Raw genomic sequence first — 57,671 nt, 5'->3', positions numbered from 1 at the left:
CCATCAAAAGTGAATCCTATCGTTCCAACACAATTGATTGTTGACCATTCACTAGCCGTTGAGCATGCAGGCTTTGAAGAGAACGCTTTTGAGAAAAACCGTGCTATCGAAGAGCGCCGTAACGATGACCGTTTCCACTTTATCAACTGGTGTCAGTATGCCTTTGATAACGTCAACGTCGTACCGCCCGGTAACGGCATCATGCACCAAATCAACCTAGAAAAAATGTCGCCGGTTGTACAAGTAGTACAAAATAAAGCTGGTGAACAAGTCGCATTTGCCGATACTTTGGTTGGTACTGATAGCCATACCCCGATGGTTGATGCATTGGGTGTGATTTCAATCGGTGTTGGCGGGCTTGAAGCTGAGAGCGTCATGCTAGGCAACCCGTCTTATATGCGCCTGCCAGATTACGTTGGTGTTAAATTAACCGGCAAGTTGCAAAAAGGCATTACTGGTACCGATTTGGTACTGGCGATGACCGAGTTCTTGCGTGATGCAGGCGTAGTCTCTACTTATATCGAATTCTTCGGTGAAGGTGCACGCCAACTGAGCGTTGGTGACCGTGCTTCTATCTCAAACATGACCCCAGAATATGGCGCTACCGCAGCGATGTTCTATATCGATGAGCAAACCATCGATTATCTACGCCTAACGGGTCGTTCTGAGGCTCAAATTAAATTGGTTGAGCAATACGCTAAGCAACCCGGTCTATGGGCTGACGGCATGGAAAATGCAGCTTATGACCGTGTGCTTGAATTTGATTTATCGGCTGTTGTCCGTAACATGGCAGGCCCTTCACGTCCGCATGCGCGTGTTTCAACCACAGACTTGGTTGCGAAAGGCATTGCTCACGGTGAGGGTGATAAATTACCTGAACCAAAAGATGGCTTAATGCCAGATGGCGCGGTGATTATTGCCGCGATTACCAGTTGTACCAATACGTCTAACCCGCGCAATATGGTTGCTGCTGGTCTTGTCGCCCGTAATGCTAATAAGAAAGGCTTATTGCGTAAGCCTTGGGTGAAATCGTCATTAGCACCCGGCTCAAAAACTGTCAAAATGTACCTAGAAGAAGCCGGTCTGATGCCTGAGCTACAAGAAATCGGCTTTGACGTGGTTGGCTTTGCTTGTACTACCTGTAATGGTATGAGTGGCGCACTTGATCCTAAGATTGAGCAAGAAATCATCGAGCGTGACCTATTTACCACCGCGGTACTATCTGGCAACCGTAACTTTGATGGTCGTATCCACCCGTATGCCAAGCAAGCGTTTTTAGCGTCGCCACCACTCGTTATTGCCTATGCTATCGCCGGTAATATCCGCTTTGATATCGAAAAAGACTCGTTGGGTAAAGACCAAGACGGCAATGACGTTTATCTAAAAGACATCTGGTTTGATGATGACGAAGTTGATGCTATCGTTGCCAAAGCGGTGAAGCCTGAGCAATTTAATGCCGTTTATATCCCAATGTTTGATGAAGCCAAAAAAGACACCGGAAAAGCATTAAGCCCACTCTATGACTGGCGCGAGCAGACCACTTATATCCGTCGTCCGCCGTATTGGGAAGGCAAGATGGCCGCGATGAATAAGCTAAAAGGCATGCGTCCATTGGCGGTATTGGGTGATAACATCACCACTGACCATTTATCACCGTCTAATGCGATTTTGGGTGACTCAGCAGCTGGCGAGTACCTTGATACTATGGGTCTGCCAGCAGAAGATTATAACTCTTATGCGACCCATCGCGGCGACCATTTAACCGCCCAACGTGCAACCTTTGCCAACCCTAAATTGCTAAATGAGATGGTACGCGATGAAAAAGGTGACGTTATCCAAGGCTCATTAGCTAGAGTAGAGCCAGAAGGTCAGGTCATGCGCATGTGGGAAGCGATTGAAACCTATATGAACCGCGAGCAGCCGCTAATCATCATCGCAGGTGACGGCTATGGTCAAGGCTCAAGCCGTGACTGGGCTGCCAAAGGTGTACGTCTGGCTGGCGTAGAAGTGGTGGTCGCAGAAGATTTTGAACGTATCCATCGTCAAAACTTGGTCGGTATGGGCGCACTACCTTTGCAGTTTAAAGAAGGTGTCAATCGTAATACTCTAAATATCGATGGCACCGAAGTATTCGATATCGAAGGCGAAGTGTCTGCTGGCGGCGAGATGACGCTAGTGATTCATCGTAAAGACGGCACCGTTGATAAAGCACCTGTTATCTGCCGTTTAGATACCGCTGATGAAGTCAAAATGTACAACGCAGGCGGTATGTTACAGCGCTTTGCCAAAGAATTTATCGATGGCACGCTAGATATTGCGTAAGTGTCATGAGTGTTAAATAATTAAAGAGCCGATGTTGTATAAATTATACGGCATCGGTTTTTTAATAATTGCCATCCTATTATCAACTGACAACCACGACATCAAAAAGCTTGTAAATTATTCAACAATTATTAGGAAATTCGGCATAATAACGATTTATATTTTCCTATTAAGAGAGGTTGTTATGAGCTGGTTCAAATTATTTATTGCGTGTGTTGTCCTTTATCTTGGTCAAAGTTACTACCTTTTATCATCAAATAATGTAGAAAAGTTTTTAGCTGAGCATAACGCCTTAGCTATGCAAGATCCGGTAGCCGCTTGTGATAACTATAGCGATGATGTCGAAGTATCTATTAATCACGATACCGGTAACGGCGCTTGGGAAGTAGAAGGTGGTAAAAATGAGATATGTGGCTATATAAAACAATCTCAGGCAGCACTTACTGTCCTACAAGCCAATACCTCAGGTCACCTCGAAAATCTAACAGTGAAGACAGGTTTCCCATGGTCTAAGGCTCATGTGAGCTATGATGAAATCAACGATGTTCAAATGAATACGCTAGGCTCAATCAGCAGTAAAACGCATGATGTTATTGATATTAAGCGCACGCTCACTGGTCTGAGTATAGCCTCAGTCAATTCTACTGGTGGCGTAAACTCACTCGGTAAACCTTAATCATTACTTTTAACCATACTTTTGAAAATAATATTAGATAATTAATTAAAGGATTTCCCCTAATGACCCAATCAACTTCACAACATACACCTTTAAAAAATACACCAAAATTTGCCCCACAAGTCTCTGTCCCTGCCACCTATATGCGCGGCGGTACTTCAAAAGGTACTTTCTTTAAATTATCAGATTTACCTGAGCGCTGCCAAATTGCTGGCAAGGCGCGCGATAATTTCCTGCTACGTGTTATCGGTAGCCCTGATCCTTATGGTAAGCAAATTGACGGCTTGGGCAATGGTAGCTCTAGCACTTCTAAGACCGTCATCTTATCTGAGTCTGATAAGACAGACCACGATGTGAACTACTTGTTTGGACAGGTCAATATCGCCAAGCCTATGATTGATTGGGCGGGAAATTGTGGTAATTTAACCGCTGCGGTTGGCGCTTGTGCGATTAATATGGGCTTGATTGACGCGGCTAAAGTGAAAGCTAGTGTCAGTGATAATACGAGTAATGGCATTTGCGAAGTGCGTATTTGGCAAGAGAATATTAGTAAAACCATTATCGCTCATGTGCCTGTTTACTTAGACGCACAAGGCAAAGTACAAGTGCAAGAAACCGGCGATTTTGAACTAGATGGTGTGACCTTCCCTGCTGCCGAAGTCAAAATCGAATTTATCGACCCGGTTGATTCTTCTAGTGACATGTTCCCGACCAACAATCTAATCGATGATTTTGATGTCGCTGGTTGTGGTCTAAATACCGATAGCGTCAAAGCGACCTTTATCAGCGCAGGTATCCCAACTATTTTTATGAAAGCAGAAGATTTGGGTTTTACTGGTACGGAGCTGCAAGGTGATATCAATAGTAATAGCGAAACCTTAGCTAAGTTAGAGGCAATCCGTGCTAAAGGTGGCGTTGCAATGGGCTTATTTAAAGACGTCTCTGAAGCGCAAGCCAGTCAGCATATCCCAAAAATTGCTTGGGTTGCCCCTGCACAAAGCTATAGCGCCTCAAGTGGCAAAGCAGTTGAGGCGAATGAGATTGACTTAGTGGTACGCGCCATGAGTATGGGGCAATTGCATCATGCGATGATGGGTACAGCAGCGGTGGCGATTGCCGCAGCAGCGACCACCCAAGGTACATTGGTCAATGAAGCAGCTGGTGGTAGCGAATTAGGTGAAGTGCGCTTTGGGCATCCATCAGGAACGCTTTTAGTTGGTGGTAAAACCGAGCAAGTCGCTGGTCGCTGGCAAGCTAAAAAAGTATCCATGAGCCGCTCTGCTCGCCGAATTATGGTTGGTGAAGTTTTTGTGCCAGCGGATAGTTTTTAACCGCTAATTTTACTCTCACCGTATATCATTAACATCCCGCCTAAAGTGACTAAGGCTAAACCAGCAATTTTATAGATATCTATCGTTTTGACCTCTAAGCCAAACAACCCAGTCTGGCTTAGAATCAAGGCAAAATACATTTGTCCTAGAAAAACCCAGAGCAATGTATTACCTGCGCCTATCTTTGGCGCGGCAATAAACATAAACAAGATATAAAAGCTGCCCAAGAATCCTGGTAACCACATCCACCATGTCGCATTTTCAATTATTGGCGGTTTGATACCACCACTCATCATATAGGACAGCACTAAAGAAGCCAATGCACCTCCTAAGTATAAATAAAAGGTAGATTGGATTTGAGAGGCTTGCGTACTTTCTCGAAAAGCGTTGACAATAGCCAGCTGGAGCGGAACAATGGCACCTCCTAATAGGCTAATCAAGATATAAGGAAGTATTTTCAAACGGCGTTCACCAAAAGATAACAAAGAATATCTCCACATAATACCAAACTTAAATTTAATATTTAATATTTAATATTTAATATTTAATATTTAATATTTAATATTTAATATTTAATGTAAATATAATTTAGTGAAATATCCAAATCAATGAGCTAAGTTTTTATGACAACCCGTCCCCAGTCACGCCGTGTTCCTTTAGATAATAAGCCTCCCACTAAGAAAGCAGAACGGGGGCTTTGCTATGGTCTATCCTAAAAAGGCTGGGAGAGTTTGCAAGGCCCTATCGCGGGCTGTTCATTTTAACCTTGATATTAACGGTATTAGGGTCGTTTACCGCGCAGGTTAATGCCTTTGTCTTGCAATATACCATTGACACTTTGACCAATATTGTCGATTTGCCCGACCCACGGGTAGAAGGTATAAGACTACTCACGCTGATTAGTGTGATTTTATTGGTGAAAGGGATACTAAACGTCATCATCACCTTTGGTCAGCGCTACTTTGGTGAGCGTATTCGTATTAACTTATCGCGTGATTTGTCTCAAAAAGTGGTCGACCGTATTTTGTCTTATAAAATGGCGTTTTATACCAGTGATGAGAACGCCAGTGGTAAGCTGCAAACCCGTATTGATTTGGGTGTCAGCAGCCTCACGCAACTGGTGCAAAACTTCTTTATTGACATGCTGCCGCTGTTTGCCAGTGCCATCGTGTCATTAATCATTATGTTTAATGCCAATTTTTGGGTCGGTATGGTCGGTTTGGTTATCGTGCCAATTTACTTTTTTGTCAGTCAGCGCCAAGCCAACCGTTTGCAAGGATTCCGCAAACAAATGCGCCAATACCGTGAGACCAAAAGCGGTTTGGTAATCTCGATTATTGACTCTATCACCGTTATTAAGTCGTTTGTTCGTGAGCCGATTGAGTCCGATAAGCACTGGGAAATCCAAAAGGATATGACCGCCAATCAGCTACGTATCCGCAGTATCGCGTTTATGTATAACGCTGGCAAAACCTTTATCGAGCAAATCGGCGTGGTCGTCATTATTGTTTTGACCTCGTATTTTGTGCTCAATGGGCAGATGACCATTGGCGCGATTATGTTTCATATCTTACTGTTTCAAAACGTCGCCGCCCCCATTCGCGAATTGCACCGTATCTATGACCAAATCAATAACGCACTCACTTATGCGGAAGGCTTCTTTGATATCTTGGACGACGACCAAGCGATTGAAAACGAAGGTAAAGTCAAATGCACCGATTTAAAAGGTCATATTGAGCTAAAAGATGTCAATTTCTCCTATCCCAATGGTAAGCAGGCGCTGCATGATGTGAGTTTTAATATTTATCCCAATCGCATTACCGCTTTGGTTGGGTTAAGTGGCGCAGGTAAAAGCACCATTATTAATTTATTGGTTAAATTCTATGACCCCAGTAGCGGCACTATTTGTCTTGATGGTCGCAATCTAGAAGACTACAGCACCCATAACTTGCGTGAACAAATCGGCTTGGTGCTACAAAAAAACCATATTTTCTCAGGGACCATTGCTGACAACATTCGTTATGGCGCAATGGATGCCACCGATAAAGAGATTATCGACGCTGCCAAACAAGCCTCTATTCATGAGCAAATCCTTGGCATGCCTGAAGGTTATGAAAGTGAGGCCAAACTGCTTTCTGGTGGTCAGCAGCAGCGTATTGCGCTGGCACGTATGTTTTTAAAAGACCCACCTATTGTATTTTTGGATGAACCAACCGCCAGCCTTGATGCCATCGCCACCCAGCAGATTAAACACAGCTTAGATCTAATTAAAAAAGACCGTACCGTAATTATAGTCTCGCATAATATCTCGCAAATTATCGATGCCGATGATTTGGTGGTGATTGAAAATGGCCGAGTGATGGAGACTGGCACGCACGACGAGCTTTATGCCAATCACGGTAAATACTATGAGATATTCAATGCCATGTCTGATAGTTTGAATTTAGATAAAATCAGTCAAACCTTAAATAGTTAATGCAGGGCGAAATCGTTATAATGCTCAGTCTTTGATGCATTATTGCTATATTTAGAATGTTTAGAATTTATATTGTTACCCTATGAACGCCCTTTAAATCGTTAGAAGCTATTTGACTATGACTTGTGAATTTTCTATAAAAACCTTTGATGAGCTGACCACCGTTGATCTTTACCATATTTTAAAAGCCCGCTCACAAGTATTTGTGGTCGAGCAAAACTGCCCATATCAAGATATGGACGAGGTAGATTTTGATTGCTTACATCTGGTCGCCCATCAAAATGAAGCCTTGATTGGCTATTGCCGCATTATCCCGCCGCAATTTAATCACAAAAGATCCTCGGTTAACCCTTCAGGTCCCATACCTGCGATTGGCAGAGTTTTGGTGCTAGCAGAGCACCGCGGCAATGGCGTTGCCCGTCAAATGATGCTTGAAGCCATCAAATACTGCCGTAAAAAATATGGTAAAAAAACCATTATTATCTCCGCCCAGACCTACTTGCTAAACTTCTACGAGTCACTCGGCTTTATTGCTGAAGGTGAGCGCTATCTTGAAGACGGCCTTGAGCATGTCACCATGGCTTTGCCCGTCATTAAAAAAGTAAAAGTAAAAAAAGAAAGCTCAGGGATGGTAAGTAGCATCCTCAGCTTTTTACTCTTGATACTGGCGCTTTTATTCATTGTCGGCTTGGTTTATCTCATGATTTGATGGCCGCGCGTCTTTTTACCTTTACCTTGAATAGATTCATCAAAAATTATTAAACGATAAAACAGTCTTACACGACTTCACTGTTGTTCGATATCGAGTATGTTATTTTTGATGGATGGTTGATGAATAAATCGCTTAGTAAATAAGTTAGATTTATTGATCGCTCAAATATTTGACTCAAGGAAGGGGTAACGATTATGTCTAACACTCAAAATGCCACCGTAGAGAGCAATATTCGTCCAGAGTACGACGATGAGATTCAAAAAATTGCCGATTACGTGCTCAATTACTCTATCGATAACGACTCGCCTAATAGCGCTGATGCTTGGAATACCGCCCGCTACTGCCTGATGGATACGCTAGGCTGCGGACTACTGGCATTGCGCTTTCCTGAATGTACCAAGCACCTAGGACCCGATTGCGCCGACCAAATAACCCCTAACGGCGCGCGCGTCCCTGGTACTTCCCATAGACTTGACCCTATCAAAGCCGCTTTTGATATCGGCTGTATGGTGCGCTGGCTTGATTATAACGATACATGGCTTGCTGCCGAATGGGGTCATCCTTCGGACAATTTAGGCGGGATTTTGGCTGTGGCGGACTATATCAGTCAGCAGAACGTCAGCCAAGGTTGTGCTGCGCTCACCATGCGCGACGTGTTAGAAGCGATGATTATGGCGCATGAGATTCAAGGCATTCTTGCCTTAGATAATTCATTTAACCGTGTCGGGCTCGATCATGTCTTCCTAGTAAAGCTCGCCTCGACAGCAGTGGTCGCTAAACTCTATAAATTACCACGCGAGCGCATCATGGCAGCCATCTCGCAAGCGATTGTCGATGGTCAAGCATTACGTACCTATCGCCATGCGCCAAATGCTGGTAGCCGTAAGTCTTGGGCGGCAGGTGACGCCACCAGTCGTGCAGTACGCTTGGTCGATATCACCCGCCGCGGCGAGATGGGTATCCCGGGAGCACTTACTGCGCCGCAATGGGGCTTTTATGATGTCTTATTTAGCCATACCAATAAAGACTTGGCACTCAAACCCGAAAGTGAGCGTCGCTTTACCTTCCAACGCGAGTTCGGCAGTTATGTGATGGAAAATATCTTATTTAAGATAAGCTTCCCTGCTGAGTTCCACGCACAAACTGCCTGTGAAGCAGCTGTCATTCTGCATCCGCGTATCGACGATAGGATTGATGAGATCGAAAAAATCGTCCTAACTACCCATGATTCAGCCATTCGAATCATTTCTAAAGAAGGCTCGCTTGATAATCCTGCCGATCGTGATCATTGTCTGCAATATATGGTCGCCGTGCCTTTATTAACGGGCGACTTGATGGCAGAAAATTACGAAGACGACTATCATGAACAGCATCATATCTTAATTGATGAGTTGCGTCGTAAGATGGTTGTCGTAGAGGATACCGATTATTCAAAAGATTATCATGACCCAAGCAAACGCTCGATTGCCAATGCCATTCAAATATTCTTTAAAGATGGCAGTAGTACTGATAAAGTCGCTGTCGAATACCCGATTGGCCATAAACGCCGCCGCGCTGAAGGCATCCCTGTATTAGAAGCAAAGTTCCGAGCCAGTTTGGCAACGCGTTTTATTGACAGTCGCTGTGCGGATATTTTCGCTCTATGTGATGATCAAAGCCGCTTAGAGGAAACACCGGTCAATGAGTTTATGAATTTATTCGTCGCTAATTAGTTTTAAAGCACATAAATAATTCAGCGCCTTTTTTGCTTTTATTAATAGTGTTTTTACCAATCCTTTACCAAGCTATGGACTCACCTGCCCAATCGACAAAACTGCCAGATTGGGCAGCGCTCATACTATCGAGCACTTCCAGTAAACGCTCGGCGCTATAGGCTGGCGAGAACAGCTTTTCGTCAGCCACATTGCCCTGAAAAGGTGAAGATAACTGGGTATCAACCGTACCTGGCTGCATGACGACCACGCAGACATCCTTTAGCGACCGACTCCATTCGATGCTCAAATTCTTCATACCCATATTTAGCGCCGCTTTACTCATACGGTAGCTATACCAACCGCCCAACTGATTATCACTAATACTGCCTACACGGGCTGATATGGTCGCAAAAATAGCAGGCCTGTCGGCGTCACGTTCAGATTTTGCCAGTAATGGCCTGATATGCTTGGCAATCAGTAGACTGGCTAAGGCATTGATCTGCATACTCTGCAAAAAGAAGTCCGTCTCCAGTTGTCGTAGCGCTTTTTCTGGCTGATTGTGTGCTGTATGTAATAAGCCGACGCAGTTAATCACCCAGTCGATATGGGCAGTTTGCTGCTTAATATCAGCAATGGCTTGTTCGATACTACCCTCATCGCTCACATCCATCGATATCCAATACAAATTATCTGCCGCAAAGTCAGGCTGACTTTTGTGATAAGTGGCGTATACCCTTATATTTCCATCACTTTGTTCACTTTGTTCATTAGCAATCCGTTGTAATAGCTCTTTCACAATCGCCTGACCAATACCACCGGTGCCGCCAATAATTAAATAATTCTTATTATTCACAAGGTCTTCCTTATTGCTCTCTGTATTATTATCTATTACTCACCTGAATCCATTTTGGCGCATTTACTTTACATTTACTATGATAAAACGCTAAGAATAATAGAAGTTATCGCTGCGCTATATGAGCTACAATAATCACTAATGGGTAGAATACTCAACATTTTTAAGTAAGCATTGACATAATAAAATCATACTTATACTTTTTAACCAACGCTTTTATAGGGATATCATCGCACTATGCTATCACCCCAAGACCAATTGACTGAGCTGGTACGTACGCTTGAGACGCAGCAGCATGTTTTTGCTACTGACCCGCTACTGATTACTGAAAAACTGCAAGGTGAGGATGGAAAACCTATCCAAAAATTGCATCGCCGCGCCTCGCGTATTGATAGTAACGGTGCGCTGGCACGTGTGCTCGGTAAGATTGACGGTCGCATAAAGGGCATCATGGTGGTTATGAGCGTGGTGTGGTGCATCTCAGGGTTTTTGGGATTGTTTACCCTACTTCAGACCAATGTGGTTAATTTCTTTTATGTGCTCGTCTGTCTGCTTGGCTTTCATACCGTTATGCTCTTAGGCTGGCTAGTGATGACGCTAATCAATCAAGGCAAGCAGTCCTCGAATTGGTTTGCCAATTTTGTCAGTCCTAGCTATCTCATCCGTGGCAAAGATGATGTGACTAAGGCGGCAGTTGACCTGTACGAGCGTCAATTACAGCACAGCGGTATGCGTTGGTATTTGGGGCGCTTTAGCCATCAGTTATGGCTTGCTACCTTGACTGGTATGCTGCTGGCGATTGTGTTTTTATTGATTGTGCGTCAGTACAGTTTTAGCTGGGAATCGACACTACTATCAGATCAGGCGCTTATCACGTTGACTCAGATACTCGGCTGGCTGCCAAGCATGGTAGGGTTTGGTGTGCCAGACAGTACCGCTATCGTTCAGAGTCGTTTGGTAACCGATGCGATGCCGCTGTCTGTCGCGCGTCAATGGGCAGGCTTATTGGTTGGTAGTCTGCTGATGTACGGTATTGTACCAAGAGCAATCGCTTGGGCGTTTTGCGCGTTGATGTTCCGTCGTAAAAAGATGCGTTTGGATATCAAGCAGCCTTATTATCAAAAGATTTTGAATTTTTGGCAGCGTCATGTGGTTGATGCTGATGATTTTAAGGAAGCGCCCGCTCCTATCGCCCCAAAAGCGATGGTCAGTACTGGCAAGAAATTGGTGGCTTTACTCGAATACCCATCAGAGCAGGATAACTGGTGGCTTGAGGGTCTTGATGCCAATATTAATGATAATAGTGAGATAGAGGATTTCGGTATCGTTGATGACCGCGATGATATGGATCGCTTGACAAGCTATCTTGATAAGCACCCAGTGCAGGTGTTATTAGGGATTCATAGTAAAGCGCTGCCTGACCGTGGCACCCTACGTAAACTCGATCGTATCGCAGAACATGCGACAGATGGGCTCATCGTACAACTGCTTGGTGATACTAGCTTGAACAATGATATTAATATTAATGCTGATATTTCAAATAACGCTGTTTCAAGTACGGCAGATTTAAAAAAGCAAACATCGGAGCAGGTGGCGGGAAATCAGGATGTTCGCTATCAACAGTGGCAAACCGCTCTCTCTGCGCGAAAAATTGGTCTGGTGGACACTAAGTAGCGTTATGTCCTTAGCTTTACTCAATAGCTTTTATACAAATGATATGGAATCATAAGATGGATAATAATAAGACCAATGGTCAACCCATCGGTTTATTTGCTGACAAGGCACTAAAAGACGACCCTAGCAGCAACCTAATGAACCCAGAGGCAACAGCATCATCGGACTTAACTGATGAATCTGAAAACCTGACAGCGCGCTCTAGCAAAAAAACGACGATAGCCAGTGGCGAAGCGCTGAAATTAGCAGTCGTTGGTCATACCAATACGGGTAAGACCTCTATCCTGCGCACACTATTACGTGATGTCTATTTTGGTGAGGTCAAGAACGAAGCTGCAACCACGCGTCATGTGGAGCAAGCCAAACTAACAGACAGCCAAACCGGTGAAGATTTGGTCATACTATATGACACCCCTGGTCTAGAGGACGCCTCAGGGCTGATGGATTGGCTGGAAGACAATACGGCCAGCCGCCGTGATGGTATTGAGCGCCTGCAGCAGTTTTTGGCAGCAGACATTGCCCAAGGTGGTGATGCGTTAATTAGCAATGAGGACTATAGCCAAGAAGCCAAAGTTATCCGTCAGTTGCTGGCAAGTGATATGGCCATTTATGTCGTCGATGCGCGTGAGCCAGTACTCGGTAAGTACAAAGACGAGCTGGCTATTTTATCGTGGGCCGCGATACCTGTCATGCCGGTATTCAACTTTACGGACAGTCAGGATGCCAATATCGATGACTGGCAAACGATGCTAGCCAGACGTAATCTGCACATCTCGACCCGTTTTGATTCAGTGGCGTTTGAATTTGCAGATGAAATGCGCCTATGGCAAAATCTCGCCACCATGCTCACTCACTCGGAGATGCTTGAGCAATTGATGGTACGCCGTACGGAGAACTGGGCGCAACTCTATGATGAGGCCAATATCATTATTGCGGATTTTTTGTTAAATGTTGCATCATTTGTGCGCGAGATTAGTGAAGATGATGACCCAATGCCCGTATTGGAACAAATGCAAGAGGCCGTTAGACAAAGTGAACGGGCGATGCAGCACAACCTACTCAATTTATATAAGTTTTATGATAATGCCGTGGCAGCAACCCCACTTGAATTACAAGCGTATCAGCAAGATCCTTTTGACCCTGAACTGCTGAAAGGCTATGGTATTCGCACCACATCTGGCGCCGCAGCGGGCGCACTATTAGGCTTGGGTATTGATGCGGCAGCATTAGGCACGACGTTGGGATTGGGTGCCGCGATAGGTGGTATCGCAGGTGGGCTATTGTCTAATACCAGTAGCATCGCTGATAGAATCACTGGGGTAAAACGTTTGTATATCGCCCCTAACCTTGCTCGCCACTCGTGCGATAGATTTACTCACCGCCCTGCGTCATCGTGGTCATGCGGCAACTGATGCCACGCAATTGCTGTATAAAGGTGAGAAATCCAGTATTGAACAGTCGTTAGATGACGAAAGCAACACCGTCACGCCATGGCCGACACATAAATTGCCAAGTGAGCTCAAAAAAGCCCGTGGCAAACCGCAGTGGTCATCGCTGAGTAGCGGTAAGTCTGAACAGGCTCAGCTATTACGCGCAGATATGGCGTGGTCGCTGGCTAGCAAATTACAGCCACGTGGGGCTGAATAATACCAGTTAAGTAACAACATTTCTTTATGCGGCTTTTTTTATATAATTATTTTTATATAACTATGCCTCTACTTAAGTACTTAATGCATCAGTACCGCGTACATCTGTTTTCTGTAGATAAATTGGATACAGCGGATAATTCGTAAAAATCTTTTCAATATCATGCATTAGCTGCTGCTGGCGCTCGGCACGATGTTGCCAAAACTCATCAGTTTGTATTGGTGTTATCAGCTGATTGATAACTATCGCTGCTGGCATAAGCTTACTGTCTTCTAACTGCTCTATCGCTCGCTTTGTTTCAGCCAGTGGCAATACATCAGCCGTCATAACTAATACAATCGCGGTTTGGCTACGGTCATGCAGCAATATTCCTGCCTGACGAAACAGCGCTTTGCGTTTTTCTAGTACGGATACTGCTTGCTCCCAGCGGTCAGATTTTTTTGCAGCAAATGGATTTGGCACATCATTATCGACGTCTTTTTTATTGCTCTTTTGATTGTGACTGTCTAAATGGTTCGCGACCGAGCGCAATTTAGCTTGCCGCCTTTGCTGTGCCAATAATCCATCTGTCCACGCGCCCATCATCTCAGGCAAGACCAATAAACGCAGTGTATGACCAGTTGGCGCGGTATCAAATATGATATGTTCATAATTGGCATCCGCTGCGCTGACTAAATGCTGACACATGGACTCGAGCATGGCGGCTTCTTGTGCACCTGGCGCAGATTTTGATAGGCGTAGGTGCTCACGAATTTTGGGCATCATATCGGGATTGGCATAAGCACTGATGGTACGCTCAACTTGAACAAAGTGTGCATCGACGATGATGTCAGGGTTTAGCTCGATAGCATCAAGATAAGGCGTTACCGCTGTTTTCTCGTTGCTTAACCGTATATTAAGTACATCACCCAAACTATGCGCCGGATCGGTTGAGATAATTAAGGTCTTTTTTTGCTGGCTAGCATAATGACTGGCAAGTGCCGCTGCAGTGGTGGTTTTACCAACACCGCCTTTACCACCGACGAATATAATCGGCTGTGTTGCCAGTTGTTCTATTAGTTTGTGTAGAGGATGTAAAGCCATACTGGTGTCTCAACATTGAATCAATATAACGGTTAATAAATTAGCATCCGACTAACAGCAACCAACGTGGTCAAACGGACATCTATCCATACCCATGCGTGTGTGCCATTCGTGGAAATTTTCTAAAAATAACGGCTGCAATTCTAGTGTATAAAAGCTGGCAGGGTTATCAATACCGAGGCTCTCAGCAAACATAAGCAGCATAAAGAAATCTTCTTCGTCACGCGCTGCACGTGCCATCGTTTGACGATATGGTGCATGATAAAACTCATTCAGTCCTGCCACAAACCGTTGCCACCACGATTGGTTGTCTTTTAGACGGTCTGGCATGTTTTCTAGGTTATTTGGTGTCTTGTTATCTTCCATGATTTACTCGCATTTTGCTTATTTCTTATCATCTATCATGCCTATACCATACAAAAAACGCCAGCAATTGCTGCTAGCGTTTTTTCATACCTATGTTTTTTATACCTATATTAGTATCAATTAGGAATCACTTTTAAAGGTTGCTTTTTCCTTTATGTAACGTCCATTCTTTACGGAGTACTGATAAACTCTCAAATGTCACTAAAATCGTGGCTATTAAGATAATAATATCCATAATGATAAGCAGCCAATTACCGTCATTAAAGAATGTTTTTAGCTGAATCAATAACGCAAAAACGGTCATAACCAACAAGAACGATAATGGCGCTAAGGTATACCATACAGGTCTGCCTTTACGTAACAAGATGACAGTCACAATCATTAAGGTTAAAGCAGCCATGAGCTGATTGGTTGTACCAAATAGCGGCCAAATAATCATACCGCCCGCGCCATCAATGCCACCAGCACCAAATGCTAGTAACAGACAGCTACCAACGGCAAGAAACGTTGCCACCACACTTTTATTTAATACCGGCAGCTTATAAATCTCGCCAAATTCTTGGAAGATATAACGTTGTAATCGAACGCCAGTATCCATCGTAGTACCAGCAAACAAGGCTGCCATTACCGTCAGCATCGTCTGTGATAACACCATATCAATGCCAACACCTGCATTTAATATGGTCGCACCGCCATCAATAAAGGCACCAATCGAGCCGTCGCCAAATTTTTGATAAACGGCTTGCCAGTCGCCAAGGGTTGCAAAGCCTGCGGTTGCCGCAAGTATCGCACCAAGTGCCAGCATACCCTCACCCATGGCACCGAAGTAACCAACGAAGCGTACATCTTCTTCTTTATCAATTTGCTTGGACGTCGTACCCGTCGCCACCAAACCATGAAAGCCTGAGATTGCACCACAAGCAATGGTCACAAATAATAAGGGCAGCATAGATGGTGTACCGATTGGCAATGCCGTGTTTATCGCTGGCGCGACAATGTTCGGCGTAGCAATAAAGATGGCAGCGTATAATAAAATCAAACCGACAAATAACTGTAAGCCATTGATGTAATCGCGCGGTTGCAGTAGCATCCAAACAGGCAACAAAGACGCAATTGCCGCATAAGCAAATAGAATAAGAATCCAGATTGCATTATCCGGTAGACCCATAAAGGTCTCAGGTAATACGATAGGGAACATAGGACCGAGATAAATAAGCCCGTATAAAGCGGTGACCCCAATGATGGAGACCCAAACCAGATTCATCTTATAGCGATAAATACACTGACCGATGATAAACGCTACGATTAAAGCGCCCCAAACCGGCAAGACAGAAGTGAACTGACCCCCAAATGTTGGACGGTTTAGTTTATAACAAGGACTGAGTTCTGTATTGCACAGGACTCAGTCCTTCTAATTTAAGTTGAATACGCTCATGATTATAATAATGCATATACTCATGAATCTGTTTCTCTAACTGCTCAATAGTTTTCGGTTTCTCAATATAAATCGTCTCGCACTTCAGGGTACCGAAGAACCCCTCCATCAGTGCATTATCTAAGCAGTTGCCTTTTCTGCTCGTACTTTGCTTAAATCCATGCTGTTTAAGCGTCGTGCTAAACGATTTCATTTGATAATGCCACCCTAGGTGAGAATACAGCATTAATCTCTTACCACGGCACGGATTTGTCTTATCTAAAGCACTAGCTAGCATCTTACCAACTAAGTCATAAGTGGGTCTCTTTGAGAGCGTATAGGTGATGATCTCATTGTTATAACAATCAAGTATGGGTGACAAATACAGCTTATCATCACCCACCTTAAACTCAGTAATATCGGTCAGCCAGCGCTTATTTGGTTTATCTGCATGAAACTGGCGCTTTAAATAGTTCTTCGCAATCTTGCCTTGTTGTCCTTTGTAAGATCGGTACTTCTGACGTCTTATCTTTGCGCTAAGCTTCATGTTACGCATCAGCTTAGCGATGAGCTTATGGTTATGATAAACCCCTAACTGCTTTAGCGCGGCCGTGACTCTACGATAACCATACCTGCCTTTATGCTTGTGGTATATCTGAGCAATATGATGTTTTAAGTCTGCATATTTGTCTTTAACATCAAACTGACACCTATGGTAGTAAAAGACACTCTTAGCCATCTTAGCGATGTTTAGCAAAGCAGATAAAGGGTGCTCTTGTCTTAGTCCTTCGATGAGCCTTGCTTTTTCAAAGCTTGTTTCTTCTTCTGTTTGAGCAAGGCATCCAGCTTTTTTAGGTAGGCGTTCTCCGCACGTAGGTACTCATTCTCACGCTTAAGCTCTGCTAGCGTCTTTTCATCATCTGGCTTGTCTGTAATAAAGGGTTTACTCATGGCGGTTCTACCTTTAGGTTTGGATATTAGTCCAGACATACCATAAAGCCGATACGCTTTGTGCCAGTGGCTAATTAAGGCCGGTGAGCTGATGTTATACCTTAAAGCTACTTCCAATTGACTTAAGCCTTGGGTAAGCATCGTTGTAATCACTTCGTGTTTAAACTCGCCACTATAGTAGGCTTTGCTTGTCTTTGGTTTGATAGCATCGATACCACCGCTTTGATACTGTTTAACCCATCTGACAACTATCTTATTGTCTAGGTTAAATTTCTCAGCCGTAGCATGACCAGTATGTCCTTGCCTATAGTATGCGATGACTTTTATCTTAAAGTCTAGGTCGTAATGCATAAATACCCCATAAGTTGTGTCCAACTTATGGGGTTCAGTTCAAAGATGGGGTTTTTATCATCATATTGGCAATAGCAACGCCAAATACCGCATTGACCATTAATAATAATAAAAAGATAACCACCATCATTAAGCTGCGCACACGTGTGCCCATGACAGTACCGGCGATAGAACCTATCGATTGACCTCGATTACGCATACTGGCCCAAATGGCCGACATATCGTGGACACCTGCCATAAAGATAGTGCCTAAAACGACCCAAATGATGGCGGGTACCCAGCCCCAAATAACCGCAATCGCAGGACCAATAATTGGTGCCGCCCCTGCGACCGAGGTGAAATGATGCCCCCATAGCACGTATTTATTGGTGGGGATATAATCTACCCCATCTTTCATGGTATGCGCTGGCGTGGGACGACTGTTGTCCAATGCCAAAATTTTGGTGGCGATAAATTTTGAATAAAACAGATACCCGCAAAGCATAGCGGCAACCGCAACCAACAGTACAATAGCACTATTCATCTTATCTCTCCCTAGACAAGTATTAGATAGCCTTATAAGTTCAAGCTTTTTAAAGTAAAATCTTAAAAATATGCTAGATTAGTGGGCGGTGAGCGACTCAGAGCACCCGTTATTAGGCAAATAGAAGCATCTTCCCCATATTATTACTGACCAACAAAGCATGGTATTTTAAGATTCAGGCACTTCATTAATGAGTACCAATTGCCTGAATCCTTTCTTAGTATTCTTTTTAAATAGTAACTGATTTGATGAGGGATGTAACGTTGATAAGACGTTAAAAACAACAAATAAAGGAGTTAGAATGACACACTATTTTGGATTCGTACCTTCAGATAAATTGAAAGAATTAATTATTGAGGCAGAGCAAGTCGTTGAATCAAACGAAAAAGTAGACTATTACCCTTATCGTGACGCCCTGACCCACCAAACGGCTCGCGACCTTACTGATAAATTGTTGGTTGGACTGGTAGATATTATTCCAAATCCTGAGCGCCAAGCCTCTATGCGTAAAATCGTTGGCACCATCGAGCGTGCGACGGATACCCTACTCAATATCTTGTTGGGTAAAGAGAACAATGAAGAAGTGATGCCAAGTTTTCATTTTTTAAGGGATCAAGCGACTTTCATTGATAACGAAGGCGTCAAGCGCATCGGTTTTAAATTGTCAGATGCAGATGCTAAAACTATTGATGACGGTTTTGCGGCGATTACGCCTGAGCACGTTGATAGAGCGCTGTTTAAAAAAGCACTTGAAACGGTAAACGAAGAGACTTTAACGCATTTTATCAGCCGCTATGCTGATACGTTAAAATTGGGCATGATTAAACGCAAGTCTGTGCCAATGGCAAAGGCAGCTATCGATAAAGGCATGTCTATGGCATTAAACAAGCTATTGCCTGACTTACCTGACAGCTCTTTGAACCGTTTGGCCAATTATTATCGTCCTTTTATCGTAAAAAGGCCTGAATAACGAATATTATATTTTTATTAAGACTGTAGTGTTGGGCAAATTTGCTAAAATTTGCTAAAATAGGCGGCACTTTTATCGAAGGCGCAACTCATGACCCAAATTAGTAATCAAGAAATCGAAAAAACCCTGCGCAACTCAGAGTGCCTTATCAGCAGTATCGAAGTAGCCGCTGCTTATGAGCGCCTTGCCGCCCAGCTCAACCTACATTATGCCGGCTTAAATCCAATCGTTATGGTCGTTATGAACGGTGGACTTATCCCAGCTGGTCAATTATTGACGCATCTGACGTTCTACCATCGCATGCATTATATCCATGCGTCACGCTATCGTGATAACGAAGGTACGAATGAGCTTGATTGGAAATTTAAGCCTGATGTGAGCATCAAGGGCGAACACGTCTTATTAATTGACGATATTTTTGACGAAGGTATTACGCTAAAAGCCATTGTTAAAGAATTGGGTAAAGAGAATCCTTTATCTATCGAATCTTGCGTGTTGCTTAATAAAGAGCACGATCGCAAGGTTGCAGACTTTGACGTTGATTTTGTTGGTATTAATGTCGCAGACCGTTATGTTTATGGCTGTGGTATGGATTTCCATGGTTACTTGCGTCATTTGCCTGGTATCTATGCTATTAAAGAAGACAAAATCTAGTCATTCTTTGGTTGAATGTTTTGAATGTATCGCATAATAAAAAAGCACCGAGTGGGTGCTTTTTTATTGCTTTGATTGTAGTCAGGGGCAATTAAAACTGTAATGCCAAACCCGTATGACGCTCAGTGGGTGTCTGGACAGCCTTTTCCAAAGCAGGTTTCGTACTATATATGGTTACCTGTTTTTTGGCACGGGTAACAGCGGTATAAATAAGCTCTTTGCTCAGTAGCCTTGCATGACTATTATCAAAAGTAATGGCCACATGATCAAACTCAGACCCTTGCGATTTGTGAATGGTCATCGCATAGGCGGTGGCAATCACCTCTTCATTAAGCAGATTGACCGCAATCCCCTGCTTCTTATTTTCAAAGAACACCTCGAGTCGACTACGCTCATTACCAGTTTGCAAACAAAAACCAATATCGCCATTAAATAATCCTAGCTCATAGTTGTTTTGAAGGACCATAACGGGACGACCATGAAACCATGTGTTTTGACCCAGTGGTAGCTTAAGCTCAGTGAGGTGCCATTGAGTAAAGTAATTATTAATATAATGGTCGCCCCACTCGCCATTATGGCCGGCAGTTAGCACCCTGAACTGATTAAAGGTTTCCATTAATGAAGCAATGGTATCTTTAACTGATTCTGGCATGGATTTTTCTATCGGATTTATCAGCAACGATTTAATTTTATTTATGTAGGGATGGTAGTTTAGATTGAGGTTTGAGATATCTTTATTTTTACTTAGGCTATTTTCTATCTTATTATCTAGAGAAGCTTCTGTTTGCAAGGTGTTGATGCTATTCACATATTGAAAGCTCAGTGCCTGATCATGCTTTAACAACTGCCAAATAGCATGAGTATCTGTCTCCATTTTGTTGATTTGATAAGCAAGCTTACCGATACCCGAGTCTGCTGTAAATCGACGACTCTCTGTTAGCTCTGCATGAATGGGTTGTAATAGTGGAATACGGCACAAGTCAGCCAATACAGCCCCTGCATCTACCGCTGCTAACTGGTTCGCATCTCCTAACAATATCAGCCTTGCGCCAGGCTTTACCGCACTCACAAGATACTTCGCCAGCTCAACCCCTAGCATCGATGCCTCATCGACGATGATAATATCTTCGCCAAGTGGATTATTGGCATCGTAACGCGGTCTCCCCGTCCGACCGATACCTAACAAGCGATGAATGGTTTTTGCTTCTTGCAACTGTAGCTCAACATCCGCTGCGTCTAACGCCGCCTGTAGAGACTCTTGCATGCGCTGTGCAGCCTTACCGGTTGGTGCTGCTAATGCCAAGCTGGCACTGTCAGTACTAAATCTAATGCTTTCACGCGCATCTCCCCCACTCTCTGCTGCCTGTTGCAGCGCAATCACTAGCCGAGCAGCGGTGTAGGTCTTCCCCGTGCCTGGCCCACCAGTAATAATGCTAAAGGCGTTGTTATTAGCCACGTTAATGGCTGTCACCTGCTGCTCGTTTAGATTTTTGGGTATTGACAACTCTAGCGGTGTTATCTGCTGGTCTAAAATAGTTTTGATGCGCGCGGCTAAGTTAAACTCAGCTTGCCAAGCTCGGTGTAACCAAAAAGTGATTGCTGCGTTTTGTTTATCAGCCTCTTTGTTATTGATAAGCTGATAAATAATAGGTTGATTACTTTTGCTTAGGCTATTTTTATTATTGTTTACGTTAGCATTAACGCTAGCGAACAAAGTGTGCTCATCGATTAACTTAGCAAAAGACGTTATGTTGCTATTTTTCAATAACTTATAAAGTAAGGCAATGGCATCGAACCTTTTAACCAACATCTCTTTTTCATGATTACTGAGTGCCAGCTGCGCCCATAGCTGGTCTTGCTTAGCAAACAAAGTCTCTAGCAATACAAATATTGATGGCTCAGCCGTAATATCGACCTCTGATTGAACCTCTATTTGAGTATCAATCAAGGCAATAATCGGCATTGCTAGCATCTCTAACAGCTGCTGTTGCCAAGCATATAGTGTCACTAGCTCAGCATTGATATGACCGCTGAGCGGTACTTCATGCTCAGTTTCCTCAATGGTGAGTACAGTATGCCCCTCTTCTAAATGCGTCGCCAACATAGTAAATAAAGCCGTAAACAAACCACTATCTGGTGTTTTATCTATTTTTGCACTATCAGTATCAGTATTAGGCTTGGCATCGGTCACGTTATACGCTAAATACGTTTGTTGCCGGCGCAGCAAAATATAATCACTGATGTTGCTGGCCCAGCTTTCTTGTGAACTTATATCCGCCCTGCTCTTATTATTATTCATAGATTATTACTCATGGTATGTGTTTCTCTATATTTATAAGATTAATCGCTATATTAATTTGTTGCATCAAATTCGTGATTGCATGCATTTTGTATAGCCTGCTAACTTGGCATGCCAAACAATGCATCTAGGGCTTTAATAAAATCAATAGGAATGTCCCAAGTTACCAATCCGTAGCGGGCACTGCTTATTGATTTATGCTTTATTGAATTACTGTGTATTAAGTTATTACCGTCAAGCGTATTAGCCTCTTCTGCTGCCTTAATAGCTAACGAGGCAGCTGAATCATATACGCCCCGTAAAAAGACATACTCCACCGCGCCCAAATACTTATCTTCATTACCTGCATAGTCATTAATCCGCATCGATAAGAATCGATGCAACGCCACCTGATAAATCGCTGCTTGCAACCAATATCCTGCTTTGGACATTGCTTGCTTGAGGGTGTTTTCATTATAATCGCTTAGGCTATTTCCTAAAAAATTACTCTTATAGTCGACGACGTAATACTTGCCAGCATGCTCATACACCAAATCGATTTCACCACGTAAATAACGATACAAATGCGCTTTGTTTTGCGGAACAAGATTGACATGTTTGTCGGTTTCATTAGGCAGGTACTGTTGAAAAAGTCTATTAATATCTTGCGCTTTAAAACGCTCTGACAGCCCCATATTGAACTCTAATTCAGCGAACCTCTGACTTGCATCGATAGAGCATAAGGGTTGATTGGACGCTAATAGCGGCGTATGTAGCACCTCCTCAATCCAGCCAATGAGAGCTTCATGCTTGCTAGCATCTATCGAGTCCGAATCCAATGAATCAGTATTTAATGAAGTACTATCGCCTTGCTCTTGCTTCTTCGCTTGTAATCGACGACTTTGAGTTTCAGCGCTGCTATATACCAATGGCAGCTGATAGCTACTGATCGCTCTATCGATAACCTGAGACCACTGCGATTTATTATTAAAATCAATTTTTTCAAATATCTCATGCAAAAATGTACCCGCATTGGCACCTTTCACAAAAGTAAAACGAATATCATCCTCTAGCTTGAGACTTAACTCATCGACTTGGTTGGCAGAATCATTATCATTCAGTGATGGCACAACTGAAACTGAGGTTTCGGTCATATCAATATCTATCGCATCATCAATACGCTCATCCATGATAGCCATTGTCTGCGTTGATTCATCTAGCTGACGGGCTAAGGCGGTAAAACTGGTCTTAGCCCAACCATAAAAGTAATTGATTTTCATAACTTCTGAAAAATCATCATACTTAATAGGCTCTGTTTTGGGCTTAATCGAGGCAAGCGCTCCATTATCCGTTAATGCGCCTGCTTTAGCGGCAGCACAATTAACGTTATAGAACTCATTGACCTTATGCCCTCTAATCATACCTATAGTGCCTTTGAGTCTATCAGGCAATTCAAATTTTGGTTCTGGTGAGTCAAACCAATAGAACACCGGCTTTAATTCAAACCCTGTTTTGTTATGGGGATCCCGCAGCACCACATAAAGCTGCTCACTGGCGCGAGTAAATGCCACATAACCAAGCCGGCGCATCTCATCAAAGCCCTCTTGCGTCTCCATATCGGTATAATAGCCCTCTGTGGTCGCAGAGCCTTGTACAGGAGAGAATCGGCGCTGATTGCCTGTCGATTGCTGAGCCAACGCTGACTGATTTTGTTGAATAGCGTCTTGTTGAGTAGCATCTTGCTGGCTAGGGTTTTGTTGCGCGTTATAGAGATACAACCCATATTCTTCTTTATTACCTGACTTCCTACTGGCATCGCCCATACCCAGCACATAAACAATGGGAAACTCCAACCCTTTTGATTTATGAATGGTCATCAGCTGCACACCAGACTCTGTCGGTAGCGGATACTGCTTAGCCCAATCACTGCTAGGCGCACTATCTATGTTTTGTCTAAACCAGGCCAGCAGCTCGTACTCACCCATGCCGATACCATACTGCGCTAATATATCCATCACATGACGCAAATCCATAATATGACGCGCGCCTTCTGGATGCGCGGCTAAGGCTTGCCAAACGCCTTGCGGCTGTACAGGGCTTTGATCTAACAAGTAATGCATGGCCGATAATATGCCAAAGTGCTGCCAACGCTGTGTGCCTTCTTTTAAATAGCTAATAAAGTCTTGATAGCTTTTCTTATTATCAACGGCTTTTGTATTAGCGCTATTTAAATCTACAGCCCCTGACTCATGGTCAGTCATCATGGCTTTGATATCTTTTATACTCAGGCCATACAAATGACTGGTCAGCACCCGATTAATCATGTCATGACGATACGGATATAGCATGGCACTCAGCAGCGCTGCCACATCCTCTGCCATAACGGTTTCAAAGATACTGACATCACTGGTGGTCAAGGTCGGCACATTGAGTTTTACTAGCTCGTCTTCCACCCGTTTTAAATCTTTTTTGGCACGTGCCAGCACGCCGATATCGCTCGGCTGAATCGGTTTGCCTTTTAATGTCTGACCACTGCTGAGCAAGGTCGCAATATGACGCGCTGTGATTTCATGCTCATCGTACTCAAGCTCTTTGTCTTTATCATAAGGCAGGTGCAACACACTCACAGGCTGAGCAGAGAGCACATCACTCACCAAGTCACTCACTAAGTCGCTATTTAGGTCACTGTTTAGTATGTCTGGCTCATTAAACCAAGACAGCTGATTTTCTTCTTTATGTGCTTTAATGTGCTGGTAATAAATACCACTACCTAACTGTGCGAGCCTATTCTCATTAGTCACTGGCGCCGGCATACCAAACCAGCAGTTTAGAGCATTAATCACACTGGCGTTTGAACGGCGGTTAATATCGAGCGTCCAAAGGCTGCTTTTGTCAAACTGGGCTTTCATATAATTGTAGTTGGCGACATCACCACCGCGAAACCCATAAATAGCCTGCTTAGGATCACCCACTAATAATAAAAACTCATGGTTGGCTTTATGAGTAGTAGCCTGTTTGTCATTGGCCGACGGTTTACGCTTCGGCAGATAGATGCTTTCAATCATAATGGCTTGCTCGCCATTGATGTCTTGCGACTCATCAATCAATGCCACTGGATAGTGATGACGAATATAACGAGCCAACTTCTCTCCTTGCCGACCGGTTAATGCTTGGTTTAAGCGTACCATTTGCAAGCTAAAGGTGGTTTCACCGCGCTCTTCTAAGATAACCGGCAGCCTGTCACGTACCGCAAGCACGATATGGCGATTTAGATTAGCCAAGACACTCACTATGTATTCATCGAGCTTTTTGCTTTCTTCAATATACCATTTAAAGTCACGAACCACCTGCAACTCATTAAATATTAAATTAACTCTTTCACCATCTTTTGGTACACGAAACTGAGAGCCAATATTATCGGTTTTCTCAAAAGCTTCAATTAACTTCCCAGTATAAGTTTTTTTGTCTGATATGAACTTATAAGCGGCTGGACCAGACTCTTCTAACACTTGAATAATTTTCGGCCAAGACTCTCGGTTGTTCTGCAACTGCCCTTTGGGAACTTCATAATATTCGCCGTCAGGCTTAAAGAAAGCATCAAGCTCATCGCTGCGCTCAATGATACTGTGGATAAGCCGCTCATAACCCTCAAAAGAAAAATTACTGCTCACAACTTCATTAATTGGCGCAGAAACAAAATTCAGCGAACGAGTCACATAACTTTTATGATCGCCAACCGCCGTCAGCTTACCTTGTTGATCCATCAATGCATACAGCTTAGGCTGCTCATGATACAGCCTACTTTGAAACTGACGCAGTTCATCATGAATAATACTGTCCGTCACTTGCTCAATACTACTGTCTTCAATAATAGCCATGCCTTGCTGATGACCCGTCTCGCTACTGTACTCCTTAAGCCATTTTTGCGCCAAACTATCAAGGGTACCGACAAACAGTTTATCCAAGGTGGTTAATACCAACGCCGTACGTCGAATGGCTTCCGTCATGGGATAGCTGTATACATGATCAAGCAAGTAGCCGACCAAATGCAGATTAATAGGGTCTTGCATGATGTCATCTAAACGCGCATATTTAGCCTGCGCGACCAACCAATCCTCACGATCTTTTTTTGCTTGGGCGCGCTTTTCAGCAGCGGCTTTTTTGTCATGAACGTTGTCATAAACAACGTCTTGATTTAGTTCATCAGCATCTGTTTCAGCGTTTGAATCCGTGCTTAAGTTCTTGCTGGCCTTTTTATCCTTATCACTATCAGGTGTCACCTGTAGTATATGCAGATACAAACTCTCTTTATTAGCGAGGTCAGCACTCAGGCTATTCACCCATTGCAGCAGCTGATAAAAATCCACCAAACGATCATGGATGCGCTGACGCATCTCAGCTGCAGCGGCGCGAGTAAAGGTGGTCGCGATAATTTGCTCTGGCGCACGCCGTGCTTCAATCAACAGACGCAGTACAATGCCAGTTAGTGTCCACGTTTTACCAGTACCGGCTGACGCTTCAATAAGATGCCGACCCGTCAATGCAACATCAACCGCTGGTATCACATCCGCCTTATTCTTAGGCTTGGCCATGTCGTCATTCGCAACCTCACTGTCAGTCATACCCTGATATGTATCAATTGAGTGAGGCGATTCATTCAGGTACTCAGCGGATGAGTGTGGCTGGGTAGAAATGTCCATCATGTGAGTGGTGGCGGTAAATTCTGTCATATGAGCGTACACTTTTTATTATCAATTAAGCCAAAGGGCAAAAAACGAACCGTTTTAAACAGTTTTAAGTAACCAGCTAGCCTGCTAACTATCTAGACCAACTAGCGCTGTGAACATTGGCTCATACAGCGGCTGTGCTAACGTCGTTAATGCTGCTGATAGGGCTTTAAAGGCGTCTTGATCACGCAGTACGTATTGCCAAATGGCATGCTGCGAGCAGGTATCGTATACCGTGTCTACGTGATAGTTAGGTCTTAGCCAATCTGAGAAGTCTGCGCGTTTTGGCCAATAGCTGCCGCTCTCGTCTTCACTCTCTGCCGCTTTTGCGCATTTATCAAGATAACTGAGCGCATATTCTGGCAATAAGGTAATCGGCACTTGACCGACTAGCTTGCCAAATATCGCCCATTTTATTAGCTCAACCACGGCATCTTCATACACAATAGGGTTTAGCTTAAAGGCGGTTACTTTTTCATACTTTTTGACTTGTGAGCTGGGCTTATTAAAACGCCAAATACTTACGCCATCATTTAGTGCTACCTGCTCGGCTGTCGTGCGTCTGGCAACTTGCCAATACAAATGCGACAACCAAAACTTGATTAAATGCTTAGGGCTAGCAGAATTGGGTAGTATGTTTAACCACTGCTTGGGGATTGCTCAGCATAGGACACACCTGCCTGTATGTTAGAGCGATGGTTATTAGCATCTATTGCTACTGATGTTGGTACTAATATTGGTACTGAGCCTTTTATCTTAATGAATTGGGGTAATAGATTCAGTAATGGCGCATTATCAGCATGATCTAGCACAGCTGCTAGCTCTATCTGAACGGGATGCTCGATCGTTGGGGTCAGTAGCTGCAAACTACCTATATCGCTCGCCTCCAATATCTGAGCATCATCCAAGCCATTGTCCCAGCCATTAGCAATTAGTTGCTCTTTAAATTCCTGACATTGCTGTTGCAGCTTTTGTTGTTGATTGGGCAATGTCGTTTGGCGCGCCACACCTGCTGGCATGATTTTTTGATACATTAGAATTGGGCTGTCTTGCGTGGCTGCGCTGTCAGTACTGTTATTGGCTGCATCGCTCGCCAGCTCGTTAATCAAATACTCTTTTATCTGATAGGTCGTCAGATTGTCTAGGAATAGCGGCTCTTGATGTGCCATCGCTTCCTCGCCCAGCACCACGTGCACCTTTTGAGTACGTAAAAATGCCTTGGCCGGATGACGCACTTGATAGGCCAATACCCCTTCAACGTCTATCTCTCCAATATTAAATACAGTTTCGGAAAGTGCCTGTTTATTAGTAAGGTCATTAATCTCACCAGAATCACTGGAGACAGCTGTCGCTTCTAGTGACAGCATCTCAGCCAATGCATCTAATGTTTGATTTTCTACTTGTCCTAACTGACCTAGAGATTGACCAAGCAGCTGAGCGATTGATTCGTACTGTGCTTTGGTAGGCAAGCCAACCAGTTCTGCATGCTCACTAGATGCTAGGCCTTTTAAGGTATGAAACACCGCTTGCCAAAGGGGCGCAGGCGGAAACTGACGTTTTTGCGCAAGCTTAGTTTTGCGCATGGCTTTATTCAAAAGAACATCTAACTCATCTGCACTATCAATAAGTCTGTTGTCTTGAATATTATTTTCAGTGTGGATAGCTGCGCTTTCATTCAAATTGAGCTTAGGAGTGTCAGACGATTGCTCACAAACATCTGCGTCTTCAATGTCTGTTTCAAACAAACTCTCATGAAACGGTAGTGCTGGATGCTCCGTCACCAGCCACTGCTTAATCAATTTAGGTAAATAACGCTTAAGGCTCTCGGTGGTAGAGTCAACATTCTCAGGCAATGTGTCTAACGCTTCAAGCGAGTTGACCTGCCACTGCACCTCACCTTGCAAAAACTGTAATAGCTCACTGACTGGGTTGGCGGGCAGGTGCTCGTGGGTGTCCGTCAAGCTTTGACCGTTGTAAAATATCCAGCAAGCACTGCGCGCACACAGCAATGCGTCTAAAAACGCACCATTATCATCATCTTCACTGACTCTATCACCGCGGCGGGAATTGGTGGCTTTCAACAAATCATAGCGATTATCAAGATCACGCCCAGGGAATTCAGAGAGATCCATATTGAGCATCACCACCAAATCAAAAGGCACGTTTCTTAACGCACCAAATCGACCAAAGGTACTCACCCCAGTCGGCTCGGCACTGACCTGCTGACTCTCAAGCTCCGCTTCAATACTGTCCAGCATAAAGCTCAGTTTTAGCGGCAACTGCTCAACGCCTGCCAGCCTTTGCTCTACTTCTTTTTTGTTAGCATTACTGACACTATCGCTACTGGCATACTGTCTATAGTGGCGATTGGCCCTCAGGCTTGATTTAAAGCCATTCATAGCGTTATAGATGGCGCGCATCGTACGGGTCTGATCGACATCACCAAAATAGCGGTGAATGACTTGTGTCTCAATCTGATCGAGCCAATCCTCTGCTTTTAGTTTTTGTGTATGATCATCACGGCGCGCGGTCAAACCGGCATAGATACGACAAAGCGCTTCGACAATCATCGCATCATTTAGGCTCACTTGCGGCAGCGGCAAACTCATCTCTGGCAAGGCTGTGCTTGGCCAATCTTCCTGTGCCAAAGGATATAAGCAATCGCTTAAACTGGCCTCTGGCATTACCAGACCCAAAGTTAATCTATCTAGCGCTTGAGCAAAGGTAAATCGGTAGTCATAGTCGTTGCTATCTAAGGTTTGTTTAAGATGCCATTCATCAAAGCCGCGGATAAAGCCTGCCTCTACCAGCAAATCACAACCACGGCTCATCTGGTCATGGGTTAAGCCAAAACTTTCATACAGCGGTGGTAGCATTAGCCAATCAAGCACCTCTGCCGCTTCAAAGCGGGCACTATGGCTGCCTAATAGCTTATAAAAACCAATAATGGCTTCCCATAGCTGACGAATATCCGCATCGACAACACCGGTTACCTTTGCAGGTAGGGTCAAACCATCTTGTCCTTTACCGCTGACGAAAATAGAGCTGATCAGCGCATGGTGACGCTCAACATCGGGTAGCAAAACGACAATATCGGATATATGGCGTTTTTTCTCACCAGATTTTAGCGGTTCATTGAGCCAGCGCCCAATCATGATACGCAGTACTTCAAGTTGACGCTGCAAACTATGACACGAATGAATACTTAGGCTATTATCTTGCGCAGACATTGCCCAAAAACGCTCCTTCTCAAAGCGTTTATTCTCTAACACTTCATCGTCATACCAAGGCGTTTCTTGCTCGTCTTGATTAGAGCCTGTCTCTAGTTGTTTACTGACTGCTTGCGAGACTTTGGCCGCGGTCGCTTGCTGGGTAGACTTCTCGTCTAGCATCAACACATCATTTTGCAAACGCTTTAATAAGCTTGGGCTCTCTTGCACCTGTTGCGCACTGTCATCAAAATCAATACCGAAGTCGTCGCGCAAGCCATCATTGTTATCATCGCCCTCATTAAAAATATCCTGCCACTCGACGAGTGCATCTTGGTATTGCTCATTACCCGATAAATTAGCAAGCATCGCAAAGGTATCGCGTGATTGCTTACCCAAACGCGACAGCAGACTGTGACCATAGTCACGCAAAAACACGCTTTCAGGGTTAATAATCTGCTGACGCTGTAGCCACGACTTATCAACAATATCCGCCCAAAACAGCTTGGATGGGTTGTAGTGCAGCAATGTAATATTCATGTATTGTGATAAGCGCTGTAAAAAGTCGAGCTCGGTCTGTGGCAATTGCTGAATAGTAAAAATACGCAGAACTTTGGGCAGTTGAGCACGCTCATTCGCCTTGTTTTCTTTTAAGGCTGACCAAAAGGTATCTTCAAGCGCCACACGGTGCTGATGCACATCGGCAAACAAATGCGACCATAAGAAACGCTGCGCGACCTCTAACTCTACATAGTGCGCCACCAACCACTCAGGCGTGCCACGCGCATACTTATCGAAGCGCAGGGATAGTGCATCTTTATCTGCTATCAGCGCATCCACATTGAGCGTTTTGTTGTGTGACCACAGATCTAACCAGTCCTCACGATGGGTCAAATAGCGGTTAAACACCCTCGCCAAATCACTTGCCAGCTGCCAAATACGCGCATCTTGTTGCGCCTTATCTTGTTGTGCGTTGTCTTGTCGTGCACTGTCCTGCTGAACTTCCTCTTGCGGCTCATCGATTAAAGACGCTAGCAATGGATGAACGGGGTGTTTTTCATCCCCTACACTTGCCTCTTGGTAATAAGTCAAATAGCCAAATAAGCGCCACTGCATTACCGTTGGTGACAGCACTGCCACCTCAGGCACATTCAACGTTGACGCTTCAGGGTTTTGCTCTAATATATAGGTGTTATGACGGCTCAACACATCCTGCATCAATGTCCACTGATACTGACCCCAAAACGTCGTCGTCACTAAGGTGCTGATACCCGCTTGACTTGCAATAGACTTATCTAGCCAATCACCAAGTACCATTGACGGCACAATGACCACAAACTCTTCAAAAATGGGTTGGTTTTTGGACTTATAAGCCTCCAGCAACTGCTCAACCAAAAGCTCGGTACGGTGGGACTGAATGATTTTAAACATAAAGGATAGTCTGATTGAATTGATAAGGTGAATAATAAAATGGCGTTAAGAAAAAGTAACATTAAGAAAAATTAACGTGGAGAAGTATGGCTGACTATTATAGCGCCGTCTTTATAGTAGCTTCTCAGTAGACAGCGCACATCAATGGCGATTAAGAAATGCGACAAGCAGTACTCACCAATCTATGTTTCTAGGTCGTTACTGGACTGTATTTCTGCTAGCATACTGAGCGTAATCTAATAAATAGCCGCATAAAAATAATAGCAACGGTTAACGACGAGCGACTTATTAACTATAAGCCTGAGAAATTGTAAAATAAGCGGATATTAGTGTGCCATTGATGCTGGTTATTTACCAGTCTATTCATCGCGGCAGAAGCACCGCGCGACATTCAGTGTCGTGCTATTATGCTGCTTAATTTGCTAGAAGACTATTTGTTTGCAAGACAAGATATTGTTATCTTAATTGATTGTCTTATGTCACTGTTTACCGTTGTTGATACTTAACTATTTAATCTTTTTATATTGACGAGATACTATAATACTATGCCTTTGCGTCCCATTGATGCCATCTTCGTCCATCCTAAACGACGTTTATATGTTGTATACTATCGCGGTGAGCTGTGGGCACTGCCGCGCATGAAAATTGATGATAGGTCATGGCAAAACAGACAGCCCTATACCGATGATAGCAGCTCGCTTTATTTAAGCATTCATCAAGCCATTAGCGACCCCGTGCTCGCCCAAAAACTACGTACTTTAAACTTGCCAGCGGCGGTTCGCGGCAGTACGTTACCACGCTTTGAGGCATGGTGGGAGACAAATGGTTTTAAATGGCTCAAAGATAAGCTTGCGACAGGTGAATCGCCTTTAGCCGCGCACCAAACGGTAGCGCCCAAAATGGCAGGGGCAAAAGCGATTGACAAGCAGACGGTTTCCCCTTCAAACTACCAAGCTGCGCCATTAAATAATGCTAGCAGCATCAAGAAAAACAGTACTATTAAACAAAAAATTAGCGAGCAACAAACAACAGCTACTACTGTAGAAGCGACAGATATTTTTGCTGATATGCTGGCTGATTTGGCGGCTGAGGTGTTAAATCCGCACGAGTAAATTTACTACCATTCGTTATTTATTTAAATCACTGATTACTTTAACCAAAAAAAAGAGCGGTAACTTATGAGAGACTACAAGCTGCTATTAGCCGGGCTTATTTTACTGCTGCTGATTATTTTTATCGCCATTTTTACTTGGTTATGGACCAGCAATCGTAAAAACATGGATCCTCTGCCTATTATGGCAAATGATAATGATGCATCAACGGCGACAGCGGATGATGAAAACGCCATTGCCAAAAGCACCTTGCATATACAAGCAGAAGACAAGATACAAGTGCCTTTAGATGCTGTTATCACAACCTTTCAATCACGCTATCCGCATGTGCAGATAGTCACAAACTATGTTACTTCCGCGGCCCTTCTAACGCTATCTGACAGCGAATTTGCCGACAGTCATCGCACTGACGATGAGCGCGCATCTTATGTCGTGAATACCGATATAATTATTGCTAATAGCAAGCTGTCAAAAGAGCGCTTATCCCCACTGCAAGAACAATTAAAGGCGGCTCAAGATAAGCACAATCAAAATAAAGTGAAAAATAATAGTGTTCAAGAGGCAACAGCGGAAGATGGTCTTAATGAAAATAATGAGACTGATACTGAAGTGGCAACTCAAGCTAAAAGTGACAATACCGATACCCGCAGCCTTATCTCATTTAGCTATGCGTTACAAGATGCACAAGCAGTAGATGGCGTTGTATTGACGCCAAACCCTGCTGCTATTAATTTTAGAAACTTTTTGCTTTCAAGTACCGGACAAGACATCTTAAGTCAGCATGATTATAACAATATCGATGGCTATAAGAACGATATGGATAATTTATTCAAACCGAACTCAGGCGCCAAACAAGCAACAGGCGAGCTGAAAGTAGATGTCGCCGACGCCCTTAGCAATGGTAAGTGAGCATAAAGCCCGCTGCTTAATGATTACTCATTGCTTTTGTAATTGGTTTTTTCTACAATAGCATTCCATTATGCGCTTATAGCTCAACAGGATAGAGCAGTTGCCTCCTAAGCGATCGATCGGGGTTCGAGTCCCTGTGGGCGCACCATTGAATACAAAAAACCTTGTACGCTTTACGCTACAAGGTTTTTTTACATCTATAAGACTTATATTAACTGTTTCGTTGCACCACTAAGCCATCCAATCTCTCAATCGCATACCTAGCTTTCATAATATTTTTTTCTCGTTAGTTTCAACTGCTAGTATCGTTTTTAGCAACACTGGCTGGCTATTATCTTGAGACAAGAATAGTAAAGCTTTGTTGCTTTACATACATTGACCATTCTTTAGTCGTTATAGTGCTCACCCATAGATTAGAACGAGAAAAATTGTGTTTCTCAATCATTATCGGTAATAACGTTGATGAAGAGTTTATATTTTGCGAATGTAGCGGCAGAAAAACGCTACATACTTATAATAATATTAAGATAAATTGGTCATTATCTTTAGTTCCAATAGTTATTACCTTTGGCCTGTGGAGCTTTGTTATTCTGTACTATGTAATATTTTCCAATAGATGGAAGTGCGCTAAATGTGGCTGTAGAAGATAGCGTGTTTCATCCTTGTTATAGAGTAAATAAGCCTTTAGTTCCTTTTCAAATTCCTATCGCCTCAAAAAAACTCCAAAGCAGTTTTTGCAACTTCAGTTGTATGGCTATATCCCCAATACTGTCCAAACCTCCCGCCTCTCTACTTTATAAGCGTCTGGCCCTTAACAGCCTTCTCATTACTTTCTTTTGATAACAGTAATTTAAAGAAATATCTCATCATATCAAAACATCAAGCCATTTCATCAGAATCCACAGTAGGAAATGACATCAAGTCATTTTTTTGTCATGTGTTAAACAAAGACTTTCTGTTTCTAGAGTTTGAGAAATATCCATAAAAATAGTTTGTGATTATGCAACTATTAACAATATGTTTATAACTGGATATATCTGTGGATACATGTTAGTCACAAACTTCTATAGTAATGGTGTCATGCTTTAGTAACAAGTATTAAAGATAGTCGTGGTTATTGTAACTGAAAGAGTCGGTTCGCCTCCGGTAATCATCTTATACCAATGGGTTCTAGATTGCCAAGAAGACGTGATTTCTGCTATCTAGCTCGGCAAGCGCAGCGTATTCAACGGATTATGCTGCATTACATCACTGAAATACCAACCGATCTAAACCTTTGGAGATTTACCATGCAATTTAAAAAATCCTTAATGACCGCTACACTAGTTACTCTTGGTGGATTCGCTGCTATGTCTAGTGCCAATGCGTCTGGCACAAAATCATCTGAGTTTGGAATCACGACGACCATTACCTCAGTTTGCGCCATAGACGCTACTGCCGCCGCTATTAGTTTTACAGACATTGCTGCCGGTACTGCATTCGCAGATGGGACGATTTCAAATAAGAAATCTGCTGGAGATATCTCAGTAATGTGCTCTAATGATGCACCTTATGTCATTAATCTAACAACGACTGGCAACTCAGCTAGCACTACCGGTGAAGGTCTTATGACAGGGGTTTTAGGCGACACTATTACATATCAGTTGCACTCTACTTTAGCGGGTGATGCGCCTTGGGGTAATGCAGGAACTCTTGAAGTAACTGGTAACGGTGTTTCAGATATAGGAATAGGAGTATCCACACCTGTCCTACACTCTGTGTATGCCACAATAACAGGCAGCACCGATGTTAAGCAAGATACGTATTCGGATACCATCACTGCTTCTGTAATCTACTAATAGTTATGTTAACTCTCTGGTTACACCGTGTTGCAAAATATAGTGTGATCTCAAGCTTGCTGCTGTGTAGCAATTGGGCGATGGCGAGTGGGCTGCAAGTCTCTCCCATCTCCTTAAGCATACAAGCTCGAGAAAATGCCAGTGGTCTGACCCTAAGTAATACCGGTGACAATGTGGTGCATGCGCAAGTGCGTGTGTACCACTGGTCGCAGGATGAAACAGGCGATCAGCTCACACTATCACGAGGATTATTGGCCAGTCCGCCAATGATTGAGCTCAACCCCAACGACAAGCAATTAATTCGAATTATCCGTGCCAAAGCACCGCCGCACGGCAGTGGCGCTGTAGCAGATAGCTACCGGATTTTGGTTAATGAGCTACCGATTAAATCTCCTGACCAAAAAAGTGGCTTACAGTTTGCATTGAGCTATTCCCTACCCGTATTTGTACAGCCTGTTGGTGTTGTCAAGACCGCCCCAAAACTGCAATGGAGCACGCATGTGCAGCCAGATAACAAGCAGATAAAATTACGTGTCCACAATGGCGGCAATGGTCATGCCCAACTGGCAAGCCTAAGCTTTGTAGATACGACTGGTACTAGCATTGATGTCCATAAAGGTTTGCTGGGTTATGTTTTACCAGGCGCTACCATGTACTGGACACTGAAAACACCGCCCTCGGCACTAACGACAGGTGGTAAGTTCAAGGCAATGATCAATGGAACTGAGACGATTCAAGACGTTACGCTGGACACTTCCGATCGCTAAAATAGCCTTATTGCAAACCTTAATGATACCTATCAGCCATGCTATCGAACCAAACGATATCATAGCTACCTCTACAGACCTTCCCAACGACAGTCTCGCACAGCTTGATTTAGACCGTGACGAAAACGACCATCCAGACAAGCTTGATCTCTATTTGGAGGTTAAGCTTAACGGCGCTGATAAGGGCTTAGCGTCCTTCGAATACTATAATGACCAGTTATGGGCCAGTACCAACGTATTGCAGCAACTCGGCTTTATAGTGCCGCCCGATATCCTCGAACCAATACCGCTAAACACCCTACCCGATATCAAGATTGATTATGATGCACGTCAGCAAACGCTCAACCTCATTGCACCGCTAGATATACTCAACCTTGCTACCACCGTCGTTAATACCCGCAATAGTAAACGCCCGCAACCGACCGCCTCGCCTGGTTTTCTGTTAAATTACAACCTCTATGGTACCCAAACCGAAAACAACGCGACCAGCCTAAGTGCTTATACAGAACTGCGCGCGTTTAATGACTTGGGTGTATTAAGCTCTACTGCCCTGACGACTGGCAATCGCTTTGCCGGTAGCGATACTAATCGCAATGACTGGGACAGCCGCACGGTGCGTTTGGATAGCAGTTGGAGCAAATCATTCCCTGATAAGCTGCTCACCGTCAGCGCTGGCGATATACTCACAGGGGCACTGTCATGGACCAGGTCGACGCGCTTAGGCGGACTGCAATTTGGCACTAATTTTGACCTGCAGCCCTATATGACCACCACGCCTTTGCCGTCGTTTTTTGGTTCCGCCACCCTGCCCTCAGCGGTCGAACTGTATATTAATGGTCTCAAGCAATACAGCGGTGACGTACCCGCCGGTCCTTTTGAGCTGCATACAGCGCCCAGCTTTAGCGGTGCGGGCAATGCCCAGCTCGTCTTGACTGATGCGTTAGGACAAAACACCACGCTTAATTTCTCACTTTATGATGCCCATCGTTTACTGCAGTCAGGGCTGTCCGATTGGTCAGTGGAGCTCGGTGCCGTACGCCAAAACTATGGGCTCAAATCTTTTGATTACGGCAGCGATATCGCCGGCTTTGGCACTTGGCGTTATGGGGTCAGTGATCGCTTTACTGCCGAAACCCATGCTGAAGTGACTGACGGTCTTAGTAATGCTGGTGTCGGTGGCACTTGGTTATTGGGTAGTAAAGGCGGCGTCTTATTTGCATCGCTAGCGGGCAGCGACAGCCAAGGTGAAAGTGGCTCGCAATACAGTGCAAATTACTCTTGGAATAACAGTCGCTTCCATATTGGTCTCAATGCCACCGGTACTCAAGGTGACTACCGTGACGTCGCCACACGCTACGGAGAGGCTCCCAACCGCCGCAGTGAACAACTCTCAACAGGTTATAACACCCAATCTATGGGCAGTTTCGGTCTCAGTTATAATCAGGTCGCTTTTGCACAGCAAGAGACCTCACAGTTTGCCAGCGCCTCTTGGCGGAAATCCTTTGGGCGACGCCTGAGCCTGAACGCCAATTACAATCATGATATTCATAACTCTGATAATAACAGCGTCTCTTTTGGGGCCTCGCTATCCTTAGATCGTAATATCTCGCTGAACAGTAGTCTGCAGAGCACCAACGAGCGTCATTCCTTGGTAACAGATGTGTCGCAATCAACACCAGGTGCGGGCGGCATAGGCTGGCGCGCACAAGCAAGGCACAGTACCCGTAATAACAGTACGGGTAACAACAGCAGTACCGATGGCCTAGCCGAATTGAATTATCTTGGTCCATACGGTCGATTACAGGCTGGTATCAGTAGTAACAACGATAGCTACTCTACTTATGCGAGCGGTACAGGCGCGCTGGTGATGATGGGCGGAGGCTTATTTGCCGCCCGCCAAATCAATAATGGTTTTGCTGTGGTCTCCACTGATGGTATCGCCAATGTGCCAGTACTGCTGCAAAACAGTCCCATTGGTACGACGAATAAGCGGGGTCTGTTATTGGTGACGCCATTGAACGCTTACCAAGAGAATAAGATTGCGATTGACCCCATGGATTTGCCTGCTGACCTGCGTATTGACAAGGTGAATATTAAAGCCACGCCGACTGACCGCGCTGGAGTGTTAGTAAGCTTTGGGATCACAACGGTGCGCTCGGCCTCTGTTATCCTCACAGACAGCGATAACCAGCCGCTACCGCTTGGCAGTCAAGTGCAGTTCCTCACGAACAAGGATGCGCCTTCAGCCATTATTGGATTTGATGGCGAAGTCTATTTAGATACCTTAGATAAGCACAATGTTCTCACAGTGATGACGCCCTCCAATGATAGTTGTACGGTCAGCTTTGATTATCATAAACAGGGCGCTGACATTCCACTAATCGGTCCTCTCATCTGTCAAAAGGTAGAATAATAATGAAGTTATTTCGGTGGTATTACGGTCCACTTTTAGTGCTAGGCGCATGGTGGTTACCAACAATTGAGGCAAATGCTGAAACAGATGTTGAAACAAATGCTGTCAGTGTGGCTTGCAGAGCGGGCATGAACACCGCTGCAGGAAGCACTGGCAATGTAAATATTGGAAGTAAAATTACTCCTGCAAACGCTCATAACGCTAGCCTTACTGTCACCTTAATTTATAGCTGCACAAACTTAGGTAGCACTGCGGGCACTGTCTCGGTCTGTCTAGGCGCTGATGGTGGTAGCTATGACCCTACAAACATCTCTCCACGCTATATGTCTATTAATGGTCCAGGCACAAACCCGCGCTTAGCGTTCACCATGACTCAAAACAATACTCTTTGGGGTACTCGCAATGGTAGTGGCTCTGAATATAATTCAGGCGCACATCCAATTGCCGCCGGGTCAACTATCAAGGGGCAAACTGATATAACTTTCTCCCTAGTTTCAGACCCCAGTAATGTTAATGCCACACCTGGTGTCTACACCAGTAGTTTTTTGGAGAAAGGCAATACTACATTGAGATACGAAGACGGTGATCATACTAATCCTAACGCTGACTGTACAAAGGGCATTCAAGCAGTTTTTAGATTCCCATTTACCGTTGAAGCAACTGTCATTCCAAGCTGCGAAATCACTGCTAAACCTACCGATATCAATTTAAAAAATATTGCGGCAAGCGCGACTAATACCAAAGGCAGCACTAGTATCGGTGTAACCTGCACCAATGGTGCTGCCTACAACATTGGCTTAGCTCCCTCCAACGGTAACGTAAATGGTGCAGGCATTATGACTGGGACTATTCTTAACAGCGACGTGATACCTTATCAATTACAATCTACTGATGGAACAGCATGGGGTAATACTCTTCTTGCTGAAAGCATAAAAAATGGCGTGGCTGATAAAGGCACTGGAGTAAATCAATCACATATTGTGCATGTTGTCGTACCCAGTGCCGACTTCAAGCCTGATTACTACTCTGACATCGTAAACATTAGCGTCAATTACTGATAACTTTTATTTTGGGGCTGTAGTAGATAAGGATTAAATATCACACTGTACCTCTTCACCGTACCAAAATTATAGTTTCAAGCGACTTAATCTCAGCGCGTTGCCAATCACCGATACTGAAGAAAGACTCATAGCTGCTGCCGCTATCATAGGACTAAGAAGAAGCCCAAACACAGGATATAGCACGCCAGCAGCAATCGGTACACCAAGTGCGTTGTAGATGAAGGCGAAGAACAGATTCTGTCTGATATTACGCATGGTGGCGTGGCTCAGCTTATGGGCTTTGGCAATACCCATTAAGTCGCCTTTTAGCAAGGTAATCCCTGCACTCTCCATCGCCACATCAGTACCGGTACCCATAGCGATACCGACATTCGCTTGCGCTAGTGCGGGCGCGTCGTTGATACCGTCCCCTGCCATCGCCACCAATTTACCGCTGTCTTGCATCTCTTTGACGATGCGGTTTTTATCCTCTGGTGAGACGTCGGCATGGACTTCATCGATACCTGATTTATTGGCGACTGCCTGCGCAGTTTTTTCGTTATCACCCGTTAGCATGACGACTTTTAGTCCCGCATCATGAAGCAGTGAAATAGCCTCCTTGGTGCTTGGTTTAATAGGGTCAGCAACTGAAATAATACCAGCCGCTTCACCATCTATCGCCACAAACATGACCGTTTCACCATCCTTTCTACGGACGTCAGCTTTAGTAGACAAATCCTGGTCGAAGCTGTTTAAACGCTCCATAAGCTTTGAGTTACCGATAGCGACTTGTTTGCCGTTGACTACCGCTTGTACGCCCTCGCCCGTCGTTGAATTAAAATCACTAGCCTTGGAGATAGTAAGTGACCTATCTTGAGCCGCTCTCACGATAGCTTCTGCTAAAGGATGCTCACTGGCACTTTCTACGGCAGCTACTAGCGCTAAAAACTCATCCTCATCTTGACCTGCCAGCGCATCAATCGCAGTCAGCTCAGGCTTACCGGCAGTCAGCGTTCCAGTTTTATCAACAATGATAGTATCGACCTTTTCCATTGTCTCAAGCGCTTCGGCGTTTTTAATAAGGACGCCGTTTTGCGCCCCTTTACCCGTACCGACCATGATTGACATCGGCGTTGCAAGTCCGAGCGCACAAGGACAAGCGATAATGAGCACCGCAATGGCGTTAACCATTGCATAGGCCATAGCAGGCTCAGGGCCAAATATCGCCCACACAATAAATGTTACGATGGAGGTAACAATAACAATAGGTACAAACCAACCTGCTACCTTGTCAACCAAGCGCTGGATAGGCGCGCGGCTACGTTGGGCTTCGGCAACCATTTGCACAATTTTGGATAATACCGAATCTGCTCCGACATTGACCGCTTCGACCAATAGCGTGCCAGTGCCATTTACCGTACCGCCCGTCACTGTATCTCCCTGTACTTTTGATACGGGGATTGGCTCACCCGTGACCCTTGATTCGTCAACATTACTATTACCATCGAGCACAGTACCATCTACTGGCAGCTTCTCACCGGGTCTAACTCTTAGCTGGTCACCACTGACGACTTCGTCAAGTGAGACTTCACTCTCTTCTCCGTTTTCATCAACACGTCTTGCGGTTGGCGGTGCGAGCTCAAGCAAAGCTCGAATCGCGCCTGAAGTTTGACTTCTGGCTTTTAGCTCCAGCACTTGACCAAGTAGCACCAAGGTTACGATGACAGCTGCCGCTTCATAATACACCCCCACTTGACCAGCGCCATCTCTAAAGCTATCTGGGAAAATATGCGGGAAAAAGGTCGCGACAATACTAAAAATATAAGCAGCGCCTACACCTAGCGCAATCAAGGTAAACATATTCAGATTGCGGCTTTTGATAGACTGCCAGCCTCGAACGAAGAACGGTGCGGCGCCCCAAAGTACAACCGGAGTAGCAAGCACTAACTGTATTATTTGACCAAGTTGTCCAGAGATATCAATTGAGCCAATTTGATCTAGGTTTATCCCAAACATATCGCTCATGGCATAAATAAATAGCGGCAAGGTAAGTAAGGTGCAAATCCAAAAGCGCCGTGTCATATCATCGAGCTCTTCGGTATCTTCTTCACCAGCAGTGATAGTTTCAGGTTCGAGCGCCATACCGCATATCGGACAGCCACTATTCCTAACGTCTCTTACTTCTGGATGCATGGGGCAGACATAGACCGTACCCTTATAATCGTCTGGTACTTTGTCGTATTTCCCGCCTTTGATGGATTTTACATCAGTGCTGTGAGTGGTATCCGTTCCATGACAATGCACATGACTGTCTTCATCAGTAACCTCGCCCTCAGGTTTAAGAAACATACCGCATATTGGGCAATCGCTTTTCTCAACATCTCTCACTTCTGGATGCATGGGACAGATATAGATCGTACCGCTATAATTTTCCGGTACTTTATCGTATTTACCGCCTTTGACAGGTTTTACTTCACCGCTGTCCGCGCCTTCTCCATGACCACCTGCATGGCTGTGGTTATGGGCGTGATTATTATTGCTTGAGTTAGCGACCTCGTCTTCAGGTTTGAGTGCCATGTTGCATATTGGACAGCCACTATCTTCAACATCTCTGACTTCGGGATGCATTGGGCAGGTATAGATTGTGCCACTATAGTCAGCAGGTACTTTATCGTACTGTCCGCCTTTCATAGATTGAGTATCGTCAATATGTTTCACAAAACCACTCCTTGAAGACCATGAGTAGAGATTTTGAATCCGTAATATCAACCGCTGATAGCCGTTGTCTCTACTCTTGTTTTACACACCCAACAACTTAGTTAAGCATAAGACTTAGTCTGGTTTACGCAGATATTTGATCAGCGACATAATAATTAATATCAGTACCACAAAAACCAGTACCGTGAACAACAGAAAGATAATAGATCCTCCCCAACCCATACCATGCATTGCTCCATTCAGCATGCCGTGCATAGGCGTGTTCATCATACCGTGCATCATAACAACCATTACAAGGACTCCTTATTTGTTATTTCCTTAGTATTAGTAATGATATAGTACTAGCGTATGTACGTACACCTTTCAATAGGCTGCTTACTTAATGACACCTAATACGAAATGCTCAAAATTTATGACTGTCTATTCCAGCGCTTCGATCAGCGCCTGCATCTCAGCGATTTCACGCTTTTGCGCTTTGATAATATCGTCAGCAAGCTGACGCACGCGTGGATCTTCGATATCTGCTCGTGAGCTGGTCAAAATAGCAATCGAGTGATGTGGTATCATCGCCTGCATCCAATCGACTTGATCGACGGTTGCTTGAGAGCGCACGCCCCAGATACCGATGGCAAATAGCACGACGCTAATGCCATAAACCATCAAATTAATTTTGGTTTTTTTGTACATATTACCCATAAAGGCCAGCATAATGACGGCCATACCGGCACCCATGTAGAGCGCCATATAAGCTCGGGTTTCACTAAAGTAAACATGACTCCATTCATAAGTATTGAAATACATCATGATGTACATCACAATCGTAGACGTCACGATCATCAAGGTGAACTTGACATAAGGGTTCATGCCCTGTTGATGATTCATGTTGTTTTGATCTGAAGCATTCATAGTATATCTCCTATTACATTAATAATATTAGAACCAGAATTTAACCCCCGCAGTCAAACTGCTGCTATCAACCGATTCATTATGTTGACGACGCTGATCTCGAGCACTGCCAAGCGCTGTCTCATAACTCACACCCACATAAGGCGCCAGTTGGCGACTGAATGTCTCATAAGTGAGCCTCACTTCAGCCTCCATCTCGTTAAAGCCTTTGGTAATATGATTGTCGCTGTCTTCTTTACTAAAAGCAGACAGCCCTACTTCCGGTATCACAACCCAGTGCTGGCTCAAACGCCACTCGTATTCTGCGCCAAGGTCCAATCGAACTTGTCCATCAGAATACAGATAAGCTCTGGCATCGGTTTCAATAAAGTAAGGCATAGTACCGACAATACCCGCCATAATGGCAGGTTTGTCATTTTCGGTATCATAAGCAACACCGGCCTCGCCATTCCAGAAGATACTTAGCGGCTTCCAGTAAGATAGTGAGGTCAGACTATCAATTTCTTTATCACCTTCGGTCTGAATACTACCTTCGCTGCGTAAAGAGAGGCGGCGCTCATCTAGGCCATACCAAGCACCAACCTCATAATTAATCTGATCGTCATCAAACTGATAACCTAAATCATCTACAGAAACGCCCCATAATGGCATATCACCCATCATCATAGGCTTACCATACTGTCCATAGGGAACGCCGTTTGAGTAGTCGGAACTTCGTGCATCAGCTGGCGCCTTACCACCTTGCATACCTGACATATCCATGCTGCCATGATCCATATCCGACATGTCCATACCTGACATATCCATTTTGCTGTGATCCATATCTGACATGTCCATACCTGACATATCCATACTACTATGATCCATGCCTGACATCATCATGTCTTTTTTAGCAGTGGACGGGTCAGCAGCATTAGCAAATGATGATGCCAGCAGTACCAATGATGATGCCCCAGCGAACCGTAAACCTACTTTATGTATTTTCATCTCATCTCTCACCTATCAATCAAAGATTTGCTTAAATGACCGCCACTTCTCTAAACATACCGGCTTCCATGTGATAGAGCAGATGACAATGCCATGCCCATCGACCAGCTTCTCCTGTGACATCAAAGCTGATTTTTTGTGCCGGCTGCACCATAATAGTATGCTTGCGCACCTGAAACTCGCCGTTAGGCATACGCAAATCGCTCCACATGCCGTGTAAATGCATCGGATGGTTCATCATCGTGTCATTGACTAAGGTAATACGCACGCGCTCACCCGGCTTGATATTAACCGGCGTGGCCTCACTGAACTTAACCCCATCAAACGCCCAAATATAGCGCTCCATGTTACCGGTTAAATGTAGCTCGATCTCTCGGGTAGGCTTGCGCTGCTCTGCAAATATTGCCTCATCGACAGAGCGCAGCTGACTATAATTCAATACCTCTCTATTAATATTGCGCAGGTTGATACCTGGATCGTCAAGGTTCATACGTGGACTGTCCACACGCATATCAGACTTAAAGTCATACTCTGTTTTAGCGTGCTTAGCTTTATAACCATTAGCACCCATAGCACCCATAGCACCCATAGCACCCATAGCACCCATAGCACCCATCATATCTGCCATGGTGAGCCATTCAATTTTGTCCATAGCAGGCGTTGCCGCACGAGCACCCTCTTTGGTGGCAAGCGTTGCTGCGACATAGCCCGAACGGTCTATGTTTTGGGCAAATATGGTATGCGCATCTTTGGTCGGGGTGACAATGACATCGTAGGTCTCAGCCACGCCAATACGAAAATCATCAATCGCAACGGGTGCGACATCAATACCATCGGTTGCCACCACAGTCATTTTGAGACCGGGTATGCGTACATCAAAGATGGTTTGCGCTGAAGCATTGATAAAGCGTAATTTAACGCGCTGTCCTGCTTTGACGATTTGCGCCCAATTAGCTGCGGTGGTTTTGCCATTGATAAGGTAGGTAAATGTTTTTTCACCCGACAAGTCAGTAAAATCAGTGGGCATCATGCGCATCTGATTCCACATCTTGCGTTTATCAAACGCGGTTTTCATATCCGTTTCGGCAATATCAGCAAGCAGTTTTTTGAAGTCTGGCAGATGATAGTTGTCAAAGTCGGCGCGCTGTTTGAGCAGCTTCAAGAGATTATGCGGGTTGCGGCTGGTCCAATCACTCAGCACGATCACATGGTCTTCGTCGATAGGATGACGCTCACGGCCTTTAGGTTCAATCACAATAGCGCCCAACATGCCAGTTTGTTCTTGGAACCCACTGTGTGAGTGATACCAATAGGTGCCTGATTGTTTTAATTTAAATTTATAGGTAAAGGTGCTGTTTGCAGGAATGCCATCAAAGCTGATGCCCGGCACCCCATCCATCTCAAAAGGCACCAGCAATCCATGCCAATGGATAGAGGTTGATTCATCCATCTGATTATGAACACGTATCACCACCGTATCGCCTTCACGCATCTTTAACGTCGGTGCTGGCAGTAAATTATTGATGAGCGTTGCCATGCTCTTTTTACCATTAACAATAGCGGACTGTTTACTGACGTATAAATCAAACTCTTTACCGGTCAATATAGGCACTTTATGAGTGTTTTGGTCACTATTGATAGTAGCGCCCTGACTGCCTGAGCGACTTGAGTGTCCCAGTGCGCTACTGGCCATGGTCGGTAGCGTCGATAGCATAGACGCACCAAGTAGCGTAGATGACCCTGTCAAAAAACGTCGGCGGTTCAGTATGTTCTGTTTATTCATAATGATGACCTAATTCAATTTGAGAGATGGTGAGCTTATAGTTATAATATTTTCGATATTTAACAGAATCTATTCACATCTAAGCCAACACTATAGTTGCTGCTGAGGAGTCTCAATAGCGGCATAGACTTCTGTGGTACCGTCTTTGTTAAGCTGCATTACTTTATAAGGCATGAATTTACCTTGATATTCCATGCCGGGGCTACCAACCGGCATACTCGGTACGGCAAGTCCAATAGCTTGTGCAGGGGGATTTTCTAGAAACTGAGCCATGTGTTTAGCAGGGACATGTCCTTCAAAGACAAAACCGTCGGTGGTAACGGTGGTATGACAAGAGCGCATTTGCTGTGGTACGCCATAACGCTCCTTAAATAAGGATACATCTGCAACATCGTGCGTGGTTGCGCTTAATCCATTATCTTCTGCATAGCCTACCCATTCTTTGCAGCAGCCACAGTTAGCGTCTTTATAAACCGTTGCTGAGACGTTTTTGAGTAATGATGACGAGCTGTTAACGGGAGTATTTGACGGAGCTGATTTATTATTTTGTACGTTCTGGACAGCAACAGGCTCAGCTTGTATTGACTGCGAGTCAGAGACGTTGGTATTAGATTGGCTACAAGCAGCTACTGTGAGGGGTAATGCCGCTGTCACCACCAATAAAAGAACACGACCGGATAACCAGTGATGTCCGTTAAAAAATATGTGTGTGTAATGTCTCATCAAATCTCCTTTGAACGTCTATTGTCATGCTCGAGATGTTAAAAATTAGGTGCTATATTTAACCTTTATAGACTTAAACATAAAGGTTAAATGCAGCACCTTTAAGTACTGCATTGTTAATAACAACAACCGTGAGTTAGGAGGCTTTCATATCTAGAAAGTATTAATGCTGCATTCTAGATCCATCATCTGATATATCCATATCACCATCAAATGACATATCCAACATATCGTCGTCTAACCTAGTCGTTAGCATGGTGTACTGAGCTTCATTTAATTCAGGTAATGATCTGATAAAAGCGACCATTGCCCACATTCTATCGTCATCATGAGAAGCTCCCCATGCTGGCATTCCAGACGCCATAATACCGTGCTTGATTGCCCAAAAGCTTTGCTTTGCACCGTCCTCTGTTTGATAACGTTTGACAATATTAGCCTTGGTAAAATTGGGCGGCTTTGGATATAAGCTTTCGCTAAAATCAGTTTGTGCCACTCCCGGAGACAAGTGACAGCCTGCACACATATCCTTATAGTCCGCGCCACCCGAGCTGATCATGTCGACCTTATCTAAGTCTGGTACCACAATATCTTTACTGGCATTTTGTATAGAACGATTGCGCGCAGTTTCTAAAAAGCTATACATCATTGGGCTATGCTCTTGGTCTGCGCCCACATTGACAACGCCACTGCTAACAACCGCAAATACGCCAGTGATTGTCACAAATACGGTAAAGAGCACACCCAATAAAAATTTCATATGTTTTCCTAAAAATTTATTTCCGTTAACTTTTTACTACGACTTAACAGAGCTGAAATTTTTAAGATTTACTGTCATTAGTCACGCAATGTTTTTGGTACATCTGTTTCATTTTTCCCATATTAGCCATCATGGCTTTCATAGCGGGGTCGTTCATGTCCATCTTGCTATGATCCATTTTTTCCATCATCTGCATATGCTTTTGCATTTTTTCTCAGTTCATCTGGTCTTTCTCAGCATGCATTTTTGGGTCATGCGCCATCGCTGAGGTTGATACAATAAGAGCGATAGCCGTCATTGCGATTGATTTGGACAGTAATTTAAAATTTGACATAGTTAATTCCTATTGATTGGATTAAAAGCTATTGAAGGTAAAGTGATTAAGGGTAAAGCCGTTAAACCAGTCTAAATGATACGTTATTCATTCTGACTGGCAGATGACGTTAAGATTACAATGTCGTCATACTCATCGCTTTAGATTTTAATGCGCGACATATTCATTTAATATGGCTTCAGCGTTTCTATCACGATCGCTACCATATTTTTTCACAAAATATTTTTCAGACTGCAAGTGCTGATCTTGATGCTGTATCTGACACGCGACTCTTGTATCAACATAGCTTTTCATTTGCGCGCTAGAAATCTGTGCATCGTTGTGATCTGCGTTCTTTGCAAAACTCGTCACTGCGTCACAATTACCAAGAACAGAAGCGTCTAAGTGTGTGGTATGCGCATTGGCCGCTGACATGCCCACTAACATCGATACTGAAAGTAAAGCTGCTTTTTTTAATGAACGATAATTTTTCATATAAGACCCTTTGAAGATAAATAATAAGCTGTTTAAGTAAAATAATCGCTTAACTTGTAGAAGCGGTCTGTATCAGAGACTAGCCTCTATGCGGCGTTTATTTAGAATACTAAATGTGGGCTGACAGCTAGATGACACGGACATGACATGTTTGTTAGGAACAACATAATATTTTCATCTGCTTGTCATCTGCTTGTCATTAAAGCCAAATACCAGCACCCGCCTCTATCCAAAGAGCGCTGTTAGCACAAGGGTTTTTGATAAACATACGGCTGATAAGCCAACAACATTAGTAATATGCTGTTGACAACCATAATGATATGAAGGAAAGCGACGATGAAAGTGCTGTTAGTAGAAGATGAGGAAAAACTTGGAGAGTATATTAAGAAAGGCTTAACTGAGGCCGGTTTTATTGTTGATCATCACCTAACAGGTTTGGATGGCTATCATGCGTTAATGACTGAAGATTTTAGTGTGGTGCTGATGGATGTCATGCTGCCTGATGTCAGTGGCTTTGAGCTGATACAGCGCTACCGTGCCGCTGGCAAGCATACGCCTGTTTTGTTTTTAACGGCTAAAGATGATTTAAGCGATCGGATTAAAGGTATTGAAATTGGTGGCGATGATTATCTAACCAAGCCTTTTGCTTTTGCTGAGCTGATTGTTAGAATAAAAAGCCTATTGCGCCGTGCCAATCAATCGGATTATAAAAGCTCGGTCATACATGTAGCAGACCTGAAAATGGATATTGCCAAACGCACCGTATATAGAGGTGATACCCTTATCAAACTAACTGCCAAAGAGTTTGCTTTATTACAACTTTTCCTAGAACGGCAAGGTGAAGTACTGCCACGTACTGTGATTGCCTCGCAAGTATGGGATATAAATTTTGACAGTGATACAAATGTCATTGACGTGGCTATAAGACGTTTACGAATCAAAATAGACGATGGATTTGATATAAAGCTGATTCACACGGTACGCGGGATGGGCTATCGATTAGAGTCGCTAGCTACTGAGGTTCAAAGTGGCGTGGGCAGAGACCATTCTAAATAACATGAACTATAAATTCACAAATCGGCGCTGGTCGCTGCTATGGCGAACTATTTTTTTGCTAACGGTCTTCGTTATTATCTCTCAGATCATTATCTATGCGTGGGTGCAGCGCTCTGTGAGTGGACACTTTGAGCAAATGGACTCAGAAATCATTACTCATGCGGCTTTTAACCTGCGCAAACGTATGATTAATCTGGACGATCATATAGAACCATTGACAGTGTCAAAGTCGCAATCACTCATTGATGACAATCACCTACATTCTTCTTGGCTAGATTATGATTTAAAAACCTTAATATCAGATAAAAACGGCAAATTATTATCTAGTGATCCCAGTAATTTCATCCATGACTTACCGGCCGATTTTAGCTTGTTACCACTATGGCAGGATCATCACGATCAGCAGTTTATGATTAAGATAAACAATAGGCATTACCGAGCAATTATCATTGAAAATCAAGAGGTTCTGGCATTTATTGCCCTACCCATCGATGTGCATCATCAATATCTTATCGAGTTTAATCGCCAGCTGAGCTTGATACTCATTGCCATCACCTTATTATTAGTTTCAGTAGCGGCATTAAGTGTGTATTGGGGTTTTGCTCCTCTAGCTACTATCGTACAAAAAATGAAAGGCATAAATCTTCAAAGGTTAGATGAAAGAGTGGTGGTTGGCGATATGCCGTTAGAATTGCGACCACTAGCAGAATCTTATAATTCGATGATGGTCAAGCTTGAAAGTAACTTTGAATCGTTGTCACGGTTTTCAGACAATATCGCCCACGAGCTACGCACGCCAATAGCGACGCTGAGTACGCAAACGCAGGTCATGTTAACCAAACCAAGAGAAGGCGACGAATACATCGAGCAATTGCATCATCAGCACGATACGTTAGAGCAATTATCCGCCATGATTAACAATATGTTGCTACTGGCAAAAACCCAAAAAGAGCTGAGTGATTCGCAAATCAGTGATGTCGATACCGAGAGGCTGCTCACAAAGCTGATAGACTATTATGAAATGATTGCCGAAGATCGTGAGATAACTTTTGAGAAATCGGGTGATTTTAAAACAGTACTAGGTGATGAAGGCTTATTGCAACGGCTGTTTGCCAATCTGATGTCAAATGCGATTTATTATGCGGCTAGTGACAGCGCTATCCTGATATCCGCTACCGTCCTCACTTCAAGTAATTCTATTAATGTAGCAAAAGACGATACTCAACCATCAAAGCAGCTATGGTTAAGGATAACTATGACCAATCGTCTAGACAAACCATTAGATCAGATTGAAGCTGATAAGCTGTTTGAGCGCTTCTATCGTCATGATAAGACGGGCAATCAGCATTCGGGTACAGGGCTAGGATTGTCCATCGTTCAGGCCATTGCTAATGCTCATAAAGGTAAGGTGAACATTACTATCAAAGATGAGTATTGTTTTGAGGTCGCTGTAGAATTGTTGATGGTCAGATAGTAAACACCCTCATACTATGGCACTTGGAGTGTAGATCATGAATATACTTGGCTCCCTAGTGAAGACTTGAATATCAGGCTGTAGGCCAATAATATCAACGGCTTTGCTCATTGAAACAGTCACAGTGTAATTCGTGGTGTACATGCATCGAGATTTTTAAATACGCTAAAGAGTTAATATATCACTTTCAATGTATAACGCTTTTGTCATAGAATGCATGAAATACAGTCCGCTTTTAGCTGGCTACAAACATTGCTCAATATTCACTCAAAGAAATAGCTAAGAATCACCATCGCTGTCTCTTAAGTTTATTATAAACAAGGACATTAGAATGCAAGTAAAAACAGGTTTATTATTAGCTGCTGTGTTGGCGTCAGGATCAAGCTTTGCCGCCGATGCTTATAAGGTTTCTACTTCTGTATTTAAAGATGGTGAGTTAATTGCTTCACCTGTGATGCTGGTAAATGCTGAGGAGATGGCATCGATCGCCATTGGCACTGATTTTCAGTATAACCTGACAGTAAAGCCATCTAATGAGCATACTGCTAAAGTAATTACGACTGTTAAAGCTGGTGACAATCTTACTGAACATGAAACGACAGTTGCCTATGATAAGGAAGCGACTGTTGATAATGGTAAAGATAAACTTACTTTATTGGTTCGTAAAATTGCCAGTTAAGATGTACAGCTTTAAAGAAGTATAAATATACACAGAGCAGGACCTCTAATCTGTCAGGCAGCGCTGCCTGACTCAAGTAAATCAGCCTCCGATATAGTTGGCGCGGTTCATAAAAAAACCTTGTAGCGTAAAGCATACAAGGTTTTTTTTACGTCTATAAGCTGATGTTACAGCAACTTATAATTTTTTGGTGCTAATTAGTTTCGTAGTTGATCAAGCATACTCTGGTATTTGTCTTTTTTATCGGAAATTTTACTACGTTCCTCGGCTAGATTAGGCACTGACTCTTTAGAGTCTTCTACCTTCTTATCAAAGGCTTTTAGCTCAGCTTCCACCCCGTCCACAAGCCTATTGAGCATCATAGCAAGCGCTTTTTCAGAAACTTCATGCGTCATGTTAGAAGCTTCAGAGGTAAAATCATCTTTGAGCTTAGACGCCCATTGATAGATATGACCTATCGTTGCACTGTGCTTATCATCTTTATCGGATTTATCAGAATTCTCTTTTTCATTAGAATCAGACTTGCCGTCTTTATCAGAGATAAATTCATCCTTAAGCTTAGACGCCCATTGGTAGATATTAGCTATCGTCGTGCCATACTTATCATTTTTTTCAGACTTATCATCTTTGCTAGATTCATCTTTTTCATTAGATTCATCTTTTTCGTTAGATTTATCTTTTTCGTTAGATTTATCTTTTTCGTTAGATTTATCTTTTTCGTTAGATTTATCCTCTTTAGCAGATTTACCCTCTTTAGCAGACTCAATCTGTTTTTCGGCATTGTAATCTTCAAAATCGCCATCTTCATACATTACTTTATCGCCTTTTAAAACCTCAACACCTGTCACTTCATTATTTGAAGGCGCTTCCGTTGTATTTTCAAGCGACTCTAGAGCATTCTTGATGTTATCGTTATCAGTAGGCTGGTTTGACATGATTTCTAATCCTTGTTAGTGAAGTATGTTTACACTCAATCATAAGTCAGGACCATCTTATATTGCGTATCTCAATGTAGATTGTTTTGTTCTAAATTGGTTAGAAATGCTGCGGGAGCTTCAATTGCCGAGCATGTCGTCTTCTATTAGTAACTATACAAACGCGATTGCGGCAAGTGACAGCATTTAACCCTACTAATCAACCCAATGTTTTTGCTTAGCATAGGCAAGTTGTGCGGGCGTATCAATATCGTGGCTTAATTTATGATTATCAACGGTACTGATTTGATTGGATGGCAGCGCTCTAATCAAATGCCGCAATCCTTTATCACCTGTCAGAGCCGATTGCCAGTTTTTAAGACGCTCGTAATCAATGACAATAGGTAGGCCAATAATATCGGCTTCATTAGCAATCTTAGAATGATGGTCATCTAAACGGCTATAACTACTAGCAACGACAGTGTGTTTACCTGCCAACAGCTTTATTAAATGTGCGCTGTCCAATAACACTTGATCAATGCCCATGATTAGTACCGAATTGACAGATAAACCATCAAACGTAGCTAAGGCTTGTATACCAATCGACAAACTCTCGCCTAGCCCTTTCTTGGGTGATGAATTCGTTACTATTTTAATCAATGAGTGGGGACTATTTAGCTGATCGGTTAAATCAGCAATCGAATCTAAAATCGCTGACTGGTTTTGAGGAACTACGATCACTATAAGGCTAGGCTGAGTCAGCATAGCAAGGTGGGTCATATAGCAAATTAGCGACTCATTATTCTTATTTAATAACTGCTTTGGTTGACCGAGGCGTCGACTAAGTCCGCTTGCTAAGAGAATAACGGCATGGCTATGACTAGGTTTACGACTATTTGTAATAAGCATCTATATCCTCCCTTATCTTAGCGATGTTTATGACTATGATTATGCCGGTGCTTGTACATCAGTTTTGCTACGCTGTTCTTGGCTGCTAGGGCTCATGGTTTGAGGGGATTGATTATGCATTACCGCACTCATTTGCGCCATGATACTCAGTGCCAATGCTTCTGGTCCATCTCCGCCCAATTTATAGCCGATAGGATAATGCAATTTATCAATACCATCCGCTAAAATATGCGGGTTAACGCTTGTCTCACCAATCTCTCTGATTAAGCGTTCAGTACGATAGCGAGGCCCTAATTGCCCAAGATAATGATAGTGAGCAGAATGCTTTAGTAGCACGGCAAGTCGAGCGCGGTCTTGGGTTAGACTATGAGACATCACAGCAACGGCGGCGCCAGCACTGAGCTTAAGTAACGTGTCGCTATCATCCAAGGGTAAACATAGCACGCTATCTGCTTGGCTAAAGCGCAGACGCGTCGCATATTGCGGCCGACTGTCTATGACGGTGACATGCCAATCTTGCAGCTTTGCCATTGTCACTAACGGTATAACATCATTGCCTGCCCCGCAAATTAGTAAGCGTATTTGTGGGCAAATCCGCTGCAATAACCACTCCGTTTGACCTGCTTTTAATATTAATTTTGGCTCACTCTCATATTGACGATTAGCTGTAGCTTGTAACTCTAAATCGTTTGCCAGCTCAACATATTCAGCATGGTATCCAGCATCTTTTTTATGAAACTGATGCTTTGATAATTTTCTAATCGCTTTTAACAACACATTATCTATAACAGTATCCGCGTCGCCTGCCACGTTGTGGTTCAAATATATATCCGTCAGACTGCCTGTTTTTAAATACGTATCTAAATAAATACGGCTACCAACTTGCAAGTCGAGCGCTCCGTTTTCGCTACTATCCGATCTAACAAGAGTGGCAATCGTTACCGGTTGCTGAGTGTGACGAACCTGACGAATTAGATCTAATAGCGATATTGCTGTCGCTAAACGCTCAAACAGCACATGCACTCGTCCATTACAACCCAAGCCAAAATTGAGCTCGCCCTCTAAAAAATCATCTTCAGAGATATCCTCATCTTTAACACTAATGTCTTTTACAACAGTCGAATCAGAATCGCTATTTTTATGATACCCAATGTCATCGCCTGTCTGGTAGACCTGCACACTCGCGCCATGACGAGTTAACCAAAAGGCACGTTTGATAATATGCGGCTCAAGGCAGCCACCACTAATCATCCCAACCGAACGTCCATCAGCGCATATCAGCATCATCGCACCCGGTTGCCGATACGCCGAGCCTTCTGTACGCACCACGGTGGCTAATACGGCATCGATGTTTTGTCGTATCGCTTGTGTGGCAAGCTCAAGGATATCAGCGATTTGATTCATAATGCCTCTTATCAACTTAAAATATAGACTTAAAAAAACCTTAGAGGATACGTCAAAAAAACCCGCTATTTAATCGGGTTTTTCAGCGAAACAAAGTAAGACAGTATTTGATAACAATCAATCTGGCAGTTGGTCAATAAGTTTATCTAAGGTAATTGGGAAATCGCGAATACGAATACCAACGGCGTTATAGATGGCATTGGCAATCGCTGCCGCAGCGCCTGAAATTGCCGTTTCACCAATGCCTTTGATGTGCATCGGATTGGTATAACGGTCGTCCTCTTCTAGTAAAATAACTTCTAGTTGCGGTACATCAGCATTGACAGGAATGTGGTATTCAGAAAGGTCATGATTACACAAGCGCCCGTCATGCTTGTCATGGATAACTTCTTCCATCAACGCCGAACCTATCCCAAACACCATGCCGCCATAGCACTGTGAAGTGGCGGTTTTATGATTAAGAATACGCCCAGCGGCGAACACACCTGTCATGCGCTTGACTCGAATCTCACCCGTCACTCGGTGCACAGCGACTTCCGCAAAGTTAGCGCCGAATGAGGATTGACGACGGGTTTTTTCATTCTTACCCGGTTTAATCTCGCCTTTCGCACTGAGCTTTTGGTCGTCATATTGCGCAACAATATCGGCCAGTGAATAGCTTTTAGAATGACTAAAATCATAGCTACTTTGTTTAGCTTCCTGTGTTTCTGGTAAGAGCTCCAATACAGATTCAGGAATAGATACGCTCGTCTTTTCTGTTAATTTCTCTACAAGCTCGGTGGCAGAGTTTTTACCAGATTCGATGATAGTCTCTGTTACTGTGACTTTATGCTCACCTATTTTGCTAATCTGCCCATCATGCAATTGGATGGTGTCAGAATATAGGCCGACTTTATCTGCTAGCATTTCGCGCAATTGCTGGCAAGCCAGATAAATACTGCTACCTGAGCTTGCTGCACCCATACTACCGCCAGAACCAACAGCTGGCGGCAGACTGGTATCGCCAAGCTTCATCTCAACATGCTCGACCGGTAGACCCAAAAGGTCAGCAGCAACTTGGGTAAATACGGTATAAGAGCCCGTACCAATATCGGTCATATCCGTCTCAATAATAGCTTTGACCCCAAGCTTTTTTGAGTCATCAACTTGTAGGGTTGCTCGTGCTTGAGAGAGTTTTAACTGATTGCCACGAGCAGCGGCGGCCATACCAATACCCATCCACCAATCTCCTTCTAAACGACTGGCAGGCACGGTATTGCGCTTCTCCCAACCAAACTGCTCAGCCCCTTTTTCCATACAGGCAATCAGTTGCCGAGTTGAAAAAGGTATCTCTTTACTGGGGTCTTGCTTAGGCTCATTACGGCGGCGCAGCTCTATCGGATCGATATCTAGCTGAATGGCCAACTCGTCCATCGCACATTCAACAGCAATTAATCCGACGGCCTCGCCAGGCGCGCGCATAGAACCTGATAGGACTTTATTGACATCAACCATCTGATAGTCGACCTGACGATTTTCGCCGCGGTATAAGTAATGCGTAGACAACGCTGTGGGCTCAAAGAAGCTCTCGCCGGGTAAATTACTGGTGATGGTATTATGGATAAAGGTATTAATAATACCGTTTTTATCGCAGCCAATGCCGATACGTTGACGCGTATCTGAGCGCCTGATGGTGGTTTCCATGACTTGCGGACGAGTCATCACAATCAATACCGGACGCTTGAGCTCTTTTGCGGAAATTGCTGCGGCAATCGATTCAGGGGCGATACCAAGTTTACTGCCGAAGCCGCCACCAACATAACGAGCAATCAGTTGCACATTATCTGGATCCAACTCTAAGGCATCCGCTACTTGTTGTTTGCAAGATGACAACATCTGGTTGGAGGTATACATGATTAACTTGTCATCCTCCCAATAAGCCAATGTGGCATGTGGCTCCATGGGCGAATTACTTTGGCTTGGCGTATGATAAATCTGATCAAACGAAACCGCTGAATCTTTAAGTCCTTGCTCCGGATGCCCCTGTTTGTGATTTTTATCAGAGCCTTCTACTTCATTGACTGAATGGGCATTTTCTAATGCTGCCTCAAAATCTATGACGGCATCTTCTGTCTCGTCTTTATAGGTTACCTTGAGGGCCTTTGCGCCTTCAGTAGCCGCTTCAAAAGTTTCAGCAATCACGGCAGCTATTGGCTGACCATGATAAAAAATCTCTGCAGCGCCCTGAGTAGGAGCTTTTTTCTTTCCGCCTTGCTGAGCGTTACGCAAAAAATGCTTGGGGTCAGTGACCACTTTAATAATGCCAGGAAGCGCCTCTACTGCACGGCTATCGATATGCTTTACTTTGCCTTTAGCAATAGTCGCACCCACTAAGACGCCGTAAACCTGCCCTTCAATATAAAATTCTGCGCTATAAGGCGCTTGCCCACTGACTTTCAAGGAACCGTCTACACGGTTGATAGGTTTACCAACCAATTGACTGGCAGTTTCATCAAACAGAGAATCAACTGGGTTATCCATGGTCATTTTTTTGGTAGGTTCTGATGGCAGTACTGAGTCCAATAATGACATGATTATGCTCCCTTAGCCGTCAAGGCGCGCTGAATGACTTGTTTTAACAAGCGCCGCGTTAGCAATATTTTAAAGTCGTTTTGACCACTGCCCTTAGCATCTTTTAATAATAAATCTGCCGCTTGCGAAATAACATCAAGGTTGCCGTCTGTACCCGTAAGTAAGGCTTCAACCGCTTCATTACGCCAAGGCTTAGTGCCAATACCACCAAATGCCAAACGTACGGTTTCTAATTCTCCTTGATTATTAACATTGATTACTGCCGCGCAGGACACTAAGGCAAAGGCGTAAGAGGCGCGATCACGAACTTTGTCATAAGTGTGCATCCCTTTCATGGGCGCTGGGAGAACAATATGAGTAATCAGCTCTCCTATCTCTAAAACGGTTTCAATATCTGGGGTATTTTTTGGCAAGCAATAAAAGTCTTTAATCGGAATCTGCCGCGTGGTGCCATCTGCTTTAAGCGTCTCAATAATGGCATCAAGTAAGCGCATTGCTACCGCCATATCTGATGGGTGCTGGGCGATACAATCGTCACTCGTCCCTAAGATGGCAAGTGGG

The 57,671-nt window shown here is 43.9% G+C and carries 39 protein-coding genes, 1 tRNA gene and 5 pseudogenes (2 of these 45 cut by a window edge); 20 read left to right on the top strand and 25 right to left on the bottom strand.

Features of this window, described 5'->3' with window-relative positions; genetic code table 11:
• The 3 genes from acnD to prpF all read left to right on the top strand — a co-directional run.
• A protein-coding gene (acnD, locus tag JMX94_RS06125; RefSeq protein ID WP_201564199.1) for a Fe/S-dependent 2-methylisocitrate dehydratase AcnD crosses the window boundary here: on the top strand, positions 1-2,322 show its 3' portion. The gene continues 312 nt to the left of window position 1, outside the view; only the last 2,322 of its 2,634 coding nucleotides appear in the window; its start codon lies off the left edge, out of view; it ends in the stop codon at positions 2,320-2,322.
• Positions 2,323-2,506: 184 nt separating this feature from the next.
• Positions 2,507-2,998: a hypothetical protein gene (locus JMX94_RS06120; protein WP_201564154.1), complete on the top strand. Its 492-nt coding sequence runs from the start codon at positions 2,507-2,509 to the stop codon at positions 2,996-2,998.
• A gap of 62 nt (positions 2,999-3,060) precedes the next feature.
• The gene (prpF, locus tag JMX94_RS06115; RefSeq protein WP_201564152.1) at positions 3,061-4,329 is read left to right on the top strand and encodes a 2-methylaconitate cis-trans isomerase PrpF; all 1,269 of its coding nucleotides are present in this window, start codon (positions 3,061-3,063) and stop codon (positions 4,327-4,329) included.
• Here prpF and JMX94_RS06110 read toward each other — a convergent pair.
• The gene (locus JMX94_RS06110) at positions 4,326-4,790 is read right to left on the bottom strand and encodes a DMT family transporter (protein WP_201564197.1); all 465 of its coding nucleotides are present in this window, start codon (positions 4,788-4,790) and stop codon (positions 4,326-4,328) included. The two genes, prpF and JMX94_RS06110, sit on opposite strands and share 4 nt — an antisense overlap.
• A 236-nt stretch (positions 4,791-5,026) precedes the next feature.
• Here JMX94_RS06110 and JMX94_RS06105 point away from each other — a divergent pair, with 236 nt between their 5' ends.
• The 3 genes from JMX94_RS06105 (at position 5,027) to JMX94_RS06095 (ending at position 9,229) form a co-directional block, all read left to right on the top strand.
• Entirely contained in the window at positions 5,027-6,805 is a 1,779-nt protein-coding gene (locus JMX94_RS06105) for an ABC transporter ATP-binding protein (protein WP_201564150.1), read from the top strand.
• Positions 6,806-6,923: 118 nt separating this feature from the next.
• Positions 6,924-7,514, top strand: coding sequence for a GNAT family N-acetyltransferase (locus JMX94_RS06100; protein ID WP_201564148.1), 591 nt, complete (start codon positions 6,924-6,926; stop codon positions 7,512-7,514).
• A 197-nt stretch (positions 7,515-7,711) separates the two neighbouring features.
• The gene (locus JMX94_RS06095; protein WP_201564146.1) at positions 7,712-9,229 is read left to right on the top strand and encodes a bifunctional 2-methylcitrate dehydratase/aconitate hydratase; all 1,518 of its coding nucleotides are present in this window, start codon (positions 7,712-7,714) and stop codon (positions 9,227-9,229) included.
• A gap of 64 nt (positions 9,230-9,293) precedes the next feature.
• Here JMX94_RS06095 and JMX94_RS06090 read toward each other — a convergent pair whose 3' ends face one another.
• Positions 9,294-10,064: an SDR family oxidoreductase gene (locus JMX94_RS06090; RefSeq protein ID WP_201564144.1), complete on the bottom strand. Its 771-nt coding sequence runs from the start codon at positions 10,062-10,064 to the stop codon at positions 9,294-9,296.
• 237 nt (positions 10,065-10,301) lie between these two features.
• Here JMX94_RS06090 and JMX94_RS06085 point away from each other — a divergent pair, with 237 nt between their 5' ends.
• Together JMX94_RS06085 and JMX94_RS06080 are read left to right on the top strand one after the other, a co-directional pair.
• On the top strand, positions 10,302-11,738 hold the full coding sequence (locus tag JMX94_RS06085; protein WP_201564142.1) for a DUF2868 domain-containing protein: 1,437 nt from the start codon (positions 10,302-10,304) through the stop codon (positions 11,736-11,738).
• Between the two features lie 203 nt (positions 11,739-11,941).
• Positions 11,942-13,385, top strand: a pseudogene (locus JMX94_RS06080) (DUF3482 domain-containing protein); the annotation flags it as partial.
• A gap of 72 nt (positions 13,386-13,457) precedes the next feature.
• Here the strand turns inward: JMX94_RS06080 and JMX94_RS06075 are convergent.
• From JMX94_RS06075 to JMX94_RS06050, 6 genes and pseudogenes are all read right to left on the bottom strand, one after another.
• The gene (locus JMX94_RS06075; RefSeq protein WP_201564140.1) at positions 13,458-14,468 is read right to left on the bottom strand and encodes an ArsA family ATPase; all 1,011 of its coding nucleotides are present in this window, start codon (positions 14,466-14,468) and stop codon (positions 13,458-13,460) included.
• A 51-nt stretch (positions 14,469-14,519) separates the two neighbouring features.
• On the bottom strand, positions 14,520-14,834 hold the full coding sequence (locus tag JMX94_RS06070; protein ID WP_227670325.1) for a cory-CC-star protein: 315 nt from the start codon (positions 14,832-14,834) through the stop codon (positions 14,520-14,522).
• 133 nt (positions 14,835-14,967) lie between these two features.
• Positions 14,968-16,170, bottom strand: a pseudogene (locus JMX94_RS06065) (carbon starvation protein A); the annotation flags it as partial.
• 31 nt (positions 16,171-16,201) lie between these two features.
• Positions 16,202-17,041: an IS3 family transposase gene (locus tag JMX94_RS06060; protein WP_227673543.1), complete on the bottom strand. Its 840-nt coding sequence runs from the start codon at positions 17,039-17,041 to the stop codon at positions 16,202-16,204.
• Positions 17,029-17,550 carry a helix-turn-helix domain-containing protein gene (locus JMX94_RS06055; RefSeq protein WP_201564138.1) on the bottom strand — a complete coding sequence of 174 codons (522 nt, stop codon included), beginning with the start codon at positions 17,548-17,550 and terminating at the stop codon, positions 17,029-17,031. Before JMX94_RS06055 ends, JMX94_RS06060 begins: the two co-directional genes overlap by 13 nt.
• Before the next feature lie 43 nt (positions 17,551-17,593).
• Positions 17,594-18,073, bottom strand: a pseudogene (locus JMX94_RS06050) (carbon starvation CstA family protein); the annotation flags it as partial.
• A 301-nt stretch (positions 18,074-18,374) separates the two neighbouring features.
• Here JMX94_RS06050 and JMX94_RS06045 point away from each other — a divergent pair.
• Both JMX94_RS06045 and JMX94_RS06040 read left to right on the top strand, forming a co-directional pair.
• Positions 18,375-19,043 carry a hypothetical protein gene (locus JMX94_RS06045; protein WP_201564136.1) on the top strand — a complete coding sequence of 223 codons (669 nt, stop codon included), beginning with the start codon at positions 18,375-18,377 and terminating at the stop codon, positions 19,041-19,043.
• Positions 19,044-19,133: 90 nt separating this feature from the next.
• Complete coding sequence (locus tag JMX94_RS06040) at positions 19,134-19,697, top strand: hypoxanthine-guanine phosphoribosyltransferase (protein ID WP_201564134.1); 564 nt, start codon at positions 19,134-19,136, stop codon at positions 19,695-19,697.
• 91 nt (positions 19,698-19,788) lie between these two features.
• Here the strand turns inward: JMX94_RS06040 and recD are convergent, their stop codons facing one another.
• The 3 genes and pseudogenes from recD to JMX94_RS06025 all read right to left on the bottom strand — a co-directional run bounded on the left by recD (position 19,789) and on the right by JMX94_RS06025 (position 31,342).
• Complete coding sequence (recD, locus tag JMX94_RS06035) at positions 19,789-21,996, bottom strand: exodeoxyribonuclease V subunit alpha (protein WP_201564132.1); 2,208 nt, start codon at positions 21,994-21,996, stop codon at positions 19,789-19,791.
• A gap of 101 nt (positions 21,997-22,097) precedes the next feature.
• Complete coding sequence (locus JMX94_RS06030) at positions 22,098-26,705, bottom strand: UvrD-helicase domain-containing protein (protein WP_201564130.1); 4,608 nt, start codon at positions 26,703-26,705, stop codon at positions 22,098-22,100.
• Between the two features lie 84 nt (positions 26,706-26,789).
• Positions 26,790-31,342: pseudogene (locus JMX94_RS06025) on the bottom strand (exodeoxyribonuclease V subunit gamma).
• 545 nt (positions 31,343-31,887) lie between these two features.
• Between JMX94_RS06025 and JMX94_RS06020 the strand changes: the two are divergent.
• The 7 genes from JMX94_RS06020 (at position 31,888) to JMX94_RS05990 (ending at position 39,439) form a co-directional block, all read left to right on the top strand.
• On the top strand, positions 31,888-32,454 hold the full coding sequence (locus JMX94_RS06020; protein WP_201564128.1) for a hypothetical protein: 567 nt from the start codon (positions 31,888-31,890) through the stop codon (positions 32,452-32,454).
• 66 nt (positions 32,455-32,520) lie between these two features.
• Positions 32,521-33,363, top strand: a complete 843-nt coding sequence (locus tag JMX94_RS06015; RefSeq protein ID WP_201564126.1) for a hypothetical protein — start codon at positions 32,521-32,523, stop codon at positions 33,361-33,363.
• Between the two features lie 72 nt (positions 33,364-33,435).
• Positions 33,436-33,511: transfer RNA gene (locus JMX94_RS06010), tRNA-Arg, on the top strand.
• Positions 33,512-34,652: 1,141 nt separating this feature from the next.
• Positions 34,653-35,201, top strand: a complete 549-nt coding sequence (locus tag JMX94_RS06005) for a spore coat protein U domain-containing protein (protein WP_201564124.1) — start codon at positions 34,653-34,655, stop codon at positions 35,199-35,201.
• Between the two features lie 5 nt (positions 35,202-35,206).
• On the top strand, positions 35,207-35,968 hold the full coding sequence (locus JMX94_RS06000) for a molecular chaperone (RefSeq protein ID WP_201564123.1): 762 nt from the start codon (positions 35,207-35,209) through the stop codon (positions 35,966-35,968).
• 22 nt (positions 35,969-35,990) lie between these two features.
• Positions 35,991-38,381 (top strand): fimbria/pilus outer membrane usher protein, encoded by a 2,391-nt coding sequence (locus tag JMX94_RS05995; protein ID WP_227673537.1) that lies wholly within the window; start codon positions 35,991-35,993, stop codon positions 38,379-38,381.
• A 2-nt stretch (positions 38,382-38,383) separates the two neighbouring features.
• Positions 38,384-39,439 carry a spore coat protein U domain-containing protein gene (locus JMX94_RS05990; protein WP_201564119.1) on the top strand — a complete coding sequence of 352 codons (1,056 nt, stop codon included), beginning with the start codon at positions 38,384-38,386 and terminating at the stop codon, positions 39,437-39,439.
• Between the two features lie 69 nt (positions 39,440-39,508).
• On the opposite strand, the gene JMX94_RS05985 is transcribed toward JMX94_RS05990, so the two are convergent.
• The 9 genes and pseudogenes from JMX94_RS05985 to JMX94_RS05945 all read right to left on the bottom strand — a co-directional run bounded on the left by JMX94_RS05985 (position 39,509) and on the right by JMX94_RS05945 (position 48,103).
• Positions 39,509-42,112 carry a copper-translocating P-type ATPase gene (locus tag JMX94_RS05985; RefSeq protein ID WP_374220405.1) on the bottom strand — a complete coding sequence of 868 codons (2,604 nt, stop codon included), beginning with the start codon at positions 42,110-42,112 and terminating at the stop codon, positions 39,509-39,511.
• A gap of 141 nt (positions 42,113-42,253) precedes the next feature.
• The gene (locus tag JMX94_RS05980) at positions 42,254-42,430 is read right to left on the bottom strand and encodes a hypothetical protein (protein WP_201564117.1); all 177 of its coding nucleotides are present in this window, start codon (positions 42,428-42,430) and stop codon (positions 42,254-42,256) included.
• A gap of 129 nt (positions 42,431-42,559) precedes the next feature.
• Positions 42,560-43,045 (bottom strand): DUF305 domain-containing protein, encoded by a 486-nt coding sequence (locus JMX94_RS05975; RefSeq protein WP_201564115.1) that lies wholly within the window; start codon positions 43,043-43,045, stop codon positions 42,560-42,562.
• A 27-nt stretch (positions 43,046-43,072) separates the two neighbouring features.
• On the bottom strand, positions 43,073-44,032 hold the full coding sequence (locus tag JMX94_RS05970) for a copper resistance protein B (RefSeq protein ID WP_201564113.1): 960 nt from the start codon (positions 44,030-44,032) through the stop codon (positions 43,073-43,075).
• Between the two features lie 31 nt (positions 44,033-44,063).
• Entirely contained in the window at positions 44,064-45,815 is a 1,752-nt protein-coding gene (locus JMX94_RS05965; RefSeq protein WP_201564111.1) for a copper resistance system multicopper oxidase, read from the bottom strand.
• Between the two features lie 90 nt (positions 45,816-45,905).
• Positions 45,906-46,538 carry a DUF411 domain-containing protein gene (locus JMX94_RS05960; RefSeq protein ID WP_201564109.1) on the bottom strand — a complete coding sequence of 211 codons (633 nt, stop codon included), beginning with the start codon at positions 46,536-46,538 and terminating at the stop codon, positions 45,906-45,908.
• Between the two features lie 163 nt (positions 46,539-46,701).
• Positions 46,702-47,295 (bottom strand): cytochrome c, encoded by a 594-nt coding sequence (locus JMX94_RS05955; RefSeq protein ID WP_201564107.1) that lies wholly within the window; start codon positions 47,293-47,295, stop codon positions 46,702-46,704.
• A gap of 61 nt (positions 47,296-47,356) precedes the next feature.
• Positions 47,357-47,629 (bottom strand): annotated as a pseudogene (locus JMX94_RS13495) (hypothetical protein).
• A gap of 147 nt (positions 47,630-47,776) precedes the next feature.
• A complete protein-coding gene (locus tag JMX94_RS05945) occupies positions 47,777-48,103 on the bottom strand; it encodes a hypothetical protein (RefSeq protein ID WP_201564106.1) in 327 nt (108 codons plus the stop codon).
• 336 nt (positions 48,104-48,439) lie between these two features.
• Between JMX94_RS05945 and JMX94_RS05940 the strand changes: the two genes are divergently transcribed.
• The 3 genes from JMX94_RS05940 to JMX94_RS05930 all read left to right on the top strand — a co-directional run bounded on the left by JMX94_RS05940 (position 48,440) and on the right by JMX94_RS05930 (position 51,312).
• Entirely contained in the window at positions 48,440-49,159 is a 720-nt protein-coding gene (locus JMX94_RS05940) for a heavy metal response regulator transcription factor (RefSeq protein WP_201564104.1), read from the top strand.
• 1 nt (position 49,160) lies between these two features.
• A complete protein-coding gene (locus JMX94_RS05935) occupies positions 49,161-50,633 on the top strand; it encodes an ATP-binding protein (RefSeq protein WP_201564102.1) in 1,473 nt (490 codons plus the stop codon).
• 331 nt (positions 50,634-50,964) lie between these two features.
• A complete protein-coding gene (locus JMX94_RS05930; RefSeq protein ID WP_227673533.1) occupies positions 50,965-51,312 on the top strand; it encodes a hypothetical protein in 348 nt (115 codons plus the stop codon).
• 197 nt (positions 51,313-51,509) lie between these two features.
• On the opposite strand, the gene JMX94_RS05925 is transcribed toward JMX94_RS05930, so the two are convergent.
• The 5 genes from JMX94_RS05925 to JMX94_RS05905 all read right to left on the bottom strand — a co-directional run.
• On the bottom strand, positions 51,510-52,247 hold the full coding sequence (locus tag JMX94_RS05925; protein ID WP_201564100.1) for a hypothetical protein: 738 nt from the start codon (positions 52,245-52,247) through the stop codon (positions 51,510-51,512).
• A 195-nt stretch (positions 52,248-52,442) separates the two neighbouring features.
• On the bottom strand, positions 52,443-53,135 hold the full coding sequence (locus tag JMX94_RS05920; protein WP_201564098.1) for a nucleotidyltransferase family protein: 693 nt from the start codon (positions 53,133-53,135) through the stop codon (positions 52,443-52,445).
• A 39-nt stretch (positions 53,136-53,174) separates the two neighbouring features.
• A complete protein-coding gene (locus JMX94_RS05915) occupies positions 53,175-54,539 on the bottom strand; it encodes an XdhC family protein (protein WP_201564096.1) in 1,365 nt (454 codons plus the stop codon).
• Between the two features lie 117 nt (positions 54,540-54,656).
• Complete coding sequence (locus JMX94_RS05910) at positions 54,657-57,110, bottom strand: xanthine dehydrogenase family protein molybdopterin-binding subunit (protein ID WP_201564094.1); 2,454 nt, start codon at positions 57,108-57,110, stop codon at positions 54,657-54,659.
• 2 nt (positions 57,111-57,112) lie between these two features.
• Positions 57,113-57,671: the 3' portion of a xanthine dehydrogenase family protein subunit M gene (locus JMX94_RS05905; protein WP_227673532.1), read on the bottom strand. Its footprint extends 386 nt past the window's final position; only the last 559 of its 945 coding nucleotides appear in the window; the start codon falls outside the window, past its right edge; the stop codon is at positions 57,113-57,115.

This window comes from Psychrobacter sp. CMS30 (assembly GCF_904846565.1).
GTDB lineage: Bacteria > Pseudomonadota > Gammaproteobacteria > Pseudomonadales > Moraxellaceae > Psychrobacter > Psychrobacter maritimus.
This window is presented reverse-complemented; position numbering and strand designations above follow the sequence as displayed.

Bases quoted from the DNA above. Each gene is read 5' to 3' on its own strand.
- JMX94_RS05945 (WP_201564106.1), bottom strand. From the start codon at position 48,103: ATGAAAAATTATCGTTCATTAAAAAAAGCAGCTTTACTTTCAGTATCG.
- JMX94_RS06085 (WP_201564142.1), top strand. From the start codon at position 10,302: ATGCTATCACCCCAAGACCAATTGACTGAGCTGGTACGTACGCTTGAG.
- JMX94_RS05925 (WP_201564100.1), bottom strand. From the start codon at position 52,247: ATGTCAAACCAGCCTACTGATAACGATAACATCAAGAATGCTCTAGAG.
- JMX94_RS05965 (WP_201564111.1), bottom strand. From the start codon at position 45,815: ATGAATAAACAGAACATACTGAACCGCCGACGTTTTTTGACAGGGTCA.
- JMX94_RS05980 (WP_201564117.1), bottom strand. From the start codon at position 42,430: ATGGTTGTTATGATGCACGGTATGATGAACACGCCTATGCACGGCATG.
- JMX94_RS06075 (WP_201564140.1), bottom strand. From the start codon at position 14,468: ATGGCTTTACATCCTCTACACAAACTAATAGAACAACTGGCAACACAG.
- JMX94_RS06100 (WP_201564148.1), top strand. From the start codon at position 6,924: ATGACTTGTGAATTTTCTATAAAAACCTTTGATGAGCTGACCACCGTT.
- JMX94_RS05955 (WP_201564107.1), bottom strand. From the start codon at position 47,295: ATGAAATTTTTATTGGGTGTGCTCTTTACCGTATTTGTGACAATCACT.
- JMX94_RS05930 (WP_227673533.1), top strand. From the start codon at position 50,965: ATGCAAGTAAAAACAGGTTTATTATTAGCTGCTGTGTTGGCGTCAGGA.
- JMX94_RS05985 (WP_374220405.1), bottom strand. From the start codon at position 42,112: ATGAAAGGCGGACAGTACGATAAAGTACCTGCTGACTATAGTGGCACA.
- JMX94_RS05970 (WP_201564113.1), bottom strand. From the start codon at position 44,032: ATGAAAATACATAAAGTAGGTTTACGGTTCGCTGGGGCATCATCATTG.
- JMX94_RS06070 (WP_227670325.1), bottom strand. From the start codon at position 14,834: ATGGAAGATAACAAGACACCAAATAACCTAGAAAACATGCCAGACCGT.
- JMX94_RS05995 (WP_227673537.1), top strand. From the start codon at position 35,991: ATGATACCTATCAGCCATGCTATCGAACCAAACGATATCATAGCTACC.
- JMX94_RS05915 (WP_201564096.1), bottom strand. From the start codon at position 54,539: ATGAATCAAATCGCTGATATCCTTGAGCTTGCCACACAAGCGATACGA.
- JMX94_RS05935 (WP_201564102.1), top strand. From the start codon at position 49,161: ATGAACTATAAATTCACAAATCGGCGCTGGTCGCTGCTATGGCGAACT.
- JMX94_RS06095 (WP_201564146.1), top strand. From the start codon at position 7,712: ATGTCTAACACTCAAAATGCCACCGTAGAGAGCAATATTCGTCCAGAG.
- JMX94_RS05990 (WP_201564119.1), top strand. From the start codon at position 38,384: ATGAAGTTATTTCGGTGGTATTACGGTCCACTTTTAGTGCTAGGCGCA.
- JMX94_RS06015 (WP_201564126.1), top strand. From the start codon at position 32,521: ATGAGAGACTACAAGCTGCTATTAGCCGGGCTTATTTTACTGCTGCTG.
- JMX94_RS06055 (WP_201564138.1), bottom strand. From the start codon at position 17,550: ATGCATTACGACCTAGACTTTAAGATAAAAGTCATCGCATACTATAGG.
- JMX94_RS06120 (WP_201564154.1), top strand. From the start codon at position 2,507: ATGAGCTGGTTCAAATTATTTATTGCGTGTGTTGTCCTTTATCTTGGT.
- JMX94_RS05960 (WP_201564109.1), bottom strand. From the start codon at position 46,538: ATGAGACATTACACACACATATTTTTTAACGGACATCACTGGTTATCC.
- JMX94_RS05940 (WP_201564104.1), top strand. From the start codon at position 48,440: ATGAAAGTGCTGTTAGTAGAAGATGAGGAAAAACTTGGAGAGTATATT.
- JMX94_RS06020 (WP_201564128.1), top strand. From the start codon at position 31,888: ATGCCTTTGCGTCCCATTGATGCCATCTTCGTCCATCCTAAACGACGT.
- JMX94_RS06040 (WP_201564134.1), top strand. From the start codon at position 19,134: ATGACCCAAATTAGTAATCAAGAAATCGAAAAAACCCTGCGCAACTCA.
- JMX94_RS06000 (WP_201564123.1), top strand. From the start codon at position 35,207: ATGTTAACTCTCTGGTTACACCGTGTTGCAAAATATAGTGTGATCTCA.
- JMX94_RS06030 (WP_201564130.1), bottom strand. From the start codon at position 26,705: ATGACAGAATTTACCGCCACCACTCACATGATGGACATTTCTACCCAG.
- JMX94_RS06005 (WP_201564124.1), top strand. From the start codon at position 34,653: ATGCAATTTAAAAAATCCTTAATGACCGCTACACTAGTTACTCTTGGT.
- JMX94_RS05975 (WP_201564115.1), bottom strand. From the start codon at position 43,045: ATGAATGCTTCAGATCAAAACAACATGAATCATCAACAGGGCATGAAC.
- prpF (WP_201564152.1), top strand. From the start codon at position 3,061: ATGACCCAATCAACTTCACAACATACACCTTTAAAAAATACACCAAAA.
- recD (WP_201564132.1), bottom strand. From the start codon at position 21,996: ATGAATAATAATAAGAGCAGGGCGGATATAAGTTCACAAGAAAGCTGG.
- JMX94_RS05910 (WP_201564094.1), bottom strand. From the start codon at position 57,110: ATGTCATTATTGGACTCAGTACTGCCATCAGAACCTACCAAAAAAATG.
- JMX94_RS05920 (WP_201564098.1), bottom strand. From the start codon at position 53,135: ATGCTTATTACAAATAGTCGTAAACCTAGTCATAGCCATGCCGTTATT.
- JMX94_RS06045 (WP_201564136.1), top strand. From the start codon at position 18,375: ATGACACACTATTTTGGATTCGTACCTTCAGATAAATTGAAAGAATTA.